This is a genomic window from Butyricimonas sp. Marseille-P2440, from assembly GCF_900091675.1.
GTDB lineage: Bacteria > Bacteroidota > Bacteroidia > Bacteroidales > Marinifilaceae > Butyricimonas > Butyricimonas synergistica.
In genome coordinates, this window is record NZ_LT594606.1 from 288,357 (window position 1) to 333,370 (window position 45,014).

At 49.4% G+C, this 45,014-nt stretch carries 34 protein-coding genes and 1 rRNA gene (1 of these 35 only partly in view); 29 read left to right on the plus strand and 6 right to left on the minus strand.

Annotated features, from left to right (window positions below):
• The 10 genes from BN8899_RS01145 to BN8899_RS01190 form a co-directional block, all read left to right on the plus strand.
• On the plus strand, positions 1-93 hold the 3' end of the coding sequence (locus BN8899_RS01145; protein WP_065217962.1) for a RagB/SusD family nutrient uptake outer membrane protein. The gene continues 1,437 nt to the left of window position 1, outside the view; 93 of the gene's 1,530 nt are visible here — the last part of the coding sequence; the start codon falls outside the window, past its left edge; its stop codon occupies positions 91-93.
• A 12-nt stretch (positions 94-105) separates the two neighbouring features.
• Positions 106-1,065 (plus strand): hypothetical protein, encoded by a 960-nt coding sequence (locus BN8899_RS01150; protein ID WP_148375210.1) that lies wholly within the window; start codon positions 106-108, stop codon positions 1,063-1,065.
• 89 nt (positions 1,066-1,154) lie between these two features.
• Complete coding sequence (locus BN8899_RS01155; RefSeq protein WP_065217964.1) at positions 1,155-2,240, plus strand: TlpA family protein disulfide reductase; 1,086 nt, start codon at positions 1,155-1,157, stop codon at positions 2,238-2,240.
• An 11-nt stretch (positions 2,241-2,251) separates the two neighbouring features.
• Positions 2,252-3,046 (plus strand): hypothetical protein, encoded by a 795-nt coding sequence (locus tag BN8899_RS01160; protein ID WP_065217965.1) that lies wholly within the window; start codon positions 2,252-2,254, stop codon positions 3,044-3,046.
• The gene (locus tag BN8899_RS01165) at positions 3,043-4,122 is read left to right on the plus strand and encodes a TlpA disulfide reductase family protein (protein WP_065217966.1); all 1,080 of its coding nucleotides are present in this window, start codon (positions 3,043-3,045) and stop codon (positions 4,120-4,122) included. Before BN8899_RS01160 ends, BN8899_RS01165 begins: the two co-directional genes overlap by 4 nt.
• 12 nt (positions 4,123-4,134) lie before the next feature.
• A complete protein-coding gene (locus BN8899_RS01170) occupies positions 4,135-5,016 on the plus strand; it encodes a TlpA family protein disulfide reductase (RefSeq protein WP_187376709.1) in 882 nt (293 codons plus the stop codon).
• Positions 5,017-5,044: 28 nt separating this feature from the next.
• Complete coding sequence (locus tag BN8899_RS01175) at positions 5,045-6,673, plus strand: S8 family serine peptidase (protein WP_065217968.1); 1,629 nt, start codon at positions 5,045-5,047, stop codon at positions 6,671-6,673.
• 15 nt (positions 6,674-6,688) lie between these two features.
• Complete coding sequence (locus tag BN8899_RS01180; RefSeq protein WP_065217969.1) at positions 6,689-7,852, plus strand: retropepsin-like aspartic protease; 1,164 nt, start codon at positions 6,689-6,691, stop codon at positions 7,850-7,852.
• A gap of 170 nt (positions 7,853-8,022) precedes the next feature.
• A complete protein-coding gene (locus BN8899_RS01185; RefSeq protein ID WP_065217970.1) occupies positions 8,023-10,173 on the plus strand; it encodes an endo-beta-N-acetylglucosaminidase in 2,151 nt (716 codons plus the stop codon).
• 100 nt (positions 10,174-10,273) lie between these two features.
• Positions 10,274-11,755 carry a hypothetical protein gene (locus BN8899_RS01190; protein WP_231932231.1) on the plus strand — a complete coding sequence of 494 codons (1,482 nt, stop codon included), beginning with the start codon at positions 10,274-10,276 and terminating at the stop codon, positions 11,753-11,755.
• A 43-nt stretch (positions 11,756-11,798) separates the two neighbouring features.
• On the opposite strand, the gene BN8899_RS01195 is transcribed toward BN8899_RS01190, so the two are convergent.
• Positions 11,799-12,719, minus strand: coding sequence for a DMT family transporter (locus BN8899_RS01195; protein ID WP_065217971.1), 921 nt, complete (start codon positions 12,717-12,719; stop codon positions 11,799-11,801).
• 527 nt (positions 12,720-13,246) lie between these two features.
• Between BN8899_RS01195 and BN8899_RS01200 the strand changes: the two genes are divergently transcribed.
• The 5 genes from BN8899_RS01200 to BN8899_RS01220 all read left to right on the plus strand — a co-directional run bounded on the left by BN8899_RS01200 (position 13,247) and on the right by BN8899_RS01220 (position 20,282).
• Positions 13,247-15,898, plus strand: a complete 2,652-nt coding sequence (locus tag BN8899_RS01200; protein WP_065217972.1) for a transglutaminase domain-containing protein — start codon at positions 13,247-13,249, stop codon at positions 15,896-15,898.
• The gene (locus BN8899_RS01205) at positions 15,895-16,359 is read left to right on the plus strand and encodes a GNAT family N-acetyltransferase (protein ID WP_018338821.1); all 465 of its coding nucleotides are present in this window, start codon (positions 15,895-15,897) and stop codon (positions 16,357-16,359) included. Before BN8899_RS01200 ends, BN8899_RS01205 begins: the two co-directional genes overlap by 4 nt.
• Positions 16,360-16,451: 92 nt before the next feature.
• Positions 16,452-17,609 (plus strand): MFS transporter, encoded by a 1,158-nt coding sequence (locus BN8899_RS01210; protein WP_065217973.1) that lies wholly within the window; start codon positions 16,452-16,454, stop codon positions 17,607-17,609.
• A gap of 28 nt (positions 17,610-17,637) precedes the next feature.
• A complete protein-coding gene (locus BN8899_RS01215; protein ID WP_065217974.1) occupies positions 17,638-18,735 on the plus strand; it encodes an ROK family protein in 1,098 nt (365 codons plus the stop codon).
• 41 nt (positions 18,736-18,776) lie between these two features.
• The gene (locus BN8899_RS01220) at positions 18,777-20,282 is read left to right on the plus strand and encodes a glutamine synthetase family protein (RefSeq protein ID WP_065217975.1); all 1,506 of its coding nucleotides are present in this window, start codon (positions 18,777-18,779) and stop codon (positions 20,280-20,282) included.
• 113 nt (positions 20,283-20,395) lie between these two features.
• Here the strand turns inward: BN8899_RS01220 and BN8899_RS01225 are convergent, their stop codons facing one another.
• The 3 genes from BN8899_RS01225 to BN8899_RS20905 form a co-directional block, all read right to left on the minus strand.
• Positions 20,396-22,468: a M3 family metallopeptidase gene (locus BN8899_RS01225; RefSeq protein WP_065217976.1), complete on the minus strand. Its 2,073-nt coding sequence runs from the start codon at positions 22,466-22,468 to the stop codon at positions 20,396-20,398.
• A 266-nt stretch (positions 22,469-22,734) separates the two neighbouring features.
• Positions 22,735-22,899, minus strand: a complete 165-nt coding sequence (locus BN8899_RS01230; protein WP_187376711.1) for a F0F1 ATP synthase subunit gamma — start codon at positions 22,897-22,899, stop codon at positions 22,735-22,737.
• 249 nt (positions 22,900-23,148) lie between these two features.
• A complete protein-coding gene (locus tag BN8899_RS20905) occupies positions 23,149-23,352 on the minus strand; it encodes a hypothetical protein (RefSeq protein WP_187376713.1) in 204 nt (67 codons plus the stop codon).
• On the opposite strand from BN8899_RS20905, the gene BN8899_RS01235 reads away from it, so the two are divergent.
• Positions 23,329-25,746, plus strand: coding sequence for a fimbrillin family protein (locus tag BN8899_RS01235; RefSeq protein ID WP_255366244.1), 2,418 nt, complete (start codon positions 23,329-23,331; stop codon positions 25,744-25,746). The genes BN8899_RS20905 and BN8899_RS01235 overlap by 24 nt on opposite strands.
• Before the next feature lie 168 nt (positions 25,747-25,914).
• Here the strand turns inward: BN8899_RS01235 and BN8899_RS21325 are convergent, their stop codons facing one another.
• Entirely contained in the window at positions 25,915-26,148 is a 234-nt protein-coding gene (locus tag BN8899_RS21325; RefSeq protein WP_369800395.1) for a hypothetical protein, read from the minus strand.
• Here BN8899_RS21325 and BN8899_RS20585 point away from each other — a divergent pair.
• The 10 genes from BN8899_RS20585 to BN8899_RS01285 all read left to right on the plus strand — a co-directional run bounded on the left by BN8899_RS20585 (position 26,036) and on the right by BN8899_RS01285 (position 41,527).
• Positions 26,036-26,425, plus strand: coding sequence for a hypothetical protein (locus BN8899_RS20585; protein WP_148375211.1), 390 nt, complete (start codon positions 26,036-26,038; stop codon positions 26,423-26,425). The two genes, BN8899_RS21325 and BN8899_RS20585, sit on opposite strands and share 113 nt — an antisense overlap.
• Before the next feature lie 61 nt (positions 26,426-26,486).
• On the plus strand, positions 26,487-26,966 hold the full coding sequence (locus BN8899_RS01245) for a hypothetical protein (RefSeq protein WP_065217980.1): 480 nt from the start codon (positions 26,487-26,489) through the stop codon (positions 26,964-26,966).
• A gap of 60 nt (positions 26,967-27,026) precedes the next feature.
• Positions 27,027-27,605: an RNA polymerase sigma factor gene (locus BN8899_RS01250; protein WP_018338837.1), complete on the plus strand. Its 579-nt coding sequence runs from the start codon at positions 27,027-27,029 to the stop codon at positions 27,603-27,605.
• Positions 27,606-27,693: 88 nt separating this feature from the next.
• Complete coding sequence (locus BN8899_RS01255) at positions 27,694-28,872, plus strand: FecR family protein (RefSeq protein WP_065217981.1); 1,179 nt, start codon at positions 27,694-27,696, stop codon at positions 28,870-28,872.
• Between the two features lie 68 nt (positions 28,873-28,940).
• A complete protein-coding gene (locus BN8899_RS01260) occupies positions 28,941-32,333 on the plus strand; it encodes a SusC/RagA family TonB-linked outer membrane protein (protein WP_231932234.1) in 3,393 nt (1,130 codons plus the stop codon).
• Positions 32,334-32,344: 11 nt separating this feature from the next.
• Positions 32,345-33,823, plus strand: a complete 1,479-nt coding sequence (locus BN8899_RS01265) for a RagB/SusD family nutrient uptake outer membrane protein (protein WP_065217983.1) — start codon at positions 32,345-32,347, stop codon at positions 33,821-33,823.
• 13 nt (positions 33,824-33,836) lie between these two features.
• Positions 33,837-34,517 (plus strand): DUF4843 domain-containing protein, encoded by a 681-nt coding sequence (locus BN8899_RS01270; protein ID WP_026207738.1) that lies wholly within the window; start codon positions 33,837-33,839, stop codon positions 34,515-34,517.
• Between the two features lie 20 nt (positions 34,518-34,537).
• Positions 34,538-36,082 carry a PKD-like family lipoprotein gene (locus tag BN8899_RS01275; RefSeq protein WP_018338842.1) on the plus strand — a complete coding sequence of 515 codons (1,545 nt, stop codon included), beginning with the start codon at positions 34,538-34,540 and terminating at the stop codon, positions 36,080-36,082.
• Between the two features lie 190 nt (positions 36,083-36,272).
• Complete coding sequence (locus BN8899_RS01280; protein WP_065217984.1) at positions 36,273-38,885, plus strand: zinc-dependent metalloprotease; 2,613 nt, start codon at positions 36,273-36,275, stop codon at positions 38,883-38,885.
• A gap of 17 nt (positions 38,886-38,902) precedes the next feature.
• The gene (locus BN8899_RS01285) at positions 38,903-41,527 is read left to right on the plus strand and encodes a zinc-dependent metalloprotease (protein ID WP_065217985.1); all 2,625 of its coding nucleotides are present in this window, start codon (positions 38,903-38,905) and stop codon (positions 41,525-41,527) included.
• Between the two features lie 69 nt (positions 41,528-41,596).
• Here BN8899_RS01285 and BN8899_RS01290 read toward each other — a convergent pair whose 3' ends face one another.
• Positions 41,597-42,232 carry an outer membrane lipoprotein periplasmic chaperone LolA1 gene (locus BN8899_RS01290; protein WP_065217986.1) on the minus strand — a complete coding sequence of 212 codons (636 nt, stop codon included), beginning with the start codon at positions 42,230-42,232 and terminating at the stop codon, positions 41,597-41,599.
• 87 nt (positions 42,233-42,319) lie between these two features.
• Between BN8899_RS01290 and BN8899_RS01295 the strand changes: the two genes are divergently transcribed.
• From BN8899_RS01295 to BN8899_RS01310, 3 genes are all read left to right on the plus strand, one after another.
• Positions 42,320-43,186 carry a DMT family transporter gene (locus tag BN8899_RS01295; protein WP_065217987.1) on the plus strand — a complete coding sequence of 289 codons (867 nt, stop codon included), beginning with the start codon at positions 42,320-42,322 and terminating at the stop codon, positions 43,184-43,186.
• 90 nt (positions 43,187-43,276) lie between these two features.
• Positions 43,277-44,065: a diadenylate cyclase CdaA gene (gene cdaA, locus BN8899_RS01300; RefSeq protein ID WP_018338847.1), complete on the plus strand. Its 789-nt coding sequence runs from the start codon at positions 43,277-43,279 to the stop codon at positions 44,063-44,065.
• A 728-nt stretch (positions 44,066-44,793) separates the two neighbouring features.
• A 16S ribosomal RNA gene (locus BN8899_RS01310) occupies positions 44,794-45,014 on the plus strand; the annotation flags it as partial.

The window sequence follows — 45,014 nt, forward strand, 5'->3', positions numbered from 1 at the left end:
AAAGACCCGTTCTACACGTGGCCAATTCCACAGGATGTGATGGAAGAGAATAGAAAGTTGGTACAAAATCCGTTACCGGAAGTAAGAAATTAAAGAGAATATACTATGAAATGGAGATATTATTTATATAGTTTGCTAGGCTGCATGTTGTTTTTTGCTTGTTATAATGAAGATACATTGACAGCCGACGAGAGTGGCGAAGATTTAGTCCGCTTTGAATTCCCTCAAGGAACCAATTCATGGGATGATGACGTTGTGGCAATCAAGGAGAAATTCAATGTCTGTATTATTTATAAGGATTTTCAAGCGTCTGATTTAAATCGGACATGGACGGGAACTATTGGAAGTCAGACTTATTTTGGGGAAGGATTGAAGAATGATGAACAAGCCGAGTTCATGATTAGTTTTATGAAGAATCATGTTTTTGCCTATTTGAGCCCGGCGATTACTCGAAAAGTGTTGCCGATGTATTACTACATGGTTTATGATTGTCATGCTCCTTTGGTGTTTGGACCTTACAATTTGAAAGCGCCCTTGAAAAATATTTTTGACGGGATGGATTATTGGTCGCTTTGTATGTTCTACGGTGAATCGGATCCCATGTCGGATATGTTCTACGGTAAATTTGAAACTCCGGAAACACCGGAAGATTTTTGGGAGTGGAGAGGTGTTATTTTGTATGAAATTTTAAAGAAAGCGTATGAAAAGGGAAATATCGTTATGCCGGAAGAATTTCAAGCGGGGATAGACTACAAGACAGAGGTTAAATCCGATCCGGGTACAGAGGGTGATCCCAATTATTACGCGAAACGGGGTTTCCCCGGTTTATCGGTAGGTTACACGAGGTTGGATAAGTTGAAAAGGATTGAAAACACGAACCCGAGCAAGAACTTTTTCGCTTACATACATTTGGGTATGAGGTACACGTCGGAAGCGTTGGAAGCACTGCATCCAAAAGCAAATAATCCCTTGTTGTGGGAGAAACGTCAATATGTTCTTAATTACATGAAGACGAAATACGATTTGGATCTGGAAGCAATAGCCAAGATTCCGACTATGAATTAATTATCAAAATAAATGTTAAAATAATGGAACTGTCTAATGCTTTTTGTTAGACAGTTCCCACTCTAATATTGATTAAAAAAATGTATTGTATGAATTATTGGTATGTAAATTTACTGGGATTACTCTTTTTTCTTTTCCCGAGTATTGGGAATGCTCAATCCCGGACTTCATTGCAAGATGAGGTAATCAAAGAATGGAATAACTATAGTCTTGAGGGAGCAACGGTAGAATCAATTTTAAAGCAGAAGGCAGCCATCGAGAAAATGATCCTTGCCCGTGACAAGAAAGATGAATTGGCACGTCTTGCCAATCAGGTTAAGGCAATAAATTCGATTGCCGATTATTATAGAGAGCACAAGAATGCTAGTGTGAATAAAAGTGCGTTGCGGAAGGTATTAAAAGGCGTGCGTTTTGATTCGCGGGAATTTTTGGCGCTTCCCAATCTTGAAAGAAATATAGATACTTATTTCAACGTGAAAGCCTTGGCGGACGGTTACGAGGCATCCCAGGTTCTAGACGCTAAACGGGATGAAGTGGAGTACGAAAGATACAAACAAATACTGGAATCCCGAAATCCAGATTTGATATTGTCTTATTTTAAAGGAATCAGAAGTGATTTTATACTTAACTACACGGGGGCGTTGAAAAAAGCCCGTCCTCTATTCGAGCAATACATGCCGGAGGGAGAACTACGACAATTGGTAATGGACTTGTATGCTGCGAAGGAACGTTTAAGTCCGGGAAAGGACGCCCCTCTCTTTACTTTAATAGATTATAAAAAGCAAAAGCATTCTCTTCAAGACTTTAGGGGTAAAATAGTAATAATCGACGTGTGGGCGACGTGGTGTGGAGGGTGTATCCGTAAATTACCTTATTTTATGAAAGTTGCGGAGAAGTATAAAGATCGCACGGATGTGGAATTTATCACGATATCCATCGACGAGGAGGGTAAATTTAATCATTGGAAGTACTCTTTGCCAAGGTACAAACTGTTAGGAGTTAAGAATTTGATCGCATTCCCGAAAACGACACCCTTCCAGGATGATTATGATGTACATGGTATACCCCGGTATATCATAATAGATAAAGACGGGAAAATAATTGATACCGATGTCCCCGGTCCGGGCGCTGGTTTCGAAGAATTTGTGGATAAGTTATTAGGTAGTTCAATTTAAGCGTACGAGATATGGATAATTGTATAAAGAAAGGCGTTTTGCTGGTTGTTGCTGTTTTTGCTTTCATGAGTGGCTGGGGACAAGCGAATGTGTTGGAACAGCAAAAGAAAGAATTCGAGCGGGGAAAACGTGATGTTGATTTTTTAGCGTCTTATATCGCTAATTTAAAAGAGAGTAAAGACCGTCAGGCTCTGAGTCGGGTATTGGATTGTTATATCGTGCTTTTGCCCGGGGAACAACGGTACGCGGAACAAAGTGTACAGGACTTTATCAATTACATCGATTATCAGGAAAGTCAAGTTTGCCTGGATTATATAAAGAATTGGAATAAACTGAATTTGCGGGAAGAGCAGGTGAAACAGATGAGTCCAAAAATGGAAGTGATGCTTTTATGGCCGGTATTTCATTGGATGACTTCTCCCGCCGAGGAAAAGCCGGCACAACCCGATTGTGAAGAAGTCGTATTATTATTGGCAAATAATAACGTGGCAGCCGTCTCTCCGACTTGTAAGACCTTGTTGGAAATGTGGCAATTATACAAGCGGAAAGATGTCGATAAAATGGTGGAATTGTTCGTCGGGATGCTACAATCCGGGGGGACTGTAAGCGGGATCATAGACTTGGGTGTAATAGGTTATTTAGTGGATTACCTGCTGGAGGAAACCAGCGTGTCACAGGCACGGGAAATACAATCTGTCTTGGGAAACCTCTTGAAGGACGATTCGTTGGAAAAATCTAAAGCCGGCTTGCTAAAAGGATGGAATGATGATTTTACCGGTAAAATCTTACTAGAAGAGGAAGAATGAAAATAGGGATTATTTTTATCATGTTGGTGTGTATCGGGTGTTCCGGAGCACAGCAATATTCCTTCTCGATTCAGGGAAACGTGGAAGGAGCCAAGTACGGCAAAGCGTTCTTGTTAACCCCCAAGGAGGAAGTCATTTGTTCCACGAAAATAGAGGGAAGGGGATTTGAATTGAAGGGAACTTTAAAGGAACCCGGGCAATATGTGTTGAGAGTGAACCGGCGGCAATTCACGTTCTTCATGGATGGAAAGAGTATGAGCATAGAGTGCCCCTATCGTTCCTTTTCTTCCGGCTATTTGCAAGGATCTCCGGCAAACGATTTGTCCGTGGAGTATGGCCAACTCCAGGAGGACTACACGGCAAGGCGAGAGCGTTTTTTAAAAGAATACAAAAAAGCGATGGACGCCGGGGATCAAAAAGCGGCAGACGAGGCGATGACTCAAGTGCTGTTAGTGGGAGAGGCGGAATTTGCCCTCACGCGGGAATTCGTGCGCGAGCATCCCGACAATATCTTTTCGGCTTACATCTCGGAGAAAGCGGGGAGAGAGAATTACGCGAAGGCAAAAGAATTGTACGAGTTGCTGACCCCGCGGGCACAACAATATTCATGGGGATGCCTCTTGAAACAGCACCTTGACGGTTTATCCGCGTCCGCCGAGGGACTGATGTGTCCGGAATTTACCGTGTCGGACGAGGAGGGTAATCCGGTAACAATGAGTTCGTTGAAAGGAGATATCCTCGTTCTCGACTTTTGGGCGTCCTGGTGTGGTCCGTGCCGGCAGGAGATGAAAAGTTTGCGGGAACAGTACAAGGAGTTCAAGGACAAAGGGGTACGTTTCGTGAGTATCTCGTTGGATGCCTCGTCGGATAAATGGAAAGAAGCGTGCGAGGAAGAGAAAATTCCTTGGCTCAGCACCTTGGCGGCTGGCGGCTGGGATGATTCGGAAGTCCGGAAATTATTTGGCATACAATCCATCCCTCATATCGTGTTGGTTGACAAAGAGGGGAAAATCGTGGGTAAAAACGTGCGTCGCAATATTTTACGAGATAAAATCATCGAGTTATTAAACAAGTAAATGGTATTCCAAATGGGAAAAAAGTTATTGATACAATTTATGATTGTATGGGGAGTTTGCGTGTCCGCTCATGCACGGGAGCAACAAGCCTGTGACACGAGTACGGTCATAAAAACGAATCGCTTGAATGATCGTGTAATTAACGGGGATACGGATCTCGACACCCCGGACTTGGAATCGTTGCGGGAATCCGAAATCATTCACCTCGTGAACAGAGTCCTGGAACTCAAGGACCCCAAGATGGATGTGATAGACCGTGCCACGTGGGTATTGTATAACATCCGGAGCGAGCGGGTGAGAGAATGTTACGTCATGTGGGCATTAGCTGAAAAATTGGATCGGGGGGAGAATGCTTTTATCGATAATATATTCATGGACATGGATTTGTGTTCCGTCTCCGAGAGATTGAAAAACAGAGCCCGGGAATTGGTCGCCTGGTACGAACCTTTGCGGCCCGGGAAAGACGCCCCGGACTTTGAACTCGAGTCGAGCAGCGGGACGACCGTTCGTTTGCACGATTTACAAGGGAAATCGTTATTCATAGAGGTATGGAAACTGGATTCCGCGAATTGCCGGGAAGATCTGGCACGCCTGGAAGAATTGAAGGCGGAGTATAAAAACGTACGGTTCGTGACGGTTGCCGTTGAACCGCTCGGCAGGAAAGAGGCATGGAAACAATTTTTAAGGGACAACGGTCACGAGGGCAAAGGCATTCATCTCTTTGCCGACGAGAATGCTGCTTTTCGCGAGAAATATCGTATCAAGACCATTCCCCGGTGTATATTGCTTGACGCGACAGGGAAATTCCTGATCCCGTGGAGTGTATCGCCGGGGCACGAGTATTTCCCCTATTTCCTTTCCATGCTGAAGCAACACCGGGAAAACGGGAATTGAGTAATTAACGTATTAAATAAATCGAGAGATGAAAAGAAAGAAATTATTCGGAATCGTATTATTCACGTGTGCCATGCTGGCGGCGGAAGCCCAGACCCGTGTCGATTGGCATTTATTGTCGCCTGCCAAAGACAAAGTTTACGGGGCAGGTATTTTAGAGGCTTACCGTGAGTTGGAGAACAACACACCCAAGCGAAAAGTAATAGTGGCGGTAATTGACGCGGGCTTTGACGTGCAACACGAGGCTCTGGCTAACGTGTTGTGGCAAAACAAGAAAGAAGTAGACGGGAATGGTAAAGACGACGACAAAAACGGGTATCGTGACGACCGGCATGGTTGGAATTTTCTCGCCACCCCGGATGGTAAATTGATCGAAAGAACTTCTGACGAAGCATTCCGGCAGTTCTTGAAAGTGAAGGATCGCTTTGACGAACTCCACGGCAAGAAGAGAAGCGAGGAAGAAAATAACGAGTATATAGACTATCTTAAATTCGCGAAGAACAGTTCGTTGGTATCTTTATACACGGGGGCAAGTTTTAATTACAATTTAGCCAAAAGTGTCGAAGAACTAAATCGCCTGTTGCGGGAAAAATGTCCCGATCGTGAACCCACGCTGGAAGATTTTGCCGCCTTGAACCCCATCGTGCAACAATCCGGTGATACACTTCAAAAGATCGCCTACTACACGTATAGTATCGTATGGAGCTTCGGGAGTAAAAATAAGAAATGGGACGACTTGTATCGAAACCGCTATAGAAGCAGCGAGGCTCAGCGTCAGGAATGCGAGAAAGCGTGGGCGGCACTGGTCGACGAGAGGAGTTTGGCGAACGATGATGTCAACTCCTTGGCAAACAAATATTACGGGAACCACGAGTTCCTCTCCATTGCTGCCGACGAGGGTACAGCCGTGGCGGGCATCATAGCCGCCGCGCCCGGTATCGTCAAGGGAATAAAGGGAATTTCCGACCAGGTGGAATTGATGCTTATCCGTGCCGTCCCCTCTTCCGGGGATGCGTATGATAAAGATATAGCCTTGGCAATCCACTACGCGGTGGATCAAGGGGCGGATATCATTAACATGAGTTTCGGAAAATATATGTTAGACAACTGCGAATGGATTGATGATGCCATCGCTTACGCGGAAAAACATGATGTATTGATCGTGCACGCTGCCGGCGATAACTACCGCGACACGGGTAAGGACCCTTATTTCCCCGTGCAACAAGGGCAGGGGCGCGAACGTGCGTTCACCAATATCATCACGGTCGGCGCCTCGGATATGGAGGGTAATCCTTATATTAACAGTAACTACGGGGCTGGCAGTGTCGATCTCTTCGCTCCCGGCGTGCAATTGTACACGACGGTCCGCGGGGACAACTACAGGAAAGTGACAGGCACGAAAATAGCGGCTCCCGTGGTTACCGGCATCGCCGCCATGTTGAGATCTTATTACCCGTCGCTCAAAGTCTCGCGAATAAAGGATATTCTCGTCCGTACGGCACGGCAGACTCCTTCGGCAACCGTTCCCTTCCCGCATGATCCGACCAATAGTGAAGGTGCGCCAACCGGGGGATATGACCGGCTATGTGTATCGGGCGGCATTATTGATGCCGTTGCCGCTGTTAAACTGGCACGTGAAATTTGTAAAGGGAAGTAATTAAAAATATTCAGTATGAAATTCAAACAATTATATATTAGCTTGTTGGTCATTTGTCTTGCATCATTGCATTTTGCGACCAAGGCAGAAACGCCGGCTTTTTACGTGGAAGTGCCATATACGACAATCAATGGAAAGATAATCATCGAGGCGCGAGTGGAGGGCATCCCCGGGAAATTCATTTTCGACACGGGAGCACCTACTTACATCACCTATTCTTTAGCTCAACGTCTTTCTTTGAAAGCATCTGGTACACAAGGCATTCTTGACGCCCACAATCAATCGATGACCTTGGAAAAAGCACAATTAAAACGTTTGTCAATGGGCGTGGAACCGGGAATTAATATCGAAGATATACCGGTCACGATCATGCCGCAAGGGCACCTTATCGAACAATTCGGCGTGGTAGGGATGGTCGGTTGCGACTTGTTCCCGGGGGCAGTCGTGCGGATTGATTCCCGGCAAAAAAAGATTATTATAACCGATAACATTTCCCCTTTTCATATTAACCTGAGGAATCGTCTACCGTTAATACGCGTGCAGGGACAGATTCCTTTTATAGAATTAAACGTGGGAGTGGGAGTCATCGAAACGGTTATGTTCGATAGCGGTTCCGGGGCTTTCTATGAAATGACCACGGCGACCGCGGCGGAAGCCCTTCGCGAGAATGCCGCGGAACTATTAGCCAAGGGATACGGTAGTAGCGGCATCGGGATGGCTGGAGAAGCCTCTGCCGGCGAGCGTAATTTGATCCGTTTGCCGGAATTGCGTGTTAGCACGGGGCGTTTTCACGATATTGTCACGGAATCGATGTCCGCGCCTTATTCCCGCTTGGGCTCACGATTATTGGACTACGGTACGGTGACTCTTGATTACGCTTCAAACGCTTTTTATTTCGAGCCATTCGAATCAACTTCTCGTGATTTGCACGAGAAAAAGTGGAACGTGGATTTCACCGTGGCGGATGGTCATGTCGTGGTAGCTTGCGTGTGGGGGGATTTAGTGGGGAAGATTTTCCCGGGAGAACGTCTTTTAAAGATAGACGGGGAGCCTGTCGGAGAGGTGAATGTCGCCGATGCGTTACAATCTTCGCTCGTGAAAATCAAGAACGAGAAAGCCGTCATCACCGTCTTGCGGCGGGATGGCACTGAAGTAGAGGTCGCTATCGAGAAGAAGTAAACAGTTGATATGTTGTTAAAGTGAGGTTGCCGTGCAATCTCACTTTATTTATTATCCTTTAAATCTATTCCTCTGGAGATTGAGGGTTGAATATTTATTTTCTAACCGATCATCAAAATATTTCACTACATTTGAAGCCTTGTGTAACGTGTTTGTGTAATATGATTTGTATGAGGAAAGTATTTTATTGTGTTTTGTTTAGTTGGCTATTTGCGAATGCTTATAGCCAACAGCCGGAAGATATTCGCTGGAATCCCTCGAACGGGATGAATTTCGTGGAATTTCTGGAAGCATGGGAACCAGGTGTTCCCGTCAACGAAGATGACAACTTTTTTATATCCCGGGTGAAATTGAAGGAGCGCTTCGAGAACGCGAAGACGCAGGTGCACCCGGAGTTGAATACGGCACGGCAGTTGTGCTGGTGGACTCCCATGGGGGACGGGAAAAAGCAATGGAAGTCGTTTCCCCGCAACTGCTTCGAGGCGGATAACTTCAATATGTGGCAATACGTTGATATTCATGGGAATTGGGGTGACGGCTGGTTTCGTGTCCCGGGGGTGTTCAATGATGTGGCGCATAAGAATGGAGTCCGCACGGGATGCGTGTTGTTTATCAATTGGGGAGAACCCGTGAAGGCTCCCGGCGATCGGGTGTATGACCTTTTGTCCCGGTTGACGGCGAAGGACGAGTACGGTCGGTTCAAGTATGCCGGGAAATTGATTCGATTCTTGAAATATTACGGGATAGACGGTATTGGTATAAACCCGGAAGGAGTATGGGATGCCGACATCGCTGCGGAAGTGCAGGATTTCTTTGCCGAGTTGCACGTGCAGGCGGAACGTTTGGGGTTAAAAGGCTTCCATATCGATTGGTACGATAGCAATGGAAACCTCGGGCGTTTGAGTTTCGGGCAGAATGCCTTGCAAGACCGCAACCGGGATTGGTTCCAGAAGGAAAGCTGCGTGGTAACCAATATGTTCATGCTGAATTATAATATCGACACGTGGGGAGGCAACAACGACCCGATGGGCGAATCGGCACGTAACGCCGTTCGCTACGGGAGAAGTTCTTATGACGTGTACGCCGGATTCTACCTGAGAGGACGGGGGCTTTCCAGTTACGATGCGGAACCTCGCGCGGGGAAAGGCTGGGAAGTGTTGAAAGACAAGCCCGTGTCCGTCTGCCTGTGGGGTGAACATGACCGGAATAACATTCATAACGCCTCTTACGAGTACGGTAACGACCCGCTCACGGTGCAAAACACTTACCTGCGGAAGTTAGAGTACTTCTTCACGGGCGGGACGAGAAATCCCGCGAACGTGCCCGCCGTCACCAACACGATCACGACGGTCAACGAGAAAGATATGCGGCGTTTCCACGGGATTTCCACCTTTTTCCCTGCCAGAAGTACCATACAGGAGTTGCCTTTCGTTACCCGTTTTAACCTGGGCAACGGGCTTTTCTTTAATAAAGAAGGACAGTCTGTCAATAATTTGCCCTGGTACAACGTGGGAATGCAGGATTGGATGCCTTCTTGGCGCTGGTGGATCACGGGGCGGGACGGGTGTGTCCCGGCAGATGCCATAGCGTGCGATTTTGTCTTTGAAGATTCCTGGTTTGGTGGGTCGTGTTTGAAATTACACGGGGCTACCGGCTATTCCAAAGTGCGTCTGTTTAAAACAAATATTCCCGTGCACGGGAAAGTAGAACTAGCCTTTACCTATAAGGCAAATGATAACACCGGAAGCCGATTGAAAGTGCTGCTTTCGAAAGTCGGGACTGAGGATCAGTTTATAGAGATTCCGGTGGGGCAGGCTGTAAAACCAAATAAATGGCAGACCATGGAATGCAAGTTGGAGGATTGGGGAATACGGGAGGGTGACCGGATAGCCTGTCTCGGTCTGTTGGTCGAGAATACGACGGAAGATTACGAGATGTTTGTTGGCGAATTGTCTTTAGCCGACCCGCGGGTGCGGTATAAACCCGTGCGTCCGGGAATCTCGACGGCAAAGGTCATTCGGGAATATCGTGATTCTATGGACTTTAAACTGGTATGGAACGTGCTACCCCTTGTCAATCGGGAGAAGGATATGCCTGTGATGAACGAGGCGGTGGACACGTGGTATTTTGAAGTGTACGTGAAAGAGTCGCCCCGGGGGAAGCCTCGTCTGGTGGCGACCACCACTTCTTGGGCGGCTTACGTGTGTGGCGTGCCGGTTGCCCCGGGTGGCAACGTGCTTTGGTTGGGGGTACGGGCGATAGCCCCCGACGGGAAGCGGATGTCTAGGATGACGTGGGAGAAGATTGAACGTGTACGGTGATTTTAACGTAAATTTAACCTATTCCATCGTGTAAAGAGAAGTATTGATGCTTACATTTGGAAATTAATTATTTTGTGTTTTATATATTATTTATTGCGAGATGAAACAAATTTACCGAGTATCAATTTTGTTGTGTTTACTGGTTTCGGTGATGCCGTCGTTTGCCCAAAAGAAAAAGGGGGACGGCAATGCCCGAAGCGAGTATGTTGTGTTGGCATCCCAAAGCGTGCAGAAAGATGCAGCGTGGATGCAAGTAGTGGATGCTTTGAAAAAGAAGCATAATGCCGAGGTCTTCTTTTACGAGAAAGCTCCCCGCGAAAATCTGGCAGACCTCCAGCGGGTGCGTCCCCGTTACGTGGCAATCGTGGAAAAGCCCGAGAACCTGGGACGGGATTACGTGATCGATATGCACCACGTGAGCCGTGAAGTGGATGGGGATATTTTTGCCGATTTCCTGTGGGGAATAATCACGGGATATGACGCGGAAGCGGCAATGAAGATGGTGAACAACAGCACGGAACCCCTGCTGGTGAAGGATGCCGTCGCCACGATCATGGAGTTGAACAGTGCCAAGTGGTTCGACAACTATGCCTGGGTGGATGACCATAACCGGGGATTGTGGGGCGAGAAGAAAGGTCGGGATGCCAAGATACAGACCGCCCAGATCGACCCGAAGACCGTCCTGAAGAAATTCACGGATATTTATGCCGAGTATAACCCGGATTTGGTTGTAACGGCAGCTCACGCCACGGAGAGAAACCTGGAAATGCCTTACTCGTTGGGTAATATTATGGCGAAGGATGGCAAGCTGTACGCGCGGGATCATTTTGCCAACACCACGTGGGATTTGAAAGAAAGCGGGAAACGCAAGGTGTATTTTGCCGTGGGCAATTGCCTGATCGGTAACGTGAACAACACCAAAGAGAGTATGGCTATCGCTTGGATGAACAGTGGGAACGCTACCACGATGATCGGTTACGTGGTCACCACGTGGCACGGTCGTAACGGTTGGGGTGGTTTGAAGTATTGGGTGACCAACCCGGGACGCTACACCCTGGCGGAAGCGATCTACATGAACCAGCAGGATTTCCTGTACCAGCAAAACGAGTGGTATCCTTCTTTAATCAAGGAGAACTATAACTTTGACGGTAATGAGTTCCAGATTGCCGGGCAGAAGATCGCGAACGCGATGAAGGGACAACCCACCCAAGACCAGATCGGGTTCTGGCACGACCGTGACGTGTTGGCTTATTACGGCGACCCGAAGTGGGAAGTACGTTTGCAGGAAGTGCCGGGAGAAACGGATTTCACGGTAACTTCCAAGGTAAAAGGCAAGAAATGTATCATCACGATCAACACGAAAGAGAATTTCAGCCTCGAACGCATGAAGGGCGACAAGTTCAAACAGGAGCACGTGCTGGACCTGCCTTTCAGCTATTTCTTCCCCACGCGCTTGAACAATCCCCGCCTGGCTGCCGGACAGGACTGGAAAGCGGCAGTGGACGAGAACTTCCTGATTATTTACAACCCGGAGTTCAAACCGAATTCAACGTACGAGATCGTGTTGGATATAGACAAGTAGCGTTGGGAATAATCTCATAAATCACCGGAAGTGGCAAAAGTAATCAGGCTTTTGCCACTTCTTTTTTCCCGAAGTTCGGGAACCCTTTTTCAGCGACGTATACCCCGCAGATGATCAACAAGGCGCCGCCGATGGCGATAAACGTGATATGCTCGTGCAGGACAATGGCGGAAGCGATAAGCGTGACAAGCGGGGTAAGATAGATGTAATTGTTTGCCCGAATGCCTCCCAGCACCTTCACGGTCTTGTTCCACGCGATGAAGCAGATAAAGGAAGCGATAATCCCCAGGAACAAGAGGTTTCCCCATACTTGCGGCAAGGCAAAGAGTTCCGCGTTCCAGCGCAACGGGTAGAAGTGAAACATAGGCAATAACGTCACCAGCCCGTAGAAAAACACTTTGCGGGTAATAAACACGGTCGGGTAGGCGTCCAGCTTCTTCAGGATGATCGTGTAAAATGCCCAGCACAAGGCGGCGGCAAGCGTGAGCAAGTCCCCAATCGGCTTTACTTGCAAGACGATGCTTCCGTTGAACACGACAAGCACTACTCCCGCGAGAGCCACGAGTGAGCCCCAGACGAGTGATTTCTTTATCTTTTCCCCCCGGATAAACAGGCGGGACAGCAAGGCTGTCAGAATGGGAGCGGTACACAGGATGATCGACACGTTGGATGCCAGCGTGTAGTCGATAGCGATGTTCTCCGTGACGAAATAAAGGGAACCTCCCGTGATACCGGATGCAATGAATAATAATTCATCTTTTATGCTGTTTGCCCACAAGCGGCGATGTTCCAGTAGGCAGAGGAGAATGTACGCGATAGCGAAGCGGTATAGCATGATTTCGACAGGTGTCAACCCGTTATTTAATAGTACTTTCGTGGAAACAAAGGTGACTCCCCAAATCGAAATAATTAGGAAGGCGAACACGTGATATAGTGTGTTGGAACCGGATTTTATTTGTTGCATAAATATTTGTTTGAAACGGATGCAAATGTATAAAAGAAAATTGATATTTCAACTTGCTGGACCGATATTGTAGGGCTTCTTGCCAGAGGAGAAATCTGGGGGAGCGGCGGTCTACCTTCGGGCTGGATCCGGTAACTTCTCGATAACTTCTCGACAACTTCTCGATAAGTCTTCGACTCAGCATCGAAAAGTTATCAAGAAATTATTAGGAATGAATCGAAATTATGTTGAATGTGCGCCTGGTCTGGCAAGAAGGTGCACCGGGGAAATACAGGAGGAATGCGTTGGTAGTAAATGTGTTATTCCGGTAGTGCGGCGCGGCGGTATGTCGTGAATTAAGACTTCTATTTTCCGCGTCCATGCAGTGTGTAGTCGAAGAAATGAGCCTTTTTATCGAAGAATAATGTGTAAGTGATTGTTTTATATGTTGTTGTGCGTGGTAAAAATATTTAATTTCTATTTATTTGTTGTATTTTTCCCGGGTATCGCCAACTTTATCTATCTTTGAGAGATAAAATTAAAATACCATGAAACGAATTGTGTCTATCTGTTTACTTGTGCTGGTGTTGGGGGCTTGCGAGAGGGAGCATTTTATTACCGATCCGGCTTACCGGGCGATGGTGGAGGAAGATTTTCAAAGAAAGAGGGCGGTGTTCGGGGAGTCCGGGGCGGCTTTGTTTGGTGTGTTCGACAGCGTGATGACGCTCCCCGAGCGGGAGGCGTTGACTTTTCTTTACGCTTATTCCCCGCTGGTAGATATTTCCTTCTCGGGCGGGGAGTACCTGCTCGACAACGTGCGCTTGGCTTTCCGCGCGCGGGAGGAGATGCCGTGGGGGCTTTCCGTGCCGGAGAATATCTTCCGTCATTTCGTGCTTCCTGTGCGGGGAGGCAAGGAGTACTTGGACACGGCAAGGGCGGTCTTTTTTCGGGAATTGAAGGAGCGGGTTGCCGCTTGCGGGAACATGGAGCAGGCGGCACTGGAAGTGAACCACTGGTGTCACGAGAACGTGATCTACAAGCCGACGAATGCGCGTACGTCCTCGCCTCTTGCCACGAGGCTGCGGGCTTACGGGCGGTGTGGCGAGGAATCGGTGTTCACGCTGGCGGCATTGCGTGCCGTGGGCATTCCCGCCCGGCAGATATACACGCCCCGCTGGGCGCATTGTGACGACAATCACGCTTGGATAGAGGTCTGGATCGACGGCGAGTGGAAGTATCTTGGTGCTTGCGAGCCGGAACCCCGGTTGAATATAGCGTGGTTCACGCTGCCCGTGCAGCGGGCGATGTACGTGGAAGCGGAGGTGTTCGGGAAGTATGGCGGCGACGAGGAGATTGTCTTCACGAACGACAACGCCTCGGCGGTGAACGTGACCTCCCGTTATACCCGGACGAAACGGACGGTGGTACAGGTAACGGACTCGCTCGGGCGTCCCGCGGGGGGAGCCCGGGTGGAGTACAAGATATTTAATTACGGGGAATATTATCCCGTGGTGACGCTCGTTGCCGATGCCCGCGGGGAAACGGCGTTGACTCTCGGGGAGGGTGACATCATGGTGTGGGCAAGCGATGGCGGGTGCTTCGGGTTCGGGCGATTTCCCGTGGGGGAGCGAGATACGCTCGTGATAGCTTTGGACAAGGGGGCGGGTGACGCGTTCGCCACGGAGTTCGATCTGGTGCCTCCCGTGCAGCGGGATATAGAGGCATTGTCGACCGCGGGCGAAAGGGCGGCGAACGACCGCCGCCTCGTGCGCGAGGATTCGTTACGGAATGCTTACGTCGCCACGTTCATGACGGCAGAGGCAGCACGGGGCAAGGCGGTTGAGCTGGGCGTGGATACCGCTCGTTTCGCCCGTTACGTTCGTTTGGCGAGAGGTAACTACGCGGAGATCGAACGGTTGTTCCGTGAGGTCGGGGATAAGGAACGGGCAATGCAGCTGTTGGATGTGGTTGCCGAGAAGGATTTGCAGGATACCCCGGCGCGGGTGTGGCTGGATCACGTGGCGGGTATGCGGGATTTCCCGGACGGCGAGCTTTTCCGGGAATACGTGCTGAACCCGAGGGTGCAGAACGAGTTGATTACCGCTTTCCGGCAGCCTGTCCGCGAAGCCTTGTCGCGGGATAGCGTGCTTGTCGACGGGGAGCGTATCGCGCCCCGTGAACTTGCCGAGCGGTTGTTGCGTTATATCGAGAAAGTACGGGTAGCGGACTACCCGGCAAAGGTGGCAACTCCTCCTGTCGGCGTGCTTCGCGCGGGGGTGGCCGACGCTCTTTCCCGGAATATCTTTTTCGTGGCGCTTTGCCGCGCGGTAGGGCTTCCGGCGAGGTTGAATCCCGTTTCCGGCAAGCCGGAATGTTGCTTGGAAGATATGTGGTACACGGTGGATTTTGCCGCCCGACAAGCCGTGCCGAAAGGACAATTTATGCTCCATTACCCGGGGACACCTGTTGGTGACCCGAAATATTTCTTGAATTTCACGGTCGGGAAGATCGAGAACGGGCAGGTGCGCACGATCGACCTCGGGAGTAACGCGGCGGTAGACATGGGGGCGGGTGCTTCCTACAGCCAGATATTCGCCGCTCCTGTCCTGTTGGAGGCGGGGGATTACGTTCTTTCTACCGGCAATCGCCGTGGGGACGGCGCGGTATTCGCCGGGATGACTTCTTTCCGCGTGGAAGCGGACGGGCAGACCGGCATGGAGTTGCGGGTACGTCCCGTGGAGGAACGGACGGAGATTGTCGGCAAAGTACGGTTGCCTTTGTCTTTCGTGCCGGAGGGCGCGGAGTCCCCGGTGAAAATCACTCTCCCGCGGGAGGGGTACACCGCTATCGCTATCGTGGAGGCGGAGAAAGAACCAACCAATCATCTTTTGCGCGACATGGGGAGCATGAAGGAGGAATTTGACCGGTTGGGCTTGCCGTTTTATTTCGTGTTCCGGGACAAGGATAACTCGCATAAATTCCACCGCTCGGACTTTCGTCCTTTCCCGTCGGGCGTGTGCTGGGGGTACGATCATGACGGGGTGCTGCTCGGGCAGTTGGCGGAGGATTTGCAATTCCGTGACACGAGCACGCTTCCATTGGTGGTGCTGCTCAACGGCGACGGTGAGGTAGCTTTCGTGTCAAGGGGCTACCGCGTGGGATTGGGAACGCAGATCATGAACGTGATGAGCCGGAAATGATGCAGACGATCATACGCCTTTTTGACGAACGGGACGCCGAAGCCGTGTCCCGTTTGATCCGGGATAACTTGTTGCACGTGAATAGCCGGGATTATGATGCTTCGGTCATCGATTATATGTGCCGTATGTTCACGCCCTCGTACTTGCGCGAAACCGCCGTGACCCGTACTATGTTCGTGGCAGAAATAAACGGGCAGGTAGTGGGTACCGTCGGTTTGGAGGGGGACGAGGTGTGTGCCCTTTACGTGTCCCCCGGGGAGCACGGGCAACGGATCGGCGAACGGCTGCTGCGCCACGTCGAGGATGTCGCCCTCGAGCGGAACATCCACTGGCTGCAACTGTCCGCCAGCCTCACGGCTGTCCGTTTTTACGAGAAGATGGGATACGTTGCCCGTGAACGCGAGGAATCCGAATACTTCGGACCCGCGTACATAATGACGAAATTAATTAGATTGGAGTAGTTGAAGAAACTAACACAATTTTCTCTTTTAACTTTCAATGGAATTCCGTACATTGGCATCCTCTTTAGTTGTTTTGTGTTAAATTGTATATTATGAAAGAGAAGTCTACAAATGTAAAGGCTTTATTGCCTGTGTTATTCGGGTTTTTCATCATGGGATTTTGTGATGTGGTGGGAATATCCGTGGGTTTCGTGAAGAAAGATTTTCAATTGAGTGAAACGGTTGCCAATTTCCTGCCTTCCATGGTATTCCTGTGGTTTTTGCTGTTGGCGGTTCCGGCGGCGATATTCATGAATCGTGTGGGGCGGAAGAAGACGGTACTGGTGAGTATGCTCGTGACCATCGTGGGAATGCTGATTCCCTTTGTCGAGTACAACATGGTTACTTGTTTCGTGGCATTTGCCCTGCTGGGTATCGGCAACACGATTTTGCAAGTATCGCTGAACCCGCTCTTGACCAACGTGGTGAAGGGCAACGTGCTAGCGAGCTCGCTCACTGCCGGGCAGGTGTTGAAGGCGGTTTCCTCGTTTTGCGGTCCGTTCATCGCCGCTTTCGCCGCTTCCGTGCTGGGAAATTGGCAGTACTTGTTCCCGATATTCGCGGTGCTGACGTTGCTGTCCACGCTTTGGCTGATGTCCGCGCGTATCCATGAAGATGGCGCGGAGCCGGAAGTTTCCTCGTGGGGCGGGACGTTCGGGTTGTTGAAGGACAGGACGATCTTCTTGCTTTTTCTCGGCATCGTGTTCGTGGTCGGCGTGGACGTGGGAACGAACATGGTAGTACCCAAGCTGTTGATCGAGCGGTGCGGGTTTACCGAGATCGAGTCGGCGGTGGGACCGAGTACCTATTTCGCCTTCCGCACGATCGGGGCGTTTATCGGGACATTTCTGCTTGCCCGCGTGTCGGGCAGGAAGTATTTCCAGGTGAATATTATGGCGGCTATCGCCGGGCTGCTGGCGTTGTTCTTCGTTGGCGGGCAATACGCTATTTTGGCGTTGGTCGCTCTCGTGGGGTTCACTTGTTCCAGCATTTTCTCGCTCGTTTTCTCCATGGCTATACAAGCCCGCCCGGAGAAAGCGAACGGCATATCCGGTCTGATGGTAACCGGTATATTCGGGGGAGCCGTCGTGCCGCCGCTGATGGGTTACCTTACCGATCTGCTTGGCAGCCAGGCGGGGTCGCTTCTGGTGATCCTCGGTTGCCTCTGTTACCTGCTTTACTGCTCCTTCGGGATCAAGGTGAAAGCGTGAATCGTCAATCTTAAATCATAAATATAGCATGTACCAGTTTGACAAAAGAATAGTGATGACGTTGGATGCCGGGGGAACGAATTTCGTGTTCTCGGCGATACAGTCCAACGAGGAGATCGTGGAACCGCTCACGTTGCCTTCCAACGGGAATGATCTCGAGCGGTGCCTGGCGACGATGGTCACGGGCTTCTCGGCAATCCGCGAGAGGCTGGCGGACGCTCCCGTGGCGATCAGTTTCGCCTTTCCCGGTCCGGCGGATTACGTGAACGGGATTATCGGCGACTTGAAGAACCTGCCCGCTTTCCAGGGAGGCGTGGCGTTGAAGGCTTTCCTTGAACGGGAGTTCGGGATACCCGTGTTTATCAATAATGACGGCGACCTTTTCGCTTACGGCGAGGCGTTGGCGGGGGCGTTGCCCGAGGTGAACCGGATGTTGCAGGAGGCGGGAAAAGGCAAGGTGTACAAGAATTTGATCGGCATCACGCTGGGCACGGGGTTCGGGGGCGGCGTGGTCCGTGACCGGGAACTGTTTCTCGGGGACAATGGAGCCGCCGCCGAGGTATGGGTGTTGCGCGACAAGCGGGAACCCCGCTACGGCGTGGAGGAAGGAATCTCTATCCGTGCCATCCGGCGTGGATATGCCCGGTTGTCGGGTGACGAGCGGGATTTGACACCGAGGGATATTTTCGATATAGCCGAGGGTACGCTCGACGGCGACCGGGAGGCGGCTCGCGAGGCTTTCGCCCGTGCCGGGGAGGTGCTGGGAGAGGCTATCGCCTCGATGAACGCCGTGGTGGACGGGGTCATCGTGATCGGTGGCGGCATCGTGGCGGCACATAAATACTTGATGCCCGCCGTGATGCGAGAGTTGAACGGCTCGTTGTGCATGTATGACGGCAGCCCGGTGGATCGCATGGAGATGAAAGCTTTCTTCCTCGACGACCCGCGTGACCGGGAAGCGTTTCTCGCCCCAACCACGAAACAAATCCTTATCCCCGGGACGACGGAAACTGTGGATTACGACCCCGTGAAACGTGCTGCCGTCCTCGTCACGCGGCTGGGCACGAGCAAGGCAATCGCCTTCGGGGCTTACGCCTTTGCGCTGAACGAGCTGGATAGAGGATAGCTTACATTTTACTCTAAACTTTAAATTTAAAACTTACTTGTATGAACTCGGATTATTCATTGAACCCGCACGTTTTGTCGCGTTACTTGCATAAGGAACCGAAGTATTTTACCAAAGAAGATATCATTCGTTACGTTAGAGAGAATGATATCGAGATGATTAATTTCCGTTATCCCGGGGCAGACGGGCGGTTGAAGACGCTGAATTTTATTATTAACAGTCTTGAGCATCTTGACAATATACTGACCTGCGGGGAACGGGTGGACGGGTCGAGCCTTTTCCCTTATATCGAGGCAGGATCGAGTGACCTTTACGTGTTGCCCCGTTATCGTACGGCATTCCTCAACCCGTTCAGCGATATCCCGGCGGTAGATATACTTTGCAGTTTTTACACGAAGGATGGCAAGCCTCTCGAGATGTCACCGGAGTACACGATGCGAAAGGCGCACGAGGCGTTGCGGCAGGTGACAGGGTTGGAATACGAGGTGATGGGCGAGTTGGAATACTACGTGGTTACCGATACGGAGCCGTTGTACGGGACTCCCGACCAGCGGGGATACCACGAGTCGACGCCATTCTGTAAGGGACAGGAGTTGCGCACGTTGGCGATGAAGTATATCGCTTCTACCGGGGGACTGATCAAATACGGGCATTCCGAGGTCGGTAATTTCACGTTGGACGCGCGATCGTTCGAGCAGAACGAGATCGAATTTCTACCCACGCGCATGGAGGATGCCGCCGACCAGTTGATGATTGCCAAATGGATTCTCCGCACGCTGGCGCACGAGTACGGGGTAGACCTGACGTTTGCCCCGAAGATCACCGTGGGCAAGGCGGGTAGCGGTATGCATATTCACACCCGCCTCACCCGTGACGGCAAGAACGTGCTGGTGGAGAACGGCAAGCTGACGGATACCGCCCTGAAGGCGATCGCCGGGTATCTCGACCTGGCTCCCTCGTTGACGGCTTTCGGCAACACGAACCCGTCGTCATATTTCCGTTTGGTTCCTCACCAGGAGGCTCCCACGAATATCTGCTGGGGTGACCGCAACCGTTCGGTGCTGGTGCGCGTGCCTCTCGGCTGGACGAGCGGGGCTGCCAATATGTTGCAGGACGCTAACCCGCGGGAACTGGTGGAAGAGCGTGATTATAGCAACAAGCAAACCGTGGAATTCCGTTGCCCGGACGGATCGGCGGATGTCTATCTGCTGATAGCGGGACTTGCCGTTGCCGCCCGCCACGGTTTCGAGATGGAGAACGCCTTGCAATACGCCCGTGACCGTTACGTGGACGTGAATATCTTCGATGATGCCAACAAGGCGGTTGCCGACCGGTTGAGCCATCTCCCTGCTTCCTGTCACGAGTCAGCCCTCTGCCTGGAACAACAGCGCGGCGTGTACGAGGAATACGGCGTGTTCGCCCCCGGGTTGATTGACGGTGTTATCGCCATGCTCCGGAAATACGATGATGCTAATCTTCGTGAACAACTCAAGAATGAGGAGGTGGGGATGGAGGAACTCGTGGAGAGGTATTATTATTGCGGATGAAGCGATCGATGCTGTGATTTAGTGATTGCCGATTGGGGGATTTTAGATTAAAAAGATTACCGAAGCTGGAATACTCTCCGGCTTCGGTAATCTTTTTAATTTGCGTCTAAAAATTAATTCAGTCCGCTTCGTTCGAGTAACGCGTCGACGGTCGGTTCCTGTCCGCGGAAACGCTTGTAGAGCGTCATCGGGTTCTCGGAAGCGCCTTTTTCCAACACTTCACGGCGGAATGACTCGGCGGTTGCCCGGTCGAAGATACCGCATTGTTTGAACAGCGAGAAGGCATCGGCATCGAGTACTTCCGCCCACTTGTAGCCATAGTAACCGGCGGCGTATCCCCCGGCAAAGATGTGCCCGAAGGCGGGGGAGAAGGCGGTGCCTTTCACGAGGGGCATGATCTCCGTGCGTCCCATGGCTCGTTGTTCGAAGTCAACGAGGGGTTCGGTAACGGGAGCGGTGATCGTGTGCCATGCCATGTCCACCATGCCGAAGCTCAGCTGGCGGTCGCTGCCGTATCCCGCTTGGAAGTTGGACGAACGTTTGATCTTGTCGATGTACTCTTGCGGGATGGTTTCGCCCGTCTGGTAGTGGGTTGCCCACGTGTCCAGCCATTCTTTTTCGAGGGCGTAGTTTTCCATGAATTGCGAGGGCAATTCCACGAAGTCGCGGGACACGCCGTCCATCGAGGTTGAACCGTAGGTGCATTTACCGAAGATGCCGTGCAGGGCGTGACCGAACTCGTGGAGGAAGGTAGTTACCTCGCTGAACGTCAGTAACGACGGTTTCGTGTCGGTCGGTTTCGTGAAGTTCATCACGAGGGATACCAGCGGGCGTTGGTCTTTGCCGTCTACCATTTTTTGTCCCCGGAAAGCGGTCATCCACGCACCTCCGCCCTTGCTCTCGCGCGGGAAGAAGTCGGTGTAAAGCACGGCGAGGAACGAACCGTCATTGTCGTAGACCTCGTAGGTTTTCACCTCGGGGTGGTACAGCGGGATGTTCGTCACTTCCTTGAAGGTGATGCCGTAGAGGCGCATGGCAAGGTCGAACACGCCGCGTTGCGCGTTTTCCAGCTTGAAATAGGGGCGCAGCATCTCGTCGTCGAGGGCGTATTTTTCTTGCATCAGTTTATTGGAATAGTACGACCAGTCCCAGCGTTGCAGTTCGCCCTTGAGTCCCTGTGCACGGGCGTATTTCTCCACTTCCGCCTTGTCCGCCAGGGCGTGGCGGTGCGATGCCTCGTGCAGTTGGTCGATGAAGTCGTTGACGATCTCGGGGGTATTCGCCATGCGGTCGGTTAGCGCGTAGTCCGCGTAGGTGGGGTATCCCAGCAATTTCGCCTTTTCGAGGCGCAGTGCCGTGATGCGTTTTACCACGCTTTCGTTGTTGTATTCATTGTCGCGGTACGCGCGGGAGGCGTTGGCACGGTACATTTGCTCGCGGAGGGCACGGTTGTCGGCGTATTTCATGAAGGGTGCCATGCTGGGGTAGTGGAGGGTGAACACCCATCCTTCTTTACCGCGTTGCTTGGCGGTCATCGCTGCCATTTCCTTCACTCCCTCGGGAAGTCCCGCGAGGTCTTTCTCGTCGGTGACGAGCATCTCGAAATCGTTCGTTTCCGCCAGTTCGTTCTTGTCGAACGTGAGGCTTAGTTTCGATAGTTCCACGGAGATTTCCTTGAAACGTTCCTTGGCGTCGCCCTCTAGGTTCGCCCCCCCGTCGATGAAGGATTTCCACGTGTTCTCGAGCAGGGTAGCCTGTTCCGTCGTGAGGTTCAGACCCTCTTTTTGCTCGTGTACTTGTTTCACGCGGGTGAATAATGCCGGGTTCATGTATATCGCGTTGCTGTAAGCGGTGAGCTTCGGCGACACGTTTTGCGCTATATCTTGCATCACGCTGTCCGTGAGGCAGGCGTTCAGGTTGAAAAATATACCTGCCACGTCGCCCAGACGTTTGCCGGCGCCGTCCAGTGCCGCGATGGTGTTGTCGAAAGTGGGTGTTTCCTTCGAGTTGGCGATAAGGTCGATTTCCCGTTGTGCTTCCTCGATGGCAGCATCAAAAGCAGGTTCGTAATGTTCCGCCTTGATCTTATCGAAAGGCGGCGTCTGGTGGGGAGTGGCGAAATCCGTCAGCAACGGGTTCTGCTCTGTCTTCCCGCAAGATGCCACAAGTAAAATAATTGCAGCCATAGATAATGTTTTTCTCATGTTATATTAATTTGTTATTACTCTAATTCGAGGTGCGAAGTTACGAAAAGTTTATAAAGTTACGAGGTTTGGCGGGTAATAGATTAAGGTTAGGCTATCTTTCCTCTACCTTATGGAGGAATCATGAACCAAGCATAAACGTAGCATAGGCGATGATTTACGTTTATGCTACGTTTATGGTTCGAAGATGCCACGTTCATGGGGTAGGGAATGGGTAGCCCAAGGACGAGGATTGTGGTGGAATGGGATCAACTGTTCGGCGTGATGTCTGCTAGTTCATCGGTGATGGCTTGTTGCCTGCGTTTGTTGTAAGTCTGAGACAATTCGTCGAGCAGTTCTTTGGCAATAGCCGTTTTGTCGGTCTGGCGGTCGCCGATGATGACTTCTCGCTGCCCGTGACAGATGGGAATCATCGTGTCGACGGCTTCGCGGATAAGCAGCATCCTCCAACATCATTATTCCAGATCGGCCTTCCTGTTTCCTGTAATCGTGCATAAATTCAACCGATGTACACAATAAAAAGAAGTAACACTCTGTTTTACTGAATTATAACACGATAAAATGTACACGTGAAAATTTCCAGAATTACTCAATGACGTCTAAGTTTGCACCCAAAAATAACGCGTATGGAAAAACATAAATTTTATAACCTGTGCTCCACTTTAGCTGCGGCTACATTGGTAATGTCGCTTTTCGCAACGTCCTGCACGGATGAAACCGAGCAACTCCCATCTTCGGAGCGTATCCGTTTTATGTTTCAGGTTCAGAGAGCCGGAACCTCTTTCGAGGGAGACGGGCAGAAGACAGCCTCCCGCTCCAGTGTTTCCGCCTTGCAGACCGGGATGGTAGATTCCCTCTACCTGCACACCCTTTACACTGACAGCATCCGTTTCCCGTTCGTGGAAGATGCGGATGACAGCGTTGCAGTGTCCCGCGCCACCCCGGTAAACGCCGGTAACATGTACGACACGTTCGGGGTGTCTGCCTATTCATACACCGGCAGCTGGGACGGCACTCAACTCCCCAATTATATGTATGATGTTTCGGTCAAGAATAACGGCGGTTCCTGGGAGCCCGCCTCCAACCCTTATTGGCCGGGTCGTGCCTACAGGATGAAATTCTTCGCCTACGCGCCGAAGGGTAATGGCGCTTACCGGCTTTCCGGGCGGGAGGCCTCCGGCGCTCCGAGCATCGCCTGCACGGTTCCTGACGCCGTGGCTGACCAGCAGGACCTGCTTGTGGCGGCCTCCGGCGAGCTCCCGGGTAACTCCGGTACAGCTGTCGACCTAACTTTCCACCACGCGCTTACCGCGGTGAAGTTCGTACGCGGCAGTGACATGAAGGCGGGTATAATAAAGAGCGTGACGCTGAAAGGGGTGAACTCCACGGGTACCTATAATTTCGAGACACGCGAGTGGAGCGGCATCGGCACGGTGAAGAACTTTTCCCAAACGTTGGACAAGGCTTCCGACGGGACCTCGGGCAGAGCCATCACCACGGAGGCGCAGACCTTCATGATGATTCCGCAGACGCTCCCCGACGGGGCGGTGATAGAAGTCGTGTTCAATGACGGGACAGACGACCACACCTTGACCGGAGCCATCGGTAAGCAGGTTTGGCCCATGGGAAAGACCGTGACCTACAAAATATCCACCACTTCCATCAACTGGGAATACGTGCTCACAGTCAATCCCCCGGCTATATTTAACTATACGGGAGGCACGAGGACTTATAGAGTGACCAGCTACCGGAAAAACAGCAAGGGAGCCCAAGAGCCCGTGAAGTGGAAGGCGCAGTTCTCCACCGATAACGGCGCGACGTGGAGCGACACCAAGCCCGACTGGCTCACCGCGTTCACGGCAAGCGGCGCGGGTAGTGTGACCGCGGTATCCCTCAATGCCACGGTGAACGCACAGACAGGCATAAAGGAGGATAATTCGCATACAACAGCCTTGCGGGGAAAAGGAGAGAAAGGATCGGCAACCACGCCTTACAACCTGTCGAACAAGAACGGCGGATCTGCGGTCGAGAATACCGCCAACTGCTACGTGATAGGCGCTCCGGGATATTACTCCTTCCCTCTGGTTTATGGCAACGCGATCAAGGGCGGAGCGGTCAACAGTTCCGCGTATAGCTCTACCGCCAAGACAAGCCGCTACATCCTGAACCCGTTCATCAACCATGCGGGAACCGGCATAACCGGCCCTTATCTCACGGACAACGGATGTGTTCCCGCGAAGGCGGAACTGGTATGGCAAGACGCCCCCTCTCTGGTCAGCGAAATAAGATACAATTCCGGAAGCAATGGTGGCAACATCTCCTTCAAGGTTGACAAGAATACCATACAGCAAGGCAACGCGGTGATTGCCGTCAAGGATGCCTCGGGCGACGTTCTCTGGTCCTGGCACATCTGGGTGACGGACGAGGACGTGAACAATACCATCGAGGTGACCAATCACCAGAATGTGAAATACAGGTTCATGCCCGTTCACCTTGGATGGTGCGACGAATATATCGTCACATATGATGCACGTGACTGCAAGGTACGTTTCACCGCCGGTGATCGAACAAAAGATATTACCGTTTCCCAACGTAGTAATACTGGCATAATGGGTTGTAATCATCCTTTTTATCAATGGGGACGCAAGGACCCGTTCTGTCCGTCCAATGACAGGGACGGCAATAAAATATGGTATGATGCAAACGGAACCCCTTCTGACGCGAATGTAAAAGTGGAAGCGTTCCCGTATGGTATGGAATGTATCAGGAAGTATATACTCAACCCCGGTGTGATGCAAGGCAATGGTCAAAAAAATGGTGATAACACTTACTATAACTTGTGGAGCGCCAATAACAATACGGCCTCCGCTAACGACAACCCAGTTGTCAAGACTATTTACGATCCTTGCCCTGTCGGTTTCAAACTTCCTGCTAGCAATGCATTTACAGGGTTTACAACAACAGGAGAGAATGCACCTTATAAGGATAATATCTCTCAAATCAACGGCACTTCGGACGGTAGGAGAGGGTGGAACTTCTACGCCCAGGCCAACAAGACCGGACAACAGATATTTTTTCCTACCTCAGGTTTGCGCAGCCCAGATGGCAGTGTTGGGTTCACCGTCGGCTACTGTTGGTCGGCCGCACCAGCCAGCCTGAGCTACGGGTGGCACTTGCGCTTGTACCGGGAGTGGGGTGTGAACGTATTAGACTATATGTTACGTTCATACGGGTTTCCTCTGCGTCCTGTCCAAGAATAGAGAGCGTAGCGAACGTATTGGATTTATTTGATTATTTGGATTTATTTGATTATTTGATTATTTGATTATTTGATTATTTTCCTACGGCTTGTAGCCGTAGGAAATTTACCGGCTATGCTATCTCCCGTCGCTAGCAAGTACTCCGTTTTCTTGATTTTTTAATGGTAATTATTTTTTCCCTTTGAACATGACTCTTGGTTCTACCACGAATGGGATGACCGAGACCGTGATGTCTAAGGCTAGGCTGTCGTGTTGCACTTTTCCCTCGTGCGAGTAGGACATCTTGCGTGTGCCGACATTGACGTTGCCGCTACCCTTGAGGCTAAAGGCGTCGCTGGAGGAGGTGGCGGTTGCTGATGCCGGGTCTACCGTGATGCCGCGCACGGGCATGGTGAAGTTCACCAGCTTGAGGGCGAGCGTGCCGTTCGAGTCAGCGGTGATCTCGATGCCACAGGGGATGGGACCTTCCGGTATCATGCCTTTCGCCTCGGGGGGAACCATGGCTTTCACGTGGTCGGGCAGCACGATAGTCGCTTCGCCGCGGTATACCCCGGGCAGTTTGTCGATGTCGCCCGCGTGGTGGTCGGAACAGCTGTTGCAGGAGGTGAATAAAACGGGTGCCGGCACGAAAACGAGAAGCAAGAGTGTAAAGAATAGGTTCTTGTTCATGAACTGTTGATTTATTTTTGTACTTTCGGGGGCTAAAAATAGAAACTTTTAGACGAAAAACCATCAAGTATATGAAAATTATAGGACAATTGCTTCTCGTTTTGCTCGTTACTGCCGGAATTGCCGGGGTGACCCGGGTGGAGGCGAAAGACAAGAAAGACCACGGGGCTGCCGTTGCCGGAACGTACAACGGGAAGGCTTATATCGAGATCATGCAGCGGGAAATGCCCTTGAAACTGGAATTGAAACGGACGCACCGGGATAGCGTGGAGGTGGTGGTGACCGATTTCGAGCTTCCCACGGGGCAAAAGTTCAGCTACCGTTCCGGCAGGGTGTCGGTAAAGCCGGAAGTGAAGGACGGCAAGACGGTGTACCGGTTGAATATTACCTTTACTTATAATTATAACAATATGCCGATGCGCGTGACCGCCACGGGGACGATTACCGACGGTCAGCTCGATTCCACGGTAAAGGCCACGATCATGGATGCCATGGAAACGAAGGTAACTTATAAGGCGAAAAAGGTCGGTATTTCTCTTCGAGAGGAATAACCTTTATTTGTAAAATAAAAATTAAATGATATATTTGCGTTATTACCGGAATGGATATGCATGGTAAATGACGGACAAATTATCGAATTGTTAAAGGCGGGAAAACGAGAGGGTATGAATGTTTTGTTTGAACGCTATTATAAACCGTTAGTATTGTTTGCTGACGGGATGTTGCATGATTTGTCTGCGGCGGAGGATGTGGTTCAGGAGCAGTTGGTTAAGTTGTGGGAAGAGGCTCTTTACGAACGGATTCACGAGCGGGCGTTGAGCACCTTTCTTTTCACGATGGTAAAGAATAGTTGTACAAACCAGTTGTTGCGGCGAGGCATAAAGACCGAGCTGCTTGCCTTGCCTCATTACCAGATAGCCCAAGAGGAAGCACAGGAACTTGATCCCGAGGTGGTTCATATGGTGCGGAAAGCGTTGGATTCTCTTCCGGAGAAGACTCGCGGCGTGGTGGAATGTGTCATGTTGAGAGGGCGTATGTATAAAGAAGCGGCGGAGGAATTGGGTGTGTCGCTCAATACCGTGAAAACATTATTAAAAATCGGGTTAAAAGAATTGCGCGTGCTGCTAAAGGAACAACGGGGAATGATATTTTTATTTATCTCTCGTTTTAGTAAGATTCTTTCTCGTTAGTTTAGTAGGTTCCAGAAAAAAAATTATCTTTTTATTCACCCGCGAAAGAAAAAATCTTGTTTAACTAATAAAACAAACAAGAGAAAGCATGAAAATAGATGATGATATATTCCGGGATATTCTGGCTTGCTGGGGCGGAAACGCCACGGGAGAGCAGGTGAATCGAGTGCGGGAATGGATGGAGGAGAACGAGGAAAACCGACGGGAATACGAGCGTCTGTCCCGGCTTTATTACCGGTTGGGGTACGCGGAGCGTTGGGATAAAATTGATGTACAAACAGAGAAAAGCCGCTTGCTGGGACGTCTGTCAAGATCGGGAAAGCGGCGGATGGTACGTTACGTTTGGGGTGGAATCGCGGCGGCTTGCGTGATTATTGGCGTGATGGTTTTCCCGTGGGGAAGGGAAACGCCAGTGTCGAAATTGCCTTCCTTGAATTTAGCGGAGGTGTTATCCGGCAGTTCCAAGGCAACCTTGGTTCTGGATGACGGGCGAATGATCCCGTTGACGGCGGATACTTCTTTTCGGATGCAGGTGGAAGGGGCGATGGTGAAAGAAGACCTTGCCGCCGGGTTGAAATATGAGGTTTCGGATAGTTTGAAAGAAGTGCTGAAGCGCCAGCCCGTGGGATATAATAAATTGGTTGTTCCTCGTGGCGGGGAATACATCATGACCCTTGCCGACGGTACGCGGGTGTGGTTGAATGCCGAAACGGAAATGAGGTATCCGGTTGTTTTCGGAAAAGATACGCGGGAGGTTTACGTGAAAGGCGAGGCTTATTTCGAGGTGGCAAAGGATGCTTCGTGTCCTTTTATCGTGCACGCTTCGGGTGTGGCAACCCGAGTGTTGGGAACGTCTTTTAACGTGATGGCTTACGAGGGGGAAGAACGGGTGGAGGTTACTCTCGTGACCGGAAAAGTCGAGGTCGGGAATGCGGGGAATAAATGCTCGCTGGTGCCCGGGTGGCAGGCGGTGGTCGAGCAGGAAACGCACCGGATCACCCGGAAGGAAGTAAATGTGGCGGCATATACCTCGTGGCGGAACGGGTTGTTCGATTTTGGGGAAATGACGCTGGAAGAGTTGGTCGTGAAGTTGAGCCGCTGGTATGACGTGGATTTCGTTTTCGAGAATGACAATGCACGGGGCAAGCGGTTCACGGGAGCTGTAAAGAGAAATAACACACTGGAATTCACGCTTCATTTTATAGAGAAGACTTCAAACGTGTACTTTAAGGTAGACGGGCGAACGATTCGAATTTATGAGAAATAAAAAAGACCGTCAGGTGTTCGTACCACCTTTCGGTCTGAATCAAGTTTGGTAACTTAAAATACAAATGTATGAAAAAAAATCCATTAATGGGGTTCGTTTTGTGGAAAAACGAACGCTGGAAATTATTCTTGGTTATGCGATTAGTTATTGTATTTCTGTTTTGCTTCATGTTAGGAGGATATGCTAGCAGCAATGCGCAATACCGCCTGAACGTGAAAATGGGAGAAACGACTTTTGACGAGTTGTTTCAGGAGATTCGTAAGCAAACCGGTTGCATCGTGATGTATAACAGCGATGTGCTGGATAAGAACGCCAAGGTCGAGGCGAATTTCGGGGGAATAGAATTGACCGAGTTGTTGGAGAAGGTTTTGACCGGCAAGGGCTTGATTTTCGAGATCAACAAGGAGTTCGTGATTTTAATGAAAGCCCCGCAGAAAACCGAGGAGCAGAAGAAAATCACGATCACCGGAACCGTGAAGGATAAACGGGGAGAGCGGTTGATCGGGGTTACCGTGCTGGTGAAGGGGACGTCTATCGGGGTGGTGACGGATACGCTGGGTAAATACAAGATCACGTTGCCCGAACGTAAAGACCTTGTGCTGGTGTATTCTTTTATCGGGATGCAGAGCAAGGAAGTGAAGGTGACCGACCCGCGGGAGGTGAACGTGGTGTTGGAAGAGGAAAAGGTGAACTTGGAGGATGTTGTGGTGACGGGGTATGCCACGGTGAAGAAATCCAGTTTTACCGGTAATTCCGTGAAAGTGAATAAAGAAGATATCTTGAAGGTTTCTTCCAGCAATGTCGTGGATGTCTTGCAGGTGTTCGATCCTTCTTTGCGTATCATGCGTAACAACGAGATGGGATCGGACCCGAACACGCTGCCGGAGTTTTATATCCGCGGTCGTTCCGGTATCGGCGTGATGGAGTTGGACAAGGGGGATTTGTCGAAGTCCGCCTTGTCGAATAACCCGAATGCGCCTGTCTTTATTATGGATGGTTTCGAGGTGACAATGGAGAAAGTGTATGACCTCGACCCGAACCGCATCGAGAGCATCACGATATTGAAAGATGCGGCAGCCACGGCAATGTACGGTTCGCGGGGGGCAAACGGGGTGGTCGTGATCGAGACCGTAGCCCCGAAAGCCGGACGATTACAAGTGGATTATAGTTTCAACGGGGCGTTGACCGTGCCTGATTTGTCGGACTATAACCTGATGAATGCCTCGGAAAAACTGGAAGCCGAGCGCTTGGCGGGGTTGTTCGAGAGCGACGATATCGATAAGTATTACACGTTACAAAGCGAGTATCTCTCCAAGTTGAATAACGTGCTGAAAGGCGTGAATACCGATTGGATTTCGCAACCGTTGCGAAACGAGGTCAATCACAAACACAGCCTTTACGTGGTGGGGGGAAGCGAGAATATTCGTTTCGGTGTCGACCTGAAGTATGATAACCAGAACGGTGTCATGAAGGGGTCCGTGAGAAACCGGAAGGGGGCGGGGCTTTCGCTGGATTACCGGATCGGCGATTTCCAGATTCGGAATTATATCACGTATGACGTGGTGAAGGCGAAGAATTCTCCTTACGGGGTGTTCAGCGATTACACGAAGAAATTGCCGTATGACCCGATGAAGGACGAGGAGGGCAACTGGTTGAAAGCAACAAAATTCTGGCATTCTGCGGCGACGAATTACGACAACCCGTTGTACGAGGCGGAATTATTGAAGAGTTTCGACAAGAACGGGTATGACGAGTTGATGAATAACTTGAGCCTGAATTGGTATGGGGCTAGTGGTTTGCAGGTGAAAGGGCAGTTTTCCGTGACTAAACGGGATTACTGGACGAAGACGTTTGTCGACCCGTTGTCGGCTAAATTCGGTGACGAGAGCGAAACGTTGCGGGGATCGTTGACCGAGTCAACGACGAAGGAGTTGTCGATGAACTTGAACTTGTTGTTTACTTACGTGAAGACGATCGATAAGCATAGCATGAATCTGACTTTGGGATTGAATACCGTGGAAAACAAACGTAGTTATTTTACCGCTTCTTACTTGGGTTTTCCCTCGGGTACGCTGAATACGCCGAGTTACGCGGAACAGATCGTGTCGAAGCCTGGCGTGTCGGACAATCATACGCGTTTGTTCGGTTCGTTTGCCACGTTGAATTATACTTATAATAATGTCTATCTTCTCGATGCTTCTTTTCGCCTGGACGGTTCTTCCGAGTTCGGTACGGACAAGAAATACGCACCTTTCTATTCTATCGGGGTGGGTATGAATATCCATAATTACGAATTCATGAAAACTCAGGAGATCGTGAGCCAACTACGCCTGACGGCAACTCACGGGCAATTGGGAAAAACGAACTTTCCCCCGTATGCAGCCAAACATACTTACGGGGTGTCTGATAACTATTATATCACGGGAAACGGGATTTATCTTTATTACATGGGGAACGACAAGTTGAAATGGGAGAAGACGATCTCGAACGAGGTGAAGTTGGATTTGGGTTTTATGCAGGATGCTATTTTGTTGAAAGCGGCGTGGTATGACAAGAAAACGGTAGACCTGATTACCGATGTCACTTTACCGGCTTCTACCGGCTTCACCGTGTACAAGGATAACTTGGGCGAGGTGAGGAACCGGGGATTTGAACTCGACGTGAAGGCGGTTTTGTACAAGAGTAATGACATGTACGTTTCGGTATTCGGCAATCTGGCACACAATAAAAACAAGATCCTGAAGATTTCCGAGTCGTTGAAGGCTTATAACGACCGGGTTGACGAGAAATATGAAGGGTATAACGAGAGTGTATTCTCCCAACAAGACCCGCAATACAGCAAGCCGTTTATGAAATACGTGGAAGGGGGCTCGCTAACGTCCATCTTCGGGATGAAGTCTTTCGGTATCAACCCGAGTGACGGGCAGGAACTTTACTTGAAACGGGACGGTACGGTGACTTCGGAATGGGAGTCGCGGGAACAAGTGATTCTCGGCGACATGGAGGCAGACGCGCAGGGTGCTTTCGGGCTGAACGTGCAGTATAAGTCGTTCGCGTTGTTTACCTCTTTCCTTTATGAGTTCGGGGGGCAGGCATACAACTCCACGTTAGTGGAGAAAGTGGAAAACGTGGATGTTTACAACATGAATGCCGATAAGCGCGTGTTGACGGAGCGGTGGCAGAAACCGGGCGACGTGACCCGCTTGAAGGCGATACAGGATCGTTCGTTGACGACCCGTCCGACTTCCCGTTTCGTGCAGAATTATAACGTGTTGAACTTTAATTCACTGACAGTACAATATGATTTCAACACGTCGCTGGTTAGCAAAATCGGGCTTAGTATGCTGCGTTTGTCATTCAATATGAAGGATATTGCCAACTTTTCGAGCGTGAAACAGGAGCGGGGATTGAGTTATCCCTACGCGAGGACGTTTAACTTTACCTTAAATGCAAGTTTCTAAAACAGGTGATTATGAAAAAAATAAGTTATATATTGTGGACATTCGTGCTGGCGGCGTGTTTGTCGGGCTGTAACAAATGGTTGGATATCGAACCGGAGAACCAGGCGAATGACGATAAGGTTTTCAAAGATTACGTGGGATTCCGCAACGCGTTGAACGGGATATACGAGATGTTGTCCCAGCAGGACTTGTACGGGCGGGAGATGACGTGGGGATTCGTGAGTGCTTTAGCTCAGACGTATGATGACACGGATTTGCAAAAATCGTACCCCGGGTTGGAAACTTATAACTACGGAATGGAAAAGAACAAGTCGGTGATTTCTACGATCTGGTCAAAAAGTTATAACGCGATAGCGAATTGTAATAAGCTGATCGCGGAGATTGAGCCGAAAGATTCTACCTTTTTCCCCAACGGGAGGATAGAGAAGAATATGATACTCGGGGAGGCGCTGGCGTTGCGTGGATTCCTGCATTTCGATATGTTGCGTTTGTTCGCTCCCGCGCCTTCGACGGGGAATGACGGGGCGTATATTCCTTATTTCAAGATATATCCCTCGAAGTACGAGGAGAAGAAAAAGACCAGCGAGATATTGGCGTTGGCGGAAGCGGATCTGAAACAGGCTCAACATCTGGTGGCGGAACTCGACACGTTGAAGAACGCGTTTGCTATGACGGGAACGATCCGGTTCGGTCTTTCCACCTCCGCCAGTATTGTAGACCGTTTCTTCGGGTACCGGGGATGCCGCATGAATTACCTCGCGGTGACGGGAATGCTGGCCCGCCTTTATATGTATGGCGGAAAAACGACGGATGCCATCCGGGAAGCCTCTATTGTCTACCGTTTTGCCACGCAAAAGAGTTTTGTCGCGTTCACGGACAGCTGGTATTTCTTCGCCCCGTACACGTACACGAAGTCTTGGGATGACATTCTTTTCGCGTTCCACGATCCGGAATTGATCGATAAGGTGGCAAAGTTCCGTTTGGGCACCGGACCCAAGATGTTGTTGAAAGGTGTGGACGCCATGTACGGCGACCGGCAGGATGGCGACGATTACCGCAAGGGGTTGATCGTCAGTGGTGACGGGGGACAAATCTCCCAGAAGTGGCTCGACGTGGGCGTGATTGCCGATTATGCCAAGCAGTATCCTTTGATTCCGGTGATACGGTTGAGCGAGATGTGTTACATTTTAAGTGAAGCATACTTGGAAAATAACGATAAAGTAAATGCTATTTCCATGTTGAACTACGTGAGGGGCAAGCGGGGAGCTAAGCGGCAGATTGCCGCGGACGTGGACGCAGAGAACAACGAAGCTTTCAAGGCAAGGATACGGACGGATCTGATGTGGGAGGGAATGAAGGAATATTTGACGGAGGGACAAACCTTCTTTATGTTCAAGCGGATGAACAGCCCGATATTGAACGGTTCACAAGTGATCGTGATGGGAGGAAAATTTGTGCTCCCGTTGCCGGAGAATGAAGATATACATTAAAACCATGAGGAATATGAAAAATATTATATTATACTTGAGCATACTTTTCTTTTTCACAGCTTGTGACCGGGAGGATATCCCGACTTATGAAGCGGAAAACTACGTGCAATTCGTGTCGGCTTATCCCGATTCGGTAGAGATATCTTTCTTTTTCTACCCGGGGCAATTGAGCATGGAGATTCCTTTGGAGCTAAAATTGTTAGGACAATTGCTGCCGGAGGATTCCGATTTCAAGATCGAGGTCGTGAAAGAGGCGACTACCGCCGCCCCGGAATATTATACTTTGCCGGAGAACCCGATGTTCATCAAAAACAGCGTGTACGACGAGAAAAAGTTGGTTATTTATCATCCCGGTGAACAGAACCTGCGTCTGGTGGTGGAAATCAAGGGCGGAAGCAAATTGCTTCCAGGACAGACGATCTACACGCGTAAAGTGATTCGTTTCTCCAACGAGGTGTCCCGCCCGAAATGGTGGGATCAGGCGGTGGTGGAATCTTTCCTCGGCACGTATTCCCGGACGAAATTCGAGAAGCTGATCGAGGTGACCGGCGTGGGTGATTGGACGGATCTTACGCCCGACCAGCGGTTGTCACAAGCCCGTAAATTGTTGTACCATTTGCGGGAAATGGAAACGGCGGGAACTCCCGTCAAAGACGAAAACCAGTTGAATATGACCGTCACCGTGATGGGATAGTAATTTAAAATCGCGATGTAATGAAAAAGATATATATTTTTATAGTTCTGTTGACGATGGCAGGATTGTCTTCCTGCCTTGACGATAAGGGGAATTACGATTATAAAGAATCCCGTAAAATCATGATCTCTATTCAAGCTCAGACCGTGTACTTGAACGACGAGGCGACGTTTTCCCCGACCATCCGTTACGAGGAGGGTGCCGATACACTGGATTACTCTTTTGAATGGAAGGTGGATAAGGAAACGGTGTCCAAAGAAAGAGTATTGAAAATAAAAGCGGAGAAGATCGGGGGACGCAAGTTGCAACTCGTCGTGACGGACGATCGCAGCGGTGAAACGTATACGCAGATCACCACGATGACTGTTAATTCGCGGTTCCGGTCAGGGTTTGCCGTGTTGTACGAGAAGAACGGCAAATCATGTATCGCGCATATCAATCACACGGAACCAGTGAATGCCAGCACGGAATTTACCACTTACTACGAGTTGTACAAGGAAATGAACGGTGAAGATCTCGGCGAGTTACCAGTGAAGATGATCGAGCATTTTTATTTCGGAGGTTCTCCCGGTGAGATTTTAGTTATTCAGCGCGGGGGACAGGGAACGGTAGAAATCGACGGGAATAGTATGAAGAAAGCGATGTTGACCCGGGACGAGTTCCTTGATGGTAAAGCTCCTGCCAACCTTGAGGTGAAGACGGTGTCTTACCCGCAGTACACGAACGTGCTGTTGAACGGCGACGGGAAGATTTACACCCGTTTCTTCCGTGATCCCAATAAAACGGGATTCCACTCGGCGGCTTATAATAGTGATCCGGTTGTCCTGCCCGGCAAGCCCGACTATAAGATCGCGGCGATTATCGAATCGGCATGGCAATATGCCAAACATATATTGTTATATGACGAACTGAACGGTAGGATGATTCACTTGCACTGTAATTATTACAACAACACGGAAGATTATCACGTGCTATGGAGTGAATCGGATTACCCGAAGGGTTTCGTGCCGTTGCACGACATGGGCGACATGAAACTGGTGTACGGTTCATCGTTCAGCAACCAGTACCAGGGGAGTTGTCAGCATATGTTGTTGCTAAAGAATGACGCGGGCGACTATGTTTACCAGACTTTCACGGTGCCTTCCCCGACTTACGCGAAGGATAGGGGAAAAGTGACGATCAGTTCCAGTGACGGCGTTTTCGATTTCTCGGGAGGGCAATATATCACGGAGAAAAGCAAGTTCTGGTTGTTGAAAAGTTCCGCGGGACGTTATTTGTTTTTCACGGGAGGTGCCGATAATGATAAACTCTATTACCACGACCGCAGTACCGGGGTGATAAAAGTGTACGCGGATTTCAACGGTCGTTCGATAGCAGCCCTCCACCCGATAAAGAATAACCAGCAAATGGGGCTGGGGATGGAAGACGGGGAATTCCTGTTGTATGATGTGACGGACGCCACGTTCATATCCGGACAACCGAAATTGATTAAAAGCATTACCGGATTCGGCGACCGCATCGTGGACGTGATCTACCGTTACGGTGCTAGCAGTTGGGATATGTAAAATAATGGAAAATTGAAAATGGAAAATTGAGAATGAGCTTTTCGTGCGTTTTACTTTAAACGCTTCATTTTTTCAGTCCTTTTGGGTGCAACGAAGAATCTTTCTTTATTGTATTTAGAATGGCGTGTGTTTTCATTTTCCATTTTCAATCTTCAATTGTCTTGTATTGTATAGAACTAAAACAAAGTGTATGAGAAGAAAATTATTTTTCTGTGTGATTATGATGCTGCTTATTCCCTTGACCATGACGGCAAGAAAGAAGAAAACAACATCCGAAAGTAAAGAAGTTAAAAAAGAAACGGCTTACGAGAAGCTGTTTAAAGGTAAGGCATGTGAAACGAAGAAGGGGATGATTACCTTGCACAAAATGGAAGGGAAGATTTATTTTGAAATTCCCTTATCGTTGTTGGGAAAAGAGATGTTGATCGGTTCCACGATAACCGCTATAACCGATAATAATTTCGGCAGCGTGGGGGAGAAGCCTAAAATGCCGTTGCACGTGACCTTCATGAAAACGGATTCTGTCGTTAGTTTGTGTGAGTTGTCATCAGGTCATTATACACCGGATGCCAATATCGCCAAGCGGTTGGAAGAAAGCCATCGCCCGGCTATCATGCAGGTATTCCCGGTAAAGGCGTACTCGGCGGATAGTAGTGCCGTGGTGGTTGATATGACGGATTTTCTGCTTAGTGACGAGGAACGGTTGAACCCTTTTACCTACTGGGCTCCCGCGACAATTTATCCCCGTCAGTTGCAAAAAGTATTTCAAAAGAATAACTCACAGATCGAAAGCGTGAAGGCTTTTGACGATAATATCAGCGTGCAATCAGCATTGACTTATACGGTGTCGGTAAGGGACCAGACGCGGTTCTATTATTACCAGATGCCTTTCACGGTAGTTATGACTCGCAGTTTTATCCTGTTGCCGGAGGAAAAGATGCGTCCCCGTTTGGCTGATCCCCGGATTTCGATTTTTTACCAGGGAAAAATGGAGTTCGATACCCGGAACAGGGGAATGGAGGGACGCTATTACGCGCAGAGGTGGCGTTTGGAACCGGTGGATGAGGCGGCTTACCGGCAAGGGAAGCTCGTGGACGTGAAAGAGCCGATCGTCTTTTACGTGGACGACGCTTTCCCCGAGAACTGGAAACAGGCGATAAAAGAAGGGGTGGAAGTGTGGCAGGATGCTTTCGAGAAGATCGGCTTGAAAAATGCCATCGTGGCAAGAGATTTCCCGAAAGATGATCCGGAATTCGATCCCGATAATTTGAAATATTCCTGCATCCGTTATTCCCCCTCGTGGATAGCGAACGCGATGGGACCCTCGTGGACAGACCCCAGAACTGGGGAGATTATCAATGCTTCCGTGTACTTGTACCATAATCTGGTGAAATTGGTGCAGGATTGGCGTTTTATCCATACGGCAGCGGTAGACCCGGACGTCCGGCGTAAAGTGCTTGACCCGGAAACATTGCACGATTGTATTCGTTACGTTGTTTCGCACGAGGTCGGGCATTGTCTGAGTTTTATGCACAATATGTCGGCATCGGCGGCTATCCCGGTCGATTCGCTGCGTTCCCCTTCTTTCACGCAAAAGTACGGGACGACTTATTCCATCATGGATTATGCCCGTAACAATTACGTGGCTCAGCCCGGCGACAAGGAACGGGGAGTACGTCTGACTCCGCCTCGCCTCGGGGTGTATGATTATTACACGATAAAATGGTTATACACGCCGCTTCCGGATGCTAGGTCTTCGGAGGAAGAAGTGCCCACGCTGGATCGTTGGATCAGCGAGAAAGCGGGTGATCCGGCTTATCGTTACGGGATGCAGCAATTCGGCGGGCGACTGGACCCAAGCTCGTTCGAGGAAGATTTGGGGGACGATGCAATGAAAGCGGCAACGTATGGAATAAAGAATCTGAAATACATCCTGGCAAATTTGAATGAATGGGTGGCAGCGGACGATAAAGATTATACCTTCCGCCAGAATATTTACAACGAGTTGATATACCAGTATTTCCGTTATCTGAATCACGTTATATACAATATTGGCGGGATATACATCAATCAACGGTATGACGGTGATCCCCTGCCTTTTTACGAGCCGGTTTCCCGGGAGAAACAAGAACGGGCACTGCGTTTTATGCTGGCACAACTGAAAGATATGGACTGGCTGGATGCACCGGGAATGCAAAAGACCTTACCCTTGATGAAAAACATTTCGGGCGATCTGGAAAATGCTATATTCCAGGGAATCATGTCTAGAGTCGGCGCTTTATTCCTGTGTATGGAGAAGACTGACCGGGATCACTATACCCCCGGAATGTACATGAATCAGATATTTGACTTTGTCTTTGCCCCGACACGCCAGGGGAAAATCTTGACAGGAACGGATATGCGTTTGCAAACTAAATACTTGTCCCACCTGATCACGGGTTCTAAAGTTACCGTAAAAGGCATGGGGGGACAGTCTATGGCACTCGTGAACGGGCTGGCTTTGGAAGTTCCCGAGTATATAAAAGCGAAAAGCAGGGAGGTATATGGCGTCCTGCCGGTAAATAGCGTGGGAATTTTCACTAATCAGGAAGTGTCCGGCGAGGCTTTATTGCCGGAAGAGATTCAGGGATTTGGGGCGGTTTACACGACGGGACCCATGCAGACTTCCATGGAAGCAATTTATTTCGATATATTGAAAAAAGCCCGAGCCTTGTTGAAAAGCAAGATAAACACGGGGTCGGAAGAGACTCGTATCCATTATAAATTGTTGATTCATAAATTGGATCAAGCTTTGGAATCATAAACTTTAAGTTGTATAGCATGAGAAAAATAGCATATATATTGTGCTTGTTGCCTATTCTTGTCGGCGTGATGGGTGATGTTTACGCGGTAGGACGGAAGAAGAAAGAAAAGGAGCAAGCGAAAGAAGAAATGAAATCCGAATATCAGAAATTCTTTGAGAATAAAAATGCGGAGACGGTGAAAGGGTTGATGGTCGTTCACAAAATGAACGGCAAAGTGTACGTGGAATTTCCGCTTCGCCTGTTGAACCGGGAGATGTTGCTGGCATCGTCTATCGCGGACATCAGCGATAACGGGGAGGGAGTGGTCGGACAGTTTGCGGCAGAACCCCAGACCGTGATGTTTACCCGGAACGGGAACACGATCAATGCCCGGATGATTAAAGTCGCGAAGGTGGAGAACCAGCAAGATCGGGAGCCTGTAAAGAAAGCGATCGAGCAATCTGCCATGCCGGGTATCACGCATAGTCTTAAAATAGAGGTTTTCACCCCGGATAGCAGTGCTGTCGTTTTGGATATGACCCCGTTCTTTATGGAACATACCGTGCACACGAATCCTTTTTCTTCCTATGCGGCAAATTCGAAGTGGGGCTTCGTTTACCGGGATCATAAGTATCGCCCGGAGAGAGGTATGTTGCGTGGAATCAAGGCAAACGGCAATAGTATCGCGGTAACCTGCCAGTTGGGGTATGACGTGGATTATATCATCATCGGGATGTTTTTGGGATCACGGGATTTGAAAGTTTCAGCCACGATTGATAAAATGTTGCTTCTGTTGCCGGAAGAACCCATGATGCCTCGTTTGGCTGATTCCCGCGTGGGGGTGTGCTTTATACCGAGGGCGAGTATTGAAGACGGGCAGCAAGGATTGCAACCGTTGTACTTGACCAAGCGTTGGCGCCTTGAACCGGAAAACCGGGATAAGTACGGTAAAGGCGAACTCGTTGCGCCGAAGAAGCCAATCGTGTTTTATATCGATTCACTCATACCCGGAAAATGGAAAAAATATATTCGGGAAGGCGTGGAGGAATGGAATAAGGCTTTCGAGCGGATCGGGTTTAAGAATGCCGTTCAAGCGAAAGAATTTCCGAAAGATCCCGCCTTTGATGCGTTGGATATAAATCATTCCGTGATCCGGTATGCCCCCACCTCTTCCTGGATGTATAGTCCGCAAAATTCCATGCATGTCGATATACGTACGGGAGAGATATTGAATGCCTCCATTTATATGCACCACAATATGTTGAGCACTTTTTATCGACTTCGGGTTATCGCCACGATGGCAACCGATCCCGAGGTGCGGGCAACAGAACTGCCCGATCATGTCATGGGCGGAATGATCCGGAATTACATTACACGGGAAGTGGGTGTTTGCTTGGGGTTAGCCAATAATTATAAGGCATCGTCAGCTTATCCGGTGGATTCTTTACGTTCGGCATCGTTTACCCGGAAATACGGGTTGAGCCCTTCGGTCATGGATGATGTGCCGTGCAATTATGTTGCCCAGCCGGACGACGTGCGTGATGGTGCGTGTTTGACCCAGAACGGGATAGGTGAATATGATTATTTCTTGATAAAATGGTTGTATCAGCCGATTATGGATGCCAAGACGTCCCGGGACGAGCGTGCGACCTTGGATCATTGGATAAAGGAGTCGCGAGAGAATCCCTATTGCCGTTTTGGGCGTGATCCCTTTATAATTGCAAGTGTCGATCCCGGGATACTTCCGGGTGACCTGGGGGACGACCAGGTGAAAGCCATGAAATATAAAATCGCGAATTTGAAAATCGCTTACGCGAATTTTGACAAGTGGTTCGCGAAGAATGATAAGACACTTGATATGCGTAGTTACCTGTATAACTTGTTGTCGGTGAGCTTATCCGGGCAAGGCTTGAAGAATTTGGGTGCGTACATCGGGGGATTTTACGTGAACGAGGTGATGGCAGACGAGAATCTTCCCGCTTATCGCGTAGTGCCTAAAGCCAAACAGCGGGAAGTGATTCGTTTTCTGTTGAATCAGGCGAAAGATTTGTCCTGGATAGAGAGGAAAGATTTTATACGGCAGATCCCGATGCGGGCACCGCAAGTGAATGACGTGCGGGTGGATATTATAAACACGTTATTCTCTCGCACGCGTATGGTCGCCCTGAGCGCGGAAAAGTCAAAAGAAGGTTATCAGCCGGAAGAATACATGGATGAGTTGTACCGGATCGTGTGGGAGGGAACGTTGAAAAAGCGTCCGCTGGATAAGGTGGAACGTGATTTGCAGATGGTGTTTCTTGCCGCGGTCATCGCAACTTCAACGGTGGCAGACGAGGCTTCCGTGATTGATCCGTCGGCAAGAGCAAGTGCTTTGGTGTCTGTAGATTATGAAAGATTGAATCGTTTCTTGGAAGGGAAGAAGGAATTCATGCCAGAGCCCCCGAATGCGTTCGATAGTAATTTATCACCATCCACCGTGGAAGGTTTTTATGCACAATATGGTTTTACTTCTAAGCCTTACCCGCAGGGACATCTGTTCTATCGGATGTTATTGAAAATAGAAACTTTGTTGAAAGAAACCGTATCTTCCAGTTCCGGAGATACCCGGTTGCATTACGAGTATTTGCTGTACAAGATTAAGAAATCGAAAGAAATTCAATAACGGGTTTTATGAATGACAATTCCCTCAAATACCCCTGTGCGGGAGTGGTTTGAGGGAATTGTTTTATTTTTATCGCAAGTCGATCACCTCAACTTCCGGGTGGGCTTCCTTGTCAAACCGGAAGAATTTCACATCGAGTTCCATCTCCGGTTTTTTCAGGCTCTTTATCGTGATGATCACATCGTTGCCGTCTTTCCCGAAAGAGGTTACTTTCTCCACCATGTTCGTCTTTGTATTAATCCAAACCCCAATTTTGGAAATCTGTTTATGCTCTTTCTTCGGGGTCAGTTCGATATACGCTTTCCCGTCTTTCTCCTCGATTAATTTCTGGGTGAATTTTTGGTTATGGATGTCGAAAAGGATGGAAGGATTCAACATCTCTTCCTCGTTATTGTCCGGGTTTTTGATGTTCACTTCTTCCTGCTCGGGCATATAAGTGTATATCACTTCCCCGTCGAAGTAATTGATCACGTCCATGACATCAATCCGGTACATTTTGTCTTTCATGTACGCTTTCCCGTGGTGCGTTTCCTGGATATTCTCTTCTTTATTAATCATCGAGAGGTCGAAGACCACCTCCACGGCAGGATATGACTTGATATTTTCAACCGTCTTGTCCAAAATCGTTTTTGCTTTTTCGTCCGTTTGCGCGGATACGGATATGCCGGTGAGGGCGAGGACCATAAGTGTCAATATGTGCTTCATACTATTCATATTTTCGTGTGTAATTAATTGTATCGCGAATATAGAGAAAAAATTGCTACCTTCGTGTCGTTTTTTTGAAAATAGGAGATGGATAAGGTAAAAGGAATCATATTCGCGGCGTTGTCCGCGGCTACTTTCGGGTTGATTCCGTTGTACGCCAACCAGGCGATCATCGACGGGGTAAATAATGAAACAATACTGGTATATCGATACGGGATCGCGGGCATCGTCTATGCTATATATTTGTTGATACGCCGCGTGGATATGCGGTTGTCCCGGGCGGAAACGAAAGAAGTCCTGCTGGCGGGCGTCGGGGGCTACGGGGTGACGGCTTTCTTCCTGATGTGGTCTTACCACTATATGCCCACGGGAGTGGCGACGGCAATTCACTTCTTTTACCCCGTGGTTGTGGCGATTCTGATGATGATATTTTACAAAGAACGCCTTCCCCTGGAAGTGCGGGCGGGCATAGTGCTCGCCATCTGCGGTGTTTACTTGCTATCGTGGACACCGGGAGAGGTGAAATGGTGGGGATTATTCTTCGTGCTCATGTCCACGGTGACTTACGGTTGTTATATCACCGCGTTGAACCGTCCCGTACTGAAAGCGATGAAGCCCGACGTGTTGACCTGCTACGTGCTGTTATTCACGGCTGTTTTCTACGTGATCGTAGCCTTGCTACAAGGGAAACTCGAGTTTATCACGCGTCCCCGCTTCCTGTTGGATATGACACAATTGGCGATATTGAGTACGATCGTGTCCGCCCGCTTGCTTGTTGCGGCAGTGAAATTGATCGGTTCCGTCCCCAGCTCCGTGCTCGGCACGCTGGAGCCGATTACCGCTATTGCCGTGGGGGTTGTCTATTTTAGGGAGCAATTGACTTATGTGAACTATATAGGTTTATTCATCGTGATAGCGGCAGTACTTGTTGTCGTCTGTCGGATGAAAAAGTAAGTCAAGAACAAACTTTATGAACGCGAGTGATTGTTTCTTTCGTATTTTAGTTAAATTTGCGGGAGAATTTGACCTTTTAAGAATGTAGATATGTTGTTGTTTATATCGCTGAATTTTTCTGCAATAGCCGATATTTTGTTAGTTGCCTTTATATTTTACCAGGTTTACAAGTTGGTGAAGGGAACTGTCGCTATAAATATATTTGCCGGAATTTTCACTTTCTACGTGGCTTGGTTATTGGTCAAGGCATTGAACATGGAGTTGATGTCTGACATCCTGGGACAATTTATCGGGATGGGAGTGATCGCCTTGCTTATCGTGTTCCAGCAGGAAGTGCGGCGTTTTCTGCTCTTGATTGGTAGTAAATACAATCTGCAAAACATATTCAACCTGGAACGGCTTTTCACGAAAACTTCTATAAAAGACGAGGTGGCGGATGCTATCGTCCGGGCTTGCGATTATTTTTCGAAGACAAAGACGGGGGCTTTGATCGTGTTGTCCCAAAATTCGGAGTTGTTTAATTATGCCCAGACGGGTGTATTGCTCCGCTCTATCGTTACGGAAGAATTGCTTGAGAATATCTTTTTTAAAAACTCGCCATTGCATGACGGGGCTGTTATCATTGCCGACAACAAGATTCTTGCGGCGAGGTGTATTCTGCCCGTGTCTGATAATAATAATATACCGGGAAGTCTTGGGTTGCGTCATCGTGCAGCTATCGGGATGAGTGCCGCCACGGATGCCCATATCGTGGTGGTCAGCGAGGAAACCGGAAATATTACTTTCGTGAAGGATGGGCATTTTAAGGTCAGAATCACTCCACAGGAATTGAATAGTTTCCTGCACAATGATTTCTCTGGTTTTGTCGTGAATAAATAGTTGCCGTAAAAATCTATAACGGGGTGTTCTCGGTGTAATCAGGGTGTAGTTTCGATGAAGATAGGGATCAAAGACATTTCACCTTCGATACAAAGACGTTTCAAAGACGTTCACGAACGTCTTTGAAACGTCTTTGTATTGTTTTTAAAACCTGTGTAATTCCTTTCTTTCCCGGAATTTCCCCGTGTTTATCCCGGGATCGTGTTACCCTGAAAAAAGTTTACTATAAACCGAAGTAAACCTATGTCAGAATTAATAAAATGTTTCGTTTTAATCTCGTTCAAAGATGACTTCATGAGGTAGGAATAACGGAAAAAACTTCACCCTCGCTTCATGATGATAAAAAGGTTGTTTTTTTAAGATATTGTTGTTGAGTTAGTTGTAAAAAAGTTACAAAAAAGTGGTCAAAATATTTGGAGAAGGCAATTTTATCGCGTTATCTTTGCACCCGCTTTCGAGAGAGAGCAAGTAACAAAAGATGCTGGAACAAGAGATTTGGAGGCTTTCAAAAAAAGTTTGAAAAAACTTTGAAAAAGATTTGGAAGTATGAAGAAAAACGATTTATCTTTGCATCCGCTTTCGCTTCAAAAATGGAGTGATTGTGAAACAGAAAAGAAGAGTTCTTTAAGATATTGAATGAACAACGTAGCGAGCGAGAATCGATAAGCGGCGTGATGCCGTGATTCATACACATGACCCTGCCAGAATAATTTCTGAAAATAACTATTACAATGAAGAGTTTGATCCTGGCTCAGGATGAACGCTAGCGACAGGCTTAACACATGCAAGTCGAGGGGCAGCATGAGGTAGCAATACCTTGATGGCGACCGGCGCACGGGTGAGTAACACGTGTGCAACCAACCTCGTGCCGGGAGATAACCCGCGGAAACGTGGACTAAGATCCCATGGTACTTCTTCCCCGCATGGAGAAGATTTTAAAAGTAATGGC

Excerpts from the sequence above, each read along its gene's own strand:
- BN8899_RS01215 (WP_065217974.1), top strand. The coding sequence starts at position 17,638 with ATGTACCAGTTTGACAAAAGAATAGTGATGACGTTGGATGCCGGGGGA.
- BN8899_RS01230 (WP_187376711.1), bottom strand. The coding sequence starts at position 22,899 with ATGATTCCCATCTGTCACGGGCAGCGAGAAGTCATCATCGGCGACCGC.
- BN8899_RS01285 (WP_065217985.1), top strand. The coding sequence starts at position 38,903 with ATGAGAAAAATAGCATATATATTGTGCTTGTTGCCTATTCTTGTCGGC.
- BN8899_RS01270 (WP_026207738.1), top strand. The coding sequence starts at position 33,837 with ATGAAAAATATTATATTATACTTGAGCATACTTTTCTTTTTCACAGCT.
- BN8899_RS01290 (WP_065217986.1), bottom strand. The coding sequence starts at position 42,232 with ATGAAGCACATATTGACACTTATGGTCCTCGCCCTCACCGGCATATCC.
- BN8899_RS01200 (WP_065217972.1), top strand. The coding sequence starts at position 13,247 with ATGAAACGAATTGTGTCTATCTGTTTACTTGTGCTGGTGTTGGGGGCT.
- BN8899_RS01265 (WP_065217983.1), top strand. The coding sequence starts at position 32,345 with ATGAAAAAAATAAGTTATATATTGTGGACATTCGTGCTGGCGGCGTGT.
- BN8899_RS01155 (WP_065217964.1), top strand. The coding sequence starts at position 1,155 with ATGAATTATTGGTATGTAAATTTACTGGGATTACTCTTTTTTCTTTTC.
- BN8899_RS01210 (WP_065217973.1), top strand. The coding sequence starts at position 16,452 with ATGAAAGAGAAGTCTACAAATGTAAAGGCTTTATTGCCTGTGTTATTC.
- BN8899_RS01225 (WP_065217976.1), bottom strand. The coding sequence starts at position 22,468 with ATGGCTGCAATTATTTTACTTGTGGCATCTTGCGGGAAGACAGAGCAG.
- BN8899_RS01280 (WP_065217984.1), top strand. The coding sequence starts at position 36,273 with ATGAGAAGAAAATTATTTTTCTGTGTGATTATGATGCTGCTTATTCCC.
- BN8899_RS01205 (WP_018338821.1), top strand. The coding sequence starts at position 15,895 with ATGATGCAGACGATCATACGCCTTTTTGACGAACGGGACGCCGAAGCC.
- BN8899_RS01220 (WP_065217975.1), top strand. The coding sequence starts at position 18,777 with ATGAACTCGGATTATTCATTGAACCCGCACGTTTTGTCGCGTTACTTG.
- BN8899_RS01235 (WP_255366244.1), top strand. The coding sequence starts at position 23,329 with ATGGTAGATTCCCTCTACCTGCACACCCTTTACACTGACAGCATCCGT.
- BN8899_RS01195 (WP_065217971.1), bottom strand. The coding sequence starts at position 12,719 with ATGCAACAAATAAAATCCGGTTCCAACACACTATATCACGTGTTCGCC.
- BN8899_RS01185 (WP_065217970.1), top strand. The coding sequence starts at position 8,023 with ATGAGGAAAGTATTTTATTGTGTTTTGTTTAGTTGGCTATTTGCGAAT.
- BN8899_RS01175 (WP_065217968.1), top strand. The coding sequence starts at position 5,045 with ATGAAAAGAAAGAAATTATTCGGAATCGTATTATTCACGTGTGCCATG.
- BN8899_RS01170 (WP_187376709.1), top strand. The coding sequence starts at position 4,135 with ATGGGAAAAAAGTTATTGATACAATTTATGATTGTATGGGGAGTTTGC.
- BN8899_RS01245 (WP_065217980.1), top strand. The coding sequence starts at position 26,487 with ATGAAAATTATAGGACAATTGCTTCTCGTTTTGCTCGTTACTGCCGGA.
- BN8899_RS01275 (WP_018338842.1), top strand. The coding sequence starts at position 34,538 with ATGAAAAAGATATATATTTTTATAGTTCTGTTGACGATGGCAGGATTG.
- BN8899_RS01180 (WP_065217969.1), top strand. The coding sequence starts at position 6,689 with ATGAAATTCAAACAATTATATATTAGCTTGTTGGTCATTTGTCTTGCA.
- BN8899_RS01260 (WP_231932234.1), top strand. The coding sequence starts at position 28,941 with ATGAAAAAAAATCCATTAATGGGGTTCGTTTTGTGGAAAAACGAACGC.
- BN8899_RS01165 (WP_065217966.1), top strand. The coding sequence starts at position 3,043 with ATGAAAATAGGGATTATTTTTATCATGTTGGTGTGTATCGGGTGTTCC.
- BN8899_RS01250 (WP_018338837.1), top strand. The coding sequence starts at position 27,027 with ATGGTAAATGACGGACAAATTATCGAATTGTTAAAGGCGGGAAAACGA.
- BN8899_RS01190 (WP_231932231.1), top strand. The coding sequence starts at position 10,274 with ATGAAACAAATTTACCGAGTATCAATTTTGTTGTGTTTACTGGTTTCG.
- cdaA (WP_018338847.1), top strand. The coding sequence starts at position 43,277 with ATGTTGTTGTTTATATCGCTGAATTTTTCTGCAATAGCCGATATTTTG.
- BN8899_RS01160 (WP_065217965.1), top strand. The coding sequence starts at position 2,252 with ATGGATAATTGTATAAAGAAAGGCGTTTTGCTGGTTGTTGCTGTTTTT.
- BN8899_RS01255 (WP_065217981.1), top strand. The coding sequence starts at position 27,694 with ATGAAAATAGATGATGATATATTCCGGGATATTCTGGCTTGCTGGGGC.
- BN8899_RS01295 (WP_065217987.1), top strand. The coding sequence starts at position 42,320 with ATGGATAAGGTAAAAGGAATCATATTCGCGGCGTTGTCCGCGGCTACT.
- BN8899_RS01150 (WP_148375210.1), top strand. The coding sequence starts at position 106 with ATGAAATGGAGATATTATTTATATAGTTTGCTAGGCTGCATGTTGTTT.